This window comes from Chryseobacterium lineare, from assembly GCF_977014045.1.
Map to the genome: position 1 here is coordinate 3575635 of NZ_CDRNIQ010000001.1, position 57671 is coordinate 3633305.

Below are 57671 nucleotides of genomic sequence, written 5' to 3' on the forward strand. Positions count from 1 at the left end.
TTTTTCTACTTTAAATGCTTTATTTTCTTTTCTTAATTTTAAAGCAATTCTTTCGTCTACAGAAAGATAAGTCTTCAAATCTGAAATAATCGACTTGAGATTTTCTTTTTGAATTTTAAATTCTGTCTCCTTTTCTGCATCGCTCAGGTATTCTCCTTTTACATATTCATTCGCAAAACCGTAAATTTCGTCACTTACCTGAGGTAAAAATCTTCCCTGTAAATCAACTAAAGGAACAGGATTTCCGTTTTTATCCAGCACAAGCATTGGCGGAACTTCAGGCGTTGCTTCTTTAGCCACTTTCGCATCATCAGCACCGAAAGTAGGTGCGGTATGAACGATACCTGTTCCGTCTTCCGTTGTTACGAAATTTCCTGAAATTACCCTGAAAGCATTTTCCGGATTTTGGTAAGGAAGAGCGTATGGTAAAAGCTGCTCATATTTAATTCCAACCAGATCAGCACCTTTAAATTCGGCTAAAATCTGATAAGGAATTACTTTACTTTCTGAAGTGTAATTTGCGAAATCTTCCTCTGTACCTTCACTGTATTTTTTTGCAAACTGTTTCCCAACCAAAGCTTTAGCCAAAACTACATTTACCGCTTCAAAAGTATATTGATTGAATGTTTTAACTAAAACATAATCGATTTTCGGACCTACCGTCAACGCTGTATTAGAAGGCAACGTCCAGGGAGTTGTCGTCCAGGCTAAGAAATGGATATCTCCAAAACCTTGTAAAAATGATGGTAATGTTTCCGGTAATGTCTTGAATTGTGCCACAACGGTAGTATCAGAAACATCGCGGTAAGCCCCCGGCTGGTTAACTTCGTGAGAAGAAAGTCCGGTTCCCGCTTTTGGAGAATAAGGCTGGATGGTGTAGCCTTTGTACAATAATCCTTTATCATACAATTGCTTCAACAGCCACCAAACCGTCTCCATATATTTTGATTTGTATGTGATGTACGGATCATCAAGATCAACCCAATATCCGATTTTCTCGGTAAGGTTGTTCCAAATGTCTGTGTAACGCATTACCGCTTCACGGCAAGCTTTATTGTAATCTTCAATTGAAATTTTATTGCCAATATCTTCTTTAGTGATTCCTAATTCTTTTTCCACACCAAGCTCTACCGGAAGTCCGTGCGTGTCCCAACCCGCTTTACGGAAAACCTGCTTTCCGTTCTGGGTCTGATAACGACAGAAAATATCCTTTAATGCTCTGGCCATAACGTGGTGAATTCCCGGCATTCCGTTAGCTGAAGGCGGACCTTCATAAAAAACAAACTCAGGCTGCCCCTCACGAATCTCAACACTTTTATTGAAAGTTTTGTTCTGTTTCCAGAATTCCGCGATGTTATCGGCTACGTCAATAAGGTTGAGGTTTTTGTACTCTTTAAATTGGCTCATTGTAATATATCAATATCGTTGATTAATTAAGTTGGCAAATTTACTAAAATTTACCGGTTTATAATATATGTTTTATTTTGATATTTATAGTGAAAAAGTTCTGTTTCAGAAATATAAATGTTGGAATTGATTTTTGATGAATTGTAAATTATAAAGTTGAATTATTTTTCTCCCACAGATTTCACGGATTTTCACAGATGATTGATTTTAGCTGCTTTTGGAATCACCATTTTGAATTTGGTTTTAATAAAAACTTAAAATAATATCTCGCACATTACGCTGTTTTTTTAAACATAATCATCCGTGAAAACCCGTGAAATCTGTGGGAAATAAAATCTTCACGAGAAAATTAATTTTAATTAAATAAATTTGTCCTTTAAAAATAACAACCATTGGAATTTTATCCATCCATCGAAAGATCAGACATTCAGGAAATAAAAAAGTTTCAGGAGCAAAAACTTCAGGAGCTTTTGGTTTATCTTGAAAGCAATTCTCCTTTTTATCAAAGATTATTCAAAGAAAATAACATCAGGATTACGGATATCCGGACGTTGGAAGATTTACAGAAAATCCCTACAACGACGAAGAATGATATCCAGCAGAATAACGATGATTTTTTTTGCATTACGCCAGATAAAATCGTTGACTATAGCACGACTTCAGGAACGTTGGGTGATCCTGTAACCTTCGGATTATCAGATAATGATCTCGAAAGATTAGCTTATAATGAAGCGATTTCTTTCGCCTGTGCAGGGATTGTAAAAGGAGATGTTGTGCAGATGATCACTACGATCGACAAAAGATTCATGGCAGGACTTGCTTATTTTTTAGGATTGAGAAAAATGGGCGCCAGTGTGGTAAGAATGGGACCCGGAATTCCGGAACTGCAGTGGGATTCAATTTTCAGATACAAGCCGAAGTATTTGATTACCGTTCCGTCTTTTTTACTAAAAATGATCGATTACGCCGAAAAACATGGAATAGATTATCAGAATTCAAGTGTCTATGGAGCCGTTTGTATCGGAGAAAGCATCAAAAATCAGGATTTTACAGATAATATTTTATCACAGAAAATTAAAGAAAAATGGAATATTAAGCTTTTCTCAACGTACGCTTCTACTGAAATGAGCACGGCATTTACAGAATGCGAACAACAGATCGGAGGACATCAGCATCCGGAATTAATTATCACTGAAATTCTTGATGATAATGGGAATCTTGTGAAAGAAGGAGAAAGCGGGGAATTAGCTATTACGACGCTGGGAGTTGAAGCGATTCCTTTATTAAGATTCAAAACAGGGGATATTGTAAAAGCACATTATGAGCCTTGTGCGTGCGGAAGAAAAACGATGAGACTAGGGCCTGTGATTGGAAGAAAGCAGCAAATGATCAAATATAAAGGAACTACGTTATATCCGCCGGCGATGAACGATATCCTTAATGATTTCAACAATATTCTATGTTATCAGATCGTTATTCAGTCGAATGAAATTGGATTGGATGAAATTATCATTAAAATAAGCACAGACAGCGATTCGGAAACTTTTGTCAATGAGGTGAGAGATCATTTCAGGGCAAAATTAAGAGTAAGCCCGAAGATTGAAATTATTGAGTTTGATGTTTTGTCTAAAATTGTTTTCAATCCGAACAGCAGAAAACCGATAACATTTATAGATTTACGATAAATATTCATTCAAAATAAACTTAAATTATAAACTATGAAAAAATTATTCTTACTATTTTCGTTAACAATTGCTTTGGTAGTCAATGCACAGAGAATAGTAATTAAGTCTGGAAGTTTTAGCGCTTTGAAAGATCAGACGGAAGTAAATGTGGAATTTAAATTCGAGAACGTTCTGATGATGAAAGAAAATGTTACGGAGGAGCAGTATCTTGAAAACAGAAAAAGAGACGTCCTTGCAAATCCTAAGAGAGGTGAAGTGGGATGGCAAAAGTGGAATGCTGAATGGCAAAGATATAAAAATGAAGAATATATTAATTACTTCACGAAAGGCTTAAATAAATCGTATAAAAATATCAGCTTTAAAAAAGACAGCCCATCATCGAAATACACCATATTACTGGAGACCAATTGGGTTTTTCCGGGATGGCACGGTGGGATGATGGTTATGACTGCAGAAATTACGGGGAAAATAAAATTGATTGAAACCAATAATCCTGCAAATGTTTTAGCGGAAGCGGAGTTTAATAAATTCGATAGATTTGTAAATAATAAAGAGATTGTAATGGAATATGGCAGAGTTGCTGGTGCATATGAATCTCTCGGAAGATATCTGGGAAAAGAAATCAAAAATGCGGTAAAATAAAATAAAAAACGGTCTGAAAATCTCAGACCGTTTTTTATGCTTGTTGTTTTTCTGTTTTAATGAATTCTGCAAGATTTTTTATCGCGGTATCATGTATTCTCACAAATGTATTTTTTTTATCCCAGACATATCCTGCCAAAACCGCACAGATTTTTCTTTTTACATCAGGGTTTTCCGGCTGGTGGAAAAATAATTCCTGAAGATTTCCGGTGTACCATTCTTTTACATAGGTGGTGAATACATCAACGCCATATAAAATATAATCGGAGTATTCTTTTTGCCAGTCGATTTTTTCGCCATTCAGCTGTCTTAAAGCTAATTTTGCCGCCAGCATTCCTGATTCCGTGGCAAAAGCCATTCCTGAAGAGAAAACCGGATCCAGGAATTCCGAAGCATTTCCAGTTAAGGCAAATCCGTCTCCGAATAATTTTTTTACCGAGCAGGAATAATCTTTTAAATGTTTAGGCTCAAATAAAAACTCTACATCACCAAAACGTTTTACATAATAATCAGAAAGGGAAATGGCTTTCCTCAACGCTTCTGCTGTATCACCATTTTCGGATAATTTATCAATAAATTCAGTCGGGCCAACAATTCCTACGCTCGTATTTCCATTGGAAAAAGGAATTACCCAAAGCCAGACTTCTGTTTCAATAATGTCAAAAGAGATCAATGTTCCTTCTGTGCCTTCTTCTCTGTTAATGTCTTGTACATGAGAGAAAATGGCAGAATGCGGAGAGAGTTTTGAAGGCTTTTCCAAATCTAAAAGTCTCGGTAAAACTCTTCCGTAGCCGCTGGAATCGATCACAAATTTGGCATGAATCGCTTTAGTTTCACCGTCTTTATTTTTTACTGTCGTCACAGAATCCGTTCCGTTGAATTCAATTCCGATAACTTCCGTTTCAAATTCAAGATCAATTCCTTTTCTGATCACTTCCTGGGCCAGGACGTTGTCAAAATCGGCTCGCGGAACCTGCCAGGTCCAGTCCCAGCCTTCCCCGAATTTATTACTGAAATCAAAAATGCAGACTTCATCACCTCTTAAAAAACGTGCTCCCAATTTCTTTTCAAAACCCATTTTATCAAGCGCAGGAAAAAGTCCGGCCTCATCAAAATGATCCATTACACGCGGAATAAGGCTTTCCCCGACAACCAGCCTTGGAAATTTTGTTTTTTCTACAACTTTTACGTTGACGTTGTTCTTCTTTAAATATGAAGAAGATACGCAACCGGAAGGTCCGGCGCCAATTACAAGCACGTCAACAAATTCTTTGGTCATCTTTGATTTTTTATTTTAATAATAACTTCTATCTTTGCCGCAAAATTAATGACAATTAATTAATAAATTACAAAATTATCTTATTATTACTTTTAATTAATGAAAATAAATAACTTTTTAGAACTGAGCGACTTCAAAAAAATCATTGTTGAGAATGAAAAAATAGAACTGGATGAAACACTTCTTGCCAGAGTGGATGAAAGTTTTCAGTTTTTAAAAGAATTTTCAAAAAATAAAGTAATATATGGTGTGAATACCGGTTTTGGGCCGATGGCACAGTTCAAGATCAGCGATGAAGATACACATCAGCTTCAGTACAATCTGATAAGAAGTCATTCTTCAGGGATCGGAAATCCGCTTCCGACCGACGAAGTAAAAGCCTGCATGCTCGCAAGGTTGAATACTTTATCTCTTGGAAAATCGGGTGTTCATCAATCTGTTGTAAATTTACTTAAAGAATTAATAAACAGAGGTGTTACGCCATTGATTTTTGAGCACGGAGGAGTCGGTGCAAGCGGTGATCTAGTGCAGCTGGCTCACCTGGCTTTAGTTCTGATTGGAGAAGGCGAAGTTTTCTATAAAGGTGAAAGAAAATCTACAAAAGAAGTTTTTGAAATTGAAAATTTACAGCCGATTCAGGTTGAAATCCGTGAAGGGCTTGCTTTAATGAACGGAACATCTGTGATGTCAGGAATTGGTGTTGTTAATGCTCATAAAGCGAATCAATTAACTGATATTTCCATTAAGTTGTCCTGCGCTATTAATGAAATTGTTCAGGCGTATGATGATCATTTATCTGAAGTTTTAAATGGAACAAAACTTCATGCAGGACAGCAGAAAATTGCAGAAAAAATGCGCGCTCATTTATCCGACAGTAAATTAATCAGGAAAAGAGCCGATCATTTATATACTCACTTTGAAGAACAGGAAAAGGTTTTCAAAGAAAAAGTTCAGGAATATTATTCTTTACGATGTGTTCCGCAGATCCTAGGTCCTGTTTTAGATACATTGGAGTACACAGAAAAAGTATTGGAAAACGAGATCAATTCAGCGAACGATAATCCGATCATTAATGTTGAAGATCAGCATGTTTACCATGGAGGAAACTTCCACGGCGATTATATTTCCCTTGAAATGGACAAGCTGAAAATTGTGGTAACAAAACTTACAATGCTGGCAGAAAGACAGCTGAATTATCTTTTGAATTCAAAAATTAATGAAATTTTGCCTCCGTTTGTGAATTTAGGCAAATTAGGTTTCAATTTCGGAATGCAGGGTGTTCAGTTTACGGCAACTTCCACGACAGCGGAAAGCCAGATGTTGTCAAATCCGATGTATGTTCACAGTATTCCTAATAATAATGATAATCAGGATATTGTAAGCATGGGAACGAATGCTGCCGTAATTTGCAGGAAAGTTATCGAAAATGCTTTTGAAGTATTAACGATTGAGGCGATTACTATTGTTCAGGCAATCGAATATCTTGGTTTTCAGGATAAAATATCATCGGCAACAAACGAATTGTATGATGAAATAAGAAAGATCATTCCTGCGTTTTCCAATGATATGATAATGTATCCTTATTTGGAAGATGTGAAAAAATATCTGAAGACCATGTAATTTTTAGCTAAAATTGATTGTCTTATAAGAAAAGGAAATATACTTAAAAACTAAAACTAACAGAAGCAACACATGAAATGTGCAATCATCACAGGCGGCTCACGGGGAATTGGAAGAGCAATCTGTATAAAACTGGCAGAAGAAAAAAATTATCATATTCTGATCAACTATACTTCAAATGAAGCTGCAGCAAAGGAAACTTTGGCTAAAGTTGAAGAGTTGGGCTCTACAGGCGAAATTCTGAAATTTGATGTAGGAAATGCTGAAGAAACTCAGAAGATTTTAAACGAATGGCAGGAAAATAACTCAGGCGCTATTGTTGAAGTGATTGTAAATAATGCAGGAATCACAAGAGATGGTCTTTTCATGTGGATGCAGAGTGAAGACTGGAACTCGGTGATTAACACGAGTTTAAATGGGTTTTTCAATGTGACTAATTTCTTTATTCAAAAACTGTTGCGTAATAAATACGGCAGAATCATCAATATGGTTTCTGTTTCAGGGGTGAAAGGAACAGCGGGACAGACTAATTATTCTGCAGCAAAAGGAGCGTTGGTCGGTGTTACAAAAGCTTTGGCTCAGGAAGTGGCAAAAAGAAATATCACAGTCAATGCAGTGGCACCTGGATTCATTAAAACTGATATGACGCAGGAATTTAACGAAGATGAATTAAAAGCAATGATTCCTGCCAACCGATTCGGTGAAGCGGAAGAGGTAGCAGATTTAGTGGCATTTTTAGCATCTAAAAAATCATCTTACATTACAGGGGAAATCATTAATATTAACGGAGGAATTTATTCTTGATTAATGTACCAATATATCAATGTAACAATTTACCAATATTGTTACACTGGTAAACTGATACATTGTTAAATTTTTAAACATGGAAAACAGGGTTGTCATTACCGGAATGGGGATTTATTCCTGCATCGGAACTTCTTTGGAAGAGGTGAAAGAATCTTTATTTCAGGGAAAATCCGGTATTTTTTTAGTGGACGAAAGAAAAGAATTTGGCTTCAGATCGGGACTCACGGGTGTTGTTCCTAAACCGGATCTCAAAAATCTTCTGAACCGAAGGCAGCGCGTAAGCATGGGCGAGGAAAGCGAATATGCCTATATTGCAACGCTTGATGCTTTAAAAAATGCAAACATAGACCAGAATTTTTTAGACAACAATGAAGTCGGAATTTTATATGGGAATGACAGCGTTTCCAAGGCGGTAGTGGAGTCTATCGACATTGCAAGAGAAAAAAAAGATACTACTTTAATGGGTTCGGGAGCGATATTCAAATCCATGAACTCTACCGTTACCATGAATCTTTCCACTATTTTTAAATTGAGAGGGATCAATCTTACCATAAGCGCGGCCTGTGCAAGCGGTTCTCATTCTTTGGGGCTGGCTTTCATGATGATTAAAAATGGTTTTCAGGATATGATTGTGTGTGGGGGAGCGCAGGAAACCAACAAATATTCAATGGCAAGCTTTGACGGATTAGGTGTTTTTTCTGTGAGAGAAGACGAGCCTACAAAAGCTTCAAGACCTTTCGATTCCGGAAGAGATGGTTTGATTCCAAGCGGAGGAGCTGCAACATTAATTGTTGAAAGTCTTGAATCTGCACAGAAAAGAGGTGTCAATATCATTGCAGAGATCGTTGGCTATGGTTTTTCTTCAAACGGCGGACATATTTCGACACCGAATGTAGACGGTCCGGCTTTGGCAATGGACAGAGCGTTGAAACAATCGGGTTTAACGGCAAAAGATATTGATTATATTAATGCTCATGCCACTTCCACACCGATTGGTGATGCCAATGAAGCCAAAGCGATTTACGAAATCTTCGGAGGGGAAGTTCCGGTGAGTTCTACAAAATCAATGACAGGCCATGAATGCTGGATGGCTGGTGCCAGTGAGGTTATTTATTCTATTTTGATGATGCAGAATGATTTTATCGCGCCCAATATTAATCTTGAAAATCCTGACGAGGAAGCAAAAAAGATAAATTTAATTGCCGAAACAAAAAGTCAAAAAATTGACGTATTTTTGTCGAATTCTTTCGGATTTGGGGGAACCAACTCTGCATTAATTGTTAAAAAATTTGATTAAAAACATGGAAAGGGAAAAAATTGTTGCAATCGTCAATGACTTTTTAGTGAATGAATTTGAAGTAGACGGTGATGAAATCAGCAATGAAGCCAACTTAAAAACTACCTTAGGTTTGGATAGCTTAGATTACATTGATATGGTGGTTGTGATTGAATCTAATTTCGGAGTGAAATTAGGCGAAGCAGACTTTAAGAAAATGATCACATTTGATGATTTCTATTCAACAATCGAAAACAAAATCATTGAAAAAAACGCATAAATAATGTAACAATATACCAATCTGGCAATTTACTAATGTTTAAAAATATTGCTACATTATTAGGCTGATACATTGTTAAACTAATACTATGAACAAGTGGAAAGGTAAATCTAAAGGGACGATTTTAGGCTACAGAATATTCGTCTGGTGCATTAGAAATATCGGAATCCGCAGCTCATATTTTGTACTTTATTTTGTAGCATCCTATTATTTCATTTTCGAAAAAAAAAGCAATCAATACATTTCATATTATTTTCGAAAAAGACTTAATTATACTTTCTGGAAAGCAAAAATTTCTGTTTTTATAAGTTACTTTACTTTCGGAAAAGTTCTCATTGACAAAACGGCTATTTCTGCCGGTTTGCGTAATAAATACACCTACGAATTCGACGGAATTGAAAACCTTAGAAATCTTTTAGCAGAAAAAAAAGGCGGTGTTCTCATCAGTGCCCATATTGGAAATTTTGAGATTGCAGAACATTTTTTTGCAGATATTGATTTTGACTGTCAGATTAATTTAGTGACAACAGATCAGGAAGTTACGGTCATTAAAGAGTATCTTGAAAGTGTTTCCGTAAAAACCAGCAGCATTAAATTTATCTATGTTAAAGAAGATATGTCGCATATCTTTGATATCAACGAAGCATTGTCAAAAAATGAACTGATCTGTTTTACCGGAGACCGTTATTTTGAAGGTTCTAAATTTTTGGAGGGAGATTTATTAGGGAAAACGGCAAAATTCCCGGCCGGTCCGTTTCTTATTGCTTCAAGATTGAGTGTTCCTGTGGTGTATGTATATGTGATGAAAGAGAAGAACCTGCATTATCATTTGTATGCACGAGTTGCTCAAAACGTCAAAAAACGTGATGCACAGGGACTTTTGAATTCTTACACACAGAATCTGGAATCTATGATTAAAAAATATCCTCTTCAATGGTTCAATTATTTTGATTTTTGGGATGATATTGATTAAATTCCCTACTTTTACTCTTGAAAAAACTAATATTTAAACTCAAATACTAAGGTTCTTTTAAGAATTAATTCTTTTTTTGCTTTGATTTTCATTGATTAAGTTTTACTTTGCTGAGTAGTGTTAATGCCTTTGCGAACTTTGCATTAAATAAAATTATTTCTAAATTTCTCAATAATATTTCTCCTTTGAAAAAAGAATTTGACATACTGGTAATCGGCAGCGGATTGGGAGGTCTTGTTTCGGCACTTGTTCTGGCGAAAGAGGGCTTAAAGGTATGCATACTTGAGAAAAATAATCAATTCGGAGGGAATCTACAGACATTTTCACGTGATAAGCTTATTTTCGATACCGGAGTTCATTATCTTGGTGGTCTTTCGGAAGGGCAGAATCTACACCAGTACTTTTCTTATCTGGGCATTATAGATGAACTGCAGATTCATAAAATGGATGAAAACGGCTACGATAAAATCACTTTTGGAGAAGATAAAACTGAATATCCTCACGCGCAGGGCTACGAAAACTTTGTAGGTCAGTTATCAGAATATTTCCCCGAGGAAAAAGAAAATCTGGAAAATTACTGTGAAGAACTTCAGCGGGTCTGCAGCCAGTTTCCGAGATATAATCTGGTTGGAAAAGACCATTACAATGAAGAGATTCTACATCTTAACACTAAAAGATTTATTGAATCGATTACCCAGAACAGAAAACTACAGTCTGTTTTATTAGGCTCGAATTTTCTGTACGCGGGAGATTCTGAAAATATACCTTTTTACGTTCATGCTTTAACGGTAAACTCCTATATCCAAAGTGCTTACAAATGTGTAAAAGGCGGAAGCCAGATTTCAAAATTACTGATTCGGAAGTTAAAAGAATACGGAGCGGAAGTTCATAAACATTCCGAAGTTTCTGAGTTTATATTTAATGAAAATAATTCTTTGACAGGAGTTAAAACAAAAACAGGAAAAGAATACGCTGCGAAACAATTTATTTCCAATATAGAAATCCGTTCAACCATTCAACTGATTGGCGAAAAAAGATTAAAAAAATCTTTTCTGAACAGAATTATGAGTTGGGAGCCTGTTTCCTCATGCTTTAGTGTTTATATTGTGCTGAAACCTCATACTATTCCGAATTTTAATTATAATATTTACCATTATTCAAATGAGGAAATGGTGTGGAATGCGTATCGTTATAAAAAAGAATCATGGCCTGAAACGTATATGCTTTCTTCCACGCAATCGAAGAATGATCCTGACTTTGCGGAAAGCCTGACGATAATTTCTTATATGGATTTTGAAGAAGTGGAAGAGTGGAAAGAAACCTTCAATACGGTTGCGGATGAATATGAAAGGGGAGAATTGTATGAAAAATTTAAGCTGGAAAAGGCGGAAAAAATGATTGACGCTCTGGAAAAGAAGATGCCGGATCTCAGAGAGTCTATTAAAAGAATCTATACTTCTTCGCCCTTGTCTTACCGCGATTATATCGGAAGTGCCAGCGGGAATATGTATGGCTACATGAAAAACTCAGAGAATCCTTTGAAAACAATGGTTTCTCCTAAGACGAAAATCAATAATCTTTTCCTGACAGGGCAATCCGTGAATATGCATGGTATTTTGGGATGTACGATCGGCGCGTTCAATACCTGCGCTGAAATTTTAGGGAAAGAACGTATTGATCAGAGGCTTACACAATTAATTAATAAAGATAAACGTGAAAAATAATAACGTAGCTGGTTGTAGGGATTCTGTCATTCTGAATACAGGACGCAGTTCTGCGAACGTAGTTCATAAGGGTAGTAGTAATGTCAGATGTTTCATTTTGTTATTTCTCAGCCTCAACCTGATCCTGAACCTAACCTCCTGCGGCGTAAGAAAATCTATAAATCACGTTCCTGATGTAAAGCAATATGCTCTTGAAATTCCAAAAGTTAATAGAATCAATGACTCAACTTTTAGCTTTAATCAAAACTATTTAACGAAAAATAAGCAGCAGCTTTGGGAATTGTATATTAAAGGAAATTCTTTACAGCTGGGCTATAACAATGGTGCTTTGACTCAAAGTCTGATGCAGAAGCAGGAAGAAATTTTCTTTTCAAAAGTTGAAGGATTTGTACCCTCCAGATTCAAACAGAATTTGCTGAGAGGCTTCCTGAAATGGTATAACCGGAAAATGTATCTGAATATCCGTGAAGATTATCAGGTCGAATTGTACGGATTATCGCAGTATTCATCTGATAAATATAATTTTATAGCTCCGAGATTTTTAAGAAGTATGTATTTGCATGGTGCGCACGATATCGGCCATGCGATGCAGGATTTAATGATGGTCGGCTGTACTTCTCTCGCGGTCTGGAACGAAAATACGGAAGATGGAGATCTGTTGATCGGAAGAAATTTTGACTTTTATGTAGGAGATGATTTTGCTAAAAATAAACTGATTGAATTTGTAGAACCGGAAGACGGAATTCCTTATCTCTCCGTCAGCTGGCCGGGAATGATCGGCGTGGTTTCCGGAATGAATAAAGAAGGAGTTACGGTAACGATCAATGCCGGAAAATCTAAGATTCCTTTAACCGCAAAAACACCTATTTCTCTGGTAACAAGAGAAATTCTTCAGTATGCCAAAAACATTGACGAAGCCATTGCCATTGCAAGAAAAAGGAAAGTTTTTGTTTCAGAATCGATACTTGTCGGAAGTGCAAATGATAAAAAAGCTTTAATCATCGAGGTTTCACCGGATAATTTTGGAGTGTATACTGTTGAAAATACCAGTAAGGTGTTTTGTACCAATCATTTTCAGTCGGATGCTTACAAGAATGATAAAAGGAATCAGAAGCATATTCTGGAAAGTCATTCCGAATACCGATATGAGAAACTTCAGGAACTTTTACAGGAAAATAAAAAGTTAAATCCTGAAAAAATGGCTTCTATTTTAAGAGATAAATCAGGACTGAAAGGTGGAAAAATTGGCTATGGCAATGAAAAAGCGATCAATCAGCTTCTGGCGCACCATGCGGTGATTTTTTCTCCTCAGAAAAAGCTGGTGTGGGTTTCTGCAAATCCTTATCAGTTGGGTGAATTTGTCTGCTATGATCTGAATGAAATTTTTTCTGATCAAAGACTGAAAAACGGGAAATTTTCAAAATCTGAATTAAATATTCCAAAAGATCCTTTTTTAGATTCTAAGGAATTTAAAAATTATGAACAGTACAAAATGATGAGTTCAGAAGTGAATAAAGCGATTGATGGAGAAATTGTCATCACAAGCGATTCTCTTTCCTATTATCAATCTCTGAATCCGGATTTTTGGCAGGTTTATTATCAGGCAGGAAAATATTACTACAACACAAAAGAATACTCAAAAGCAAAAATTGAATTTGAAAAGGCTTTAACGAAAGAAATAACAACAATTCCCGACAAAAAGAATGTCGAAAAATATTTACATAAAGTAATTAAAAAACTGAAGTAAAGTGCTTTTGGTATTTTTAAAGTTTTACTGTATTTGTAATATTGTTTTTATTATTTGTGTTAGTTTGTTTATTTTTATTTTCTTATTGTTTATTGATTTTAGTAAGCAATAGTTATTTAAAATGAATTTTATTTTTGTTTATTTTGAAAGAAATGAAGTTTTTATTAAGAAAGATTTGTTTTTATGTAGATTTATTATTTATATTCGTTTTCTTTAAATTGTTGATGAATGAAAAAAATCTACTTGTTGTCTTTACTTTGCTTTTTAGCCTTATTTTCCTGTAAAAATGACGAAAAAATAGAAAGTGTAGAAACCGAAAGCTCTTTTGTTAATTTCAATATTGATGCAGTTCCGTATGCGAAATTATCGACATATATGTTTTTTACGGGCGATCTGAAAAACTTACAGCCTAATGCAAAAGTTATTTCTTATGAACCCGCCAGCTCACTTTTTACCGATTATGCACTGAAAAAAAGGTTTATATGGATGCCGGGAGGCGTGAAAGCTGCTTATGATACAGACGACAAAATTCTCAATTTTCCTTTAGGGACAGTTCTTATTAAAAACTTTTATTACAATACCATACAGCCAGGCAACACGATAAAGATTATTGAGACCCGCTTAATGATCAAAAAATCAACCGGTTGGGTTTTTGCAGAATATCTTTGGAATGACGCACAGACAGAAGCAGAATTGGTTACCGGAGCTAATTTTGCAAGTGGCAGCTCCAAAAATATTACCTTTAAAAAAGAGAATGGTGACGTCATCACCACCGATTACAGGATTCCCTCGGAAACTGAGTGTCTGGCCTGTCATAAATTGGATAATAAGCCTATTCCGATTGGTGTAAAGCCTCAAAATCTAAATATTTCTTACAATTACCCGAATGGAATTAAGAATCAGCTACAGAAGCTTGTTGATGAAGGCTATCTTCAAAGTTATCCTTCCAATATTGTTTCCACAGTAAATTATAAGGATACCAGCAAACCTCTTGATATTCGCTTGCGATCTTACCTCGATATCAACTGTGCGCATTGTCATCAGGAAAATGCACGATGTGATTACAGAGCAATACGTTTAAGTTTCAGTCAGACATCAAACTTAACAAAATTAGGTGTTTGTGTCTCGGCAGACGAACCGATCAATCCTTCCTTGGAAAGAATTATCACTCCCGGCAATCCTGCCAAGTCTGTGATGCATTTCAGACTGAGTTCTACGAATGAGAATAACAGAATGCCTTTACTGGGACGAACGATTGTTCATGATGAAGGTGTTGAGCTTTTAAGACAGTGGATTTCTTCATTAAATCAAACCTGTCCATAATAATTAATTAATACGAAAACTTTATAACTCATGAAAAAAATATTCCCCCTTTTTGTTTTAGTATTGAATAGCACATGGGCAATTGCGCAATTAACTTGTGCCACAGCAGTTCCTCTCAGTTTGGGGACAGTTACTGCTCCTACTGTTACAGGAGATGCACCCGCAACGGCCTGCTCTTTAGGTACGCCCGGATCAAAAGGTTTATGGTACAAATTTACCGCTACGGAAAACAAGACCATTAAAGTTGCAACTTCTTCCGCGGGACAAAATGCAGATACGCGGCTGATTGTATTTATGGGAAATTGTAGTACCCTGAATTGTATTGCAGCCAACGACGATAGTGTAGGAGCTTTTTCTGCAGTTACGTTTAATGCTGTTGCAGGAACTACATATTACATTGTATTTGATAATAAATTCTCTTCAGCAGGTTTTAATATTACACTTTCAGAAGTGGTGGTGGTTCCGGATCGTTTGTCTTTTGTAGCGCAGCCGGTATCGGCAGCCGGAACTTTTAATAATTGTGTTGTAGATATGAACGGAGATTATCTTGATGATATTGTCTCTGTTGTAAGTGCTACCCAGATTGTTATTTCTTATCAACAGCCCGGAGGTGGATTCAATAATGTGACTTATACGGTTCCTTCTACGATAATAACTCCATCCTGGAGTATTGCGGCAGGAGATTACGATAATAACGGTTTTAATGATCTTATTTATGGTTCTGGAAGCGGAGTCGCTTTTTTAAAGGCAAATTCCAATGGAACCGGATATACGTCGGACAGAAAATCACAGTCCTTCCTGGTACAAAGAACAAATTTTATAGATATCAATAATGATGGAAAGCTGGATGCTTTTGTTTGTGATGATAATGCACCCAACAGATTTTATATAAATGACGGTACAGATCTGAATCATAATCAGGGCGGGCTTGGAGATTTCCCATCCGGTGGAAATTACGGATCTATCTGGATTGATTATGATAACGATGGTGATATGGATCTTTTCATCGCAAAATGCAGCGGAGGAGGTTCTGGCCCCGGCGGAAATATCGATGAGCTTCACAGGAATAATGGTAATGCGACATTTACCAATGTTGCCGCTGCTGCTAATATGGCAAATCCGACTCAGACATGGTCTTCAGCATGGGGAGATTTTAATAATGACGGATGGATGGATGCCGTGGTAGGAATCAATTCTACCAGCAATGGATTGAGTAAAGTAATGAAAAATAATGGTGACGGAACATTTACAGATAAATCGGTAGGTTCCGGCTACGACATGACAAATGCATTAAGCAGGGAATATGTGGCCCATGACTTTGATAATGACGGATTTTTAGATGTGCTGGGAGCTGGAGATACAATTATGTTTGGGAATGGTGATTTTACATTTATTCCTAATGCAACACCTTACAATCTCGGCTATTATGATCGACCTATCGGAGATTTAAATAATGACGGATTTCTGGATATCCAAAATGGAAATCTTATTATGATGAATGCCGGAAATACCAATAAATGGCTGAAAGTGACACTCAAAGGAACGCAAAGCAACCGAAACGGAATCGGAGCCAGAGTGGAGATATACGGATCCTGGGGTAAACAAATCAGAGATATACAAAGTGGTACCGGTTTTGGAAACATGAGTACGTTGAACGCTCATTTCGGAATCGGGCAGGCGACAGCTATTACAAAAGTTATTGTAAGATGGCCTTCCGGTGTGGTAGATGTTATTAATAATGTAACACCAAATACAACATTAAACGTAATTGAAGGTTCATACCTGAATACAAAAGAAATACAGGAAACGCAACAAATGCTTACTGTGTATCCTAATCCTGCTCATGATATAGTTTATTTTAAAACTCAGAAAGATTTTATTCCAGTTGAAGCCAAAATATATGATCTTTCAGGAAGAATAATTCTACAGACTAAAATTGAGCGGGATTCAGTTTCGGTAAAAGAATTGAGTTCAGGAAACTATATGCTGGTCTTAATTGATAAAAATGGAAAAAACCTGTCGCAGAAGTTAATGGTGAAGTAAAACGAATTAAGATTAATCAAAATAAAACTGCAATGCCGAAGGGCTTTGCAGTTTTTTAATATCAATCGCAGGTTGTCGTTAATTCTATAGGATTTTTAAAAAAACTCATGGCTTCCCATTCTTTTTTATTGAATGCATCTTTTACTTCACGGCTGTTAACATCTTTTCCGTTTATTACATAAGTTGTTTTCTCTGTATTAAGATTTTCCAGAACCATAGACGGTTGTTTCCGATAATTGCTCCAAAATGTGTCCCATTGCTTAGGAGTTAAGTTGTTCACCTTGGAAGAGCCGAAATTACGATGCTCAATATCATTATTTTCTTTTGTAATCGATTTTATTTCGAAAAGGTAATTTTCTTCGGAATCCTGAATTTTTAATATAAGTCCCGGAAGTCCGGAGAATTTATAGGGTCCGTCCATAATTGGAATTTCACGGGTAAACCAGGCTGTCCATTTTCTTCCTCCAAATTCACAAACTGCTTTTTGAGTATTGTAACCCAGGATTTTTTCAGTAGCATTTGATTTTATTTTCCAATGTATAGGACAGGTATATGTTACTGAAAGTAGTTTTACATATGCTTTTTCTTCTACAGTTATTTTATTGTCAGCGGGGTTTTTGATGATCAAAGGTCGAAATAAAGATTCTTTTTTATCAGACGGAAGCCGCAAAGGGCCTCGGCTGTTATTCTTAGTGTAATCGTTTATGACTTTTGTTTTTAAGGAATCTGATCTGAATTTTTCATAAGATTCAAAAAAAGACTGATTATCTTTCGTAATCAGTGCACAGAGTTCATTATTAAATTCTGAATTTTTTTTCTCTGATTTCCATTTAAAATCATAAATAATTTTATATGATTGTGCCTTGGAATTAATAAATACTACTAGGAGAAGTATCAAAATTGGCTGGAATAATCTTGTTTTCATGGTAATAATTAAAATAATATGATGTTAGATTCCATACGATCATTATGGAAGAGAAAAAGAACAGGTTAAAGCTTAAAACAATGCCCAGATGCATTGAGATGGTAAGCATAAGCCAAATCTTTCTCGTTTTATTTATATTGATAAAGATAGGATAAAAAAGCTCTATAATAATTACTCCCCATCCTAATACAATATAAAAAATTGGATTTTGTATATGGTTTCCGATTTCTACAAAGCTATAAAGGTTAGGCAGGTGAACCGCTTTCCAAACTGACTCTCCATTCCACCAGTTAAATCCTAAAATCTTATCCAGCCCCGAAAAAAAATAGGCAAGACACAGATGTATCTGTATCAATCTTTTGCATAATGTTATTGATTGTTTACTCTCGGAAAAACTCGGGAATAATTTTTTTTGAATCGAAAAATAAGAACTTGATGGGAAAATTACAATATAAAATAAAGACATACTTGTGAAAAAATCGGCACCATAAAAGAAAAGACTTCCGGATTTTATAAATGAAATCTGCAAAATGATGAGGGCTATAGCACTAAGCCTGCTGAAGAAGCCCGAAATGACCATCAGACAAAGAAAAATGTAGGAAAACTTAAAAAATAAGATGGATTGATAGTCATCAAAAAAGTTATTTAAAAATAATAATATACTTTCTACGGTAAGAATATGATATGCACCATAAATGGTGTGTAATTCTAAAGGAATAATACTGCTATTCGTATAAAGCAAATCAAAATCATTCCAGAAAGATAAAAAATGCATAAGAACAATGATTCCTATAGAAACTCTGAAAAATACAATAAAATCTGGAGTAAATGATTTTGAGAAGAAATTGTTTAATGCTTTCATCTTATTTCATCAATTTTTATTAAGTGTTCTTTTTTAGTATTAATTTCGCCTAGCCTTGGATATTCATATAAGTAAACTGTGGTAGTAAACTTAGAATTGTACTTTTTTTCAAACATTTTATTAATTCGTTTAAGGATAATTTTGTTTGCCGCCATTTTGTCCTCATTCTTTTTATTTCCGAAATTATTAAAGAAGATATCATTTGCGCTTATGAAACGCGTTTTACCCTCATTTGTATGTAAAAGTTCTGAAGAATTATACACATTGTGCGAATCTTCACTGTAAATAACAAAATTACTGGAAACATTGGGCGCAAAAAATCCGTATCCTGTGTCAAAACCAGTATAAGTGAAAATGGGATTTCTATATAGGATACTATTGTTAACTCTTTCTGCTATTTTGGGTTGCTTATATTCATAAAATTCACAGAAGCTTGAGATCGTTGTTAGTATTCCTGTAGCAAATACTTTAAGAATGATTATCAGAAATATGGTAATTTCTATTTTATTTGGTTTACGAGACATCATTAACGATTTATGCTGGTTATTTTATAAAGACAGGGAAGCAACATAGTTGTGCTCCCTGTCTAAGATTAAATTATTGATACCGTGCAATAATTAGCTTGATTTGAGCTGTTGTTTCAGGGCTATCCGGGAAATCTCTGTATTTTGTTGTACACTCATTGCTCATAGCCTGATAATCACAAACCGACCAGCCTACTAAATGCTGAGCAAGGAAATTTAAGTCAGCAGGTTTTACAAGTTGTGTATTTGTAACAGTTACCGTTTTTCCTGATACGGTTATTACAGGTCCTAGTTTTTTGTTGTTTGTCCCTGTGAAAGACATTAGTGAAATTGCTAAAACTCCAGCTGATGCAAGAAGAATTTTTTTCATGGCTTTAAAATTTTGAAATTAAAAATTTGGTTGATTAACACTATTAGGATTCATCGTAATGTATTGCGCACTACACGTCAGATGAATGATAATTATTTTTTTAGTTTCCATTGCTGTCCGTCCTTTACAGGTGGATCAGTTGGAGGTATTTTGTCTATGGTGTCGCTTTTTGATGTTTCAGAGTTTTTTTTATTGATCTTTATTAGATCTTCTGTGGTAGATTCATTTGAATTGTCATCTTGTCTGCACGAATTCAATATGGGAATAAATATCATTATTAAAATGGCGATTTGAAAATACTTTTTCATGGTTATATTGTTTAAGGTGTTGAGATAGAGCTTATTCCGGTTTTGAAAAGTTATGGTAAATAATGTCACATGAAAAACAAAATTTGTGTCTATTGGGGAATTGACACGTGCTTATTTGCGAATTAACACATGTAATCTTCTATTGTAAGCCCTATTAATACAAGGGCTGAATGAAATTATTCTTTATACAGTGATAATTTGAGTATTTTCTTTATTTTTATATTGAAAACTAATATTATTTATGATTGCTAAAAGAATTACTTTTTCGTTATTTCTTTTAATATTTTTCAATCTTTTGTATTCTAATATAAAAAAAGATGAAAGTTTCGAAAATATTAGAAAGAGGTATGAACATTATGAGGAGAATGATGATCGTGCTTTTTATCATATTAACCAATACATCAATAAAGCAAAAAGAGAAAAGAATTACTCTAAGCTCGTACAAGGCTATAAAGATGCGGTTTTTTATTCTTCTCAAAATGAAAACAAATTAGCTTACGCAGATAGTACCATCTCGGCAGCTAAATTATCAGGAAACAAAGAGCTGATAAGCATGGCTTATTTAGGGAAAGGAATTGTATATTATTTTAATTACAAGAAATATCAGCTGGCACTGAATGAATATCTTCAAGCTTATCAATACTCTAAAACCATAAAGGACGAATATCTCCGGCACAAAATTATTTATCATTTGGGCGTTGTAAAAAGCTATTTGGGATACTATGAAGATGCATTAGTCCATTTTAAAGAATGCGTAAATTACTTTTCTTCTGAAATTAAAAAAAAGAAGCTCCATCCTAATACTATTTTTAATAATAAGAAAGGCTATTATAATAGTCTCCATCAGATGGCGGTTTGTTATCTGAATGTTGATAATTATAGAAAACTTGATTCTTTAGTTGAATTCGGATTAAAAAACACTGTCGGAATTAAAGATTTTAGCCAGGAAGAAAGTTATTTTTTAAAGTGTAAAGGCATTTCATGCTATCATAAGAAAGATTATATGAATGCTATAAAATATTTAAATCAGTCCCTACCCAGAATGCTCAAAAACAATAATTTTGCGTGGGCATCTGTAAATTATTTTTATTTAGGAGCAAGCTACCATAATCTTAAAAATGAGAAAATGGCTATTGAAAACTTTAAAAAGGTAGATTCCATCTTTCAGAAATATCATTTCATTCATTCAGGGATAAAAGAAAATTATGAATTACTAATCAGATACAGTAAAAAGCGATTAGATGTAAATCAGGAGTTATATTATACAAAGCAACTTTTAAAAGCTGATAGTATTATGGCGAAGGATTTTGTTTACTTATCATCAAAAATTCATAAAGAATACGACTCCAGAGTACTGAATGATGAAAAGAATAAACTTGAAAATCAGAAATTATGGAGCGTTTTTATTATATATGGACTTATTGCGTTAATGACTCTACTCATAATACTATTATTAATTAAATACAAAAGAGAAATAAACATTCGAAAAAAATATATTTTATTAGAAGAAAAGATTCGTAAAAATTATTTAAATAACAGCAATAGTATAACTGAAGATAATTTCCAGGTTCCAAAGGAAAGAAAATTCACGATTGATGATGATAAGATCAAGAATATACTTGAAAAGCTGAAAGAATTTGAAGAGAAAAAACAGTTTAATCAAAAAGGACTTACGATTACAAAGCTGGCTTCAAAACTAGGAACCAATGCAAACTATCTTTCGCAGGTGATTAACGAATATAAAGGGACAAATTTTAATAAATATTTGAGTGAACTGAGAATTCATTACATTACAAAGCAAATCTATAATAACAAAACATATCTTAATTATACCATTGAAAGTTACGCTGAAGAATGTGGAATTGCATCAAGACAGAATTTTTCTAATCTGTTTTACGAAATTAATGGGGTTCGTCCAAAAGATTTTATTAAAAATAGAAAACGCGAACTTGATAATTAATTATTTTCCGGACTCATCTTATTAAGAAAAAGAAAAGTAGCGATTCCTGAAATTACTGACATCGTTACGGATAATATGGCGCTGCCGATCAGATATTGCAGAAGGTTGTTCTTTACCAGTTCAAAGTTTATTTCCTGACTTAAAAAATTACTCTCACCATGTACAAAAGGCGATCCTAAAAACAATGAGGCCACAATAATGAAAGGAATAAAAGGAGGTAAACTGACATTGGAAGCTACAAAAGCCAGAACTTTATTCAGCTTAAAAAGCACAGCTAATGAGATCGTTAATAATGTATGGAATCCCCAAAAAGGTGAAAAACCTATAAATACGCCCAGTGCAACGGAAAAAGCTTTCGTACGATTGGTTCCGTCACTTTCCAGAACGTCCTCTTTGATGAATTTCTTAAAGCTTTTTTTTTTGAAATTATTCACGAAATTCCGTGGAATAATGTACACTAAAGTAATGCTTACCAAAATCGTATTGAGAATACTTATTCGTGTAAAATCTTTGAAAGGCCTGAAATGCGAAACTCTTTCCTCAGGATCATACAGAACTTTTACCGGAACATTCTTCACAGGAATATGTCTCCAGGCTGTTCTTACAATGATTTCGATTTCAAATTCAAATTTAGGAGTAAAATATTTTTTAGGAATTTTATGCAAAGGATACAATCGGTATCCTGATTGCGTATCTTCTAGTTTAATTCCGGTTTCAAACCAGAACCAGAAATTAGAAAATCGGTTTCCAAAACTGCTTTTCTTAGGAATTCCGTCCTGAGACATATTGCGGTTCCCTATTAGTAAAACATCTTCTTTTTCGTTCTGCAATGCTTCTACAAAGACAGAGATATCATCGGGATAGTGCTGCCCGTCGGAATCGATGGTGATCGCATAATGGTAATCTAGTTTTTTAGCCTTTCTAAAACCGATTTTTAATCCATTTCCTTTTCCTTTATTTTCCGGTAAATTAATGACGGTGATCTGAAGATACTGATTTAAAATTTCCTGTGTGGAATCGGTTGACCCGTCATTTACAATAATTATATTTTCTGTGTATTCAAGAACACCGTCAATTACTCTTTTCAGAGTTTTTGCATTATTGTAAGTAGGTATTAAAACACAGATTTTCTTTTCAGAAATTGCGCTTTGTACTTCAGGCAGGGTCATTGTTTTATTTTAATGTTGCTTTTTCAGCTTCGCTCATGGTTTTGGATTGTACCATGAATTTTTTAATATAATTTTTCAGTGCTGCGTTTTGTTTGCTGTAATTATTCAGTAGAAAAGTTTTATCTTCTTTAAGACTTCCTCTGTAACCTACAATTTTCGGAATATTTTCCTGTACGCTCATTCGGATTACTCTTAATTCCGCATTATTGGTATTGTTTTTAATCACAGCTTCCAAATCGATTGCTCCGGATTTTACTAAAGATTTTCTGTTTGATTTGGCAAATTTTGCCTCCATGATTTTTGCTGCTGCTTTATATCCGATAATAGCGGCATCCGAACCAGACGCTTTTTCTGCAAGACTGACGAAAGATTCCGTATTAGCTTTAGAAGCATTAGCCTTTGCATAGCTTTCTCGCAGCGATTCAAGACCCGACTGAAAAAAAAGAATAAAAGCTGTTATGAATGAAAAGATAAGTTTCATTATGTCAATTTTTGATAGTTAACTGACATTTTTAATGCAATAGTCTCGCCAAAAGAAGTCGTATTTTTCACCTTCACTTCTTCTTCAGTCTGGGTAATATCCAGCTGAAGTTTGAGATCCGGCGTTTCAAAAGGATTGATAATCGCCATGAATTTTACATTGGAAGCCGATTTTAAGAATAATTTCGAACCAATAAATTCTTCAGAAAGTTCCTTCACAATTTGCATCATGCAAACTCCCGGCGTTACCGGGTTTCCGGGAAAATGTCCCTTAAAAATGTCATGATCTTTATTCAGCGAAATATGCGCCGTAAAGCTTCCGTTTTCTGCCTGTTCGTAAGATTGTAAAGTATAAAAATCTGTAAGAATCGTCTGCATAAAATTATTTTTTCATATTAAATGTATAGTAAACTCCGGCTTGGAAAGTGACATTTGAATGGTCGTTGTAGAACGTATAAACCGGAATAAAACCTTTTTTTACTCTAGCTTCAATACCGAAATTATTGGTAATATCAACGCCTATACCTGCTGTAATACCAAGATCAACTTCATTGGCCGCTTCAAAGTTTTTCTGCTCTACCAGGAAATCCATGGTTGGACCTATGTGAACATTGAATTTATTAAAGTAAAACTTATTTACCAGCTGAAATCCGATATAAGAGGCGGTAAGGGTCTGTCCGTCCCAGTTATTGATATTGGTGTCAAGTTTTGCCCCCTGACGAGAATAATTAATTTCAGGTTGCAGCGCATAGAATTTAGCAAAGCGGATATTTCCAAACAGTCCGAGATAGAAGTCTGTTTTGGTTTTGAAGTCCATATTGGCTTCTGCACTATTTGAATAATCAAAATCCAGATAAGAATACCATTGAGCTTTATTTGTAAAATGTGAAAAATTGGCGCCCGCACGTATTCCCGGATTAAAAGTTACTTGCGCAAAAGCAAATCCTGAAATGATTAATGTAAATAAAGGAATAATTTTTTTCATGTGAATTTATTCGTTCTCAGTTATTTGAAATAGTTTTATATTGATGTTAAAGTCTTTGTGCTGAAGATTTAAACTATCTGCGAAGATATGTTTTTTTGCATCAAAAGTAAAATCGATTTTTTCCTTATTGTTTTTTGTGTAAATGATTTGTTTCAGCAACCCATTTTGTTTGTTAATGAACAGGTAATATCCTTTTTTATCGATCTTTGAAAGATAAATTTTAGAATTTTCATTTTCAAAACTTTCGGTTATAGGATACTTTTGTCTTAAAAGTTCATGAAAATCATTCTTTAAAAAGTTAATGACAATTTTTTTGTCCAGATCAGGAAGTACATAATTGAGCTTAAAATCATTCTCTGAAATGGTAAAATCAATTAATTTATTTCCAAAATCTGATGTTAAAACAACACGGTGCGCCGTTTCATTAATTTTTTTTAATATCAGAATTCCGCTGACGTGATTTTTATAAATATCCATCTGACATTTATAAACATAATCTTCATTGGAAGAAAAATAAAGATTTTCAACAGTTTTTTGAGAATTGGCAATAGGCTTTACACCTTCCAGCTTGTAAGATTTACATGAAATAAATAGTATGAAAATCAGGCTATAAGCTAAATTCTGAAGCAGCAATCGGCGCATTGATCTTGGTGTTTTTGAAAACAATATTGGTGGTGTCTCCCGAAGCTTCCGTCATATTTACCTGAGAAACTGTTGATTGATTTTTAGGAAAATACAACTCAATCTGCTTAATATATTTCAGCAGTTGGGCAGACTTAGGAGTAAATTTTGCAATGTTGAAACTTCCATTTTTAAAATAAGAAACCGAGAACTCAGGATCACTAAACATCTGTCCGTTTGAGCTTCCGACAATCAGCTTATTGATTTTCTCAAAAGTTTTACTTCTTGCATCCACGGAAGATTTCTTTCCCTGATCATTGATGAAAATTTTATTCTCCTTGAAAAGAATGCTGTATTGATAGGGCTTTGTATATTTCCAGCTCAACATATTCGGCGTTTTCAGAGACATTTTTCCGTGCGTTATGATATTTTTATCCAAAAAATCCATTTTTTTGGTTTGAGTGAAATCACTCTGCAGGGTTTTTATTTCTTTGGTTTCTGATGAAATTTTGGTAACGAATGCTTTTGCTTCAGTTCCTGACATTGCTGTATTTTGCGCAAAAAAGAAACCGGAAATTAATAAGAATGCTCCGAAAGCAATATTTTTAATCATTTTTTTAATTCTTAATAATTGAATCAACCGTAAAAGTTGAATATTTTTTATCCTCCAAAAATACTAATAAATCTACCAAAACATTGAACGTTTTTTCTGAAGTGTCATGAAGAAGGATAATGCTTCCTTTTTTTAATCCTTTTGTAACTTTTTTATAAATTTTTTTCTCATCTTCTGTAATGGTATCCAGAGAACGAACATTCCAGCCGATGCTTTTTTTGTGAGTTTTTTTGATGGCTTTTGCAATATTCGGATTGGTAACACCGAATGGAGGACGGTACAAATTGGTTTTTAAGTTTCCTGTTTTCACTATGACTTCATCACATTTTTCAATTTCTTCAACCATTTTTGAAGTCGATAAAAATCCTGTCTTTTCTGAATGTGAATAGGTATGATTTCCAATAGTATGTCCTTCCTCAACAATTCTTTGAAAAGTTTCAGGGTATTTTTCAATTTGTTTTCCGATGCAAAAAAAAGTTGCTTTTATATTGTTTTCTTTTAACAGATCTAAAAACTTCGGCGTAAACTCGGTTGGTCCGTCATCGAAAGTTAATGCCACTTCCTTGATGTTGGTTCTTTTATGAATGATGCTGTTGACAAAATATCCTAATCCAATATCAAAAGCTCCCCAGACAACGACCGCGGAAAACATCAGAAAACAAAAAATGTACACCCAGAAACTTCCCTGAAATACATAAATAAAAACGTTGCAGAAAAGATAAAATAGAATAAATAGATAATGCTTCATCTTTATTGTTTTTGATTAATTTTCTCATCATAATTTCCATTTCTGTCATTCTGAATGGAGCAAAGCGAAATGAAAAATCTGATAATAAAAAAGAGATTCTTCCTTCGTCAGAATGACAAACTTTGCGTTGAACTAAGCTTTTCCTAACAAAACCAAGCTATGATCATTTCCCCCAAGATGATTATAAAGCAGAATATTTTTCACTTCATTTTTAGTCAGATCATTAATCACCATTACTTCAGGAATCTCCTGTTTTTTAAGAATATGACACGCCATAAATGTAGAAAATCCACTTGCCGTATTGAATTCCCCACTCAAATGCTTGTAATACAATAAAGCTGAGTTTTCAAATAAATCCATTGCTTTTATATAATAAACATCTGCTTTCGTATCTCCGCTGAAACCTAAAATGACCGCATCAATATCTTGAGTTGATAAATTGTTTTTAGCCAAAAAATCTTCAATAAACTGTTGCGTTTCATCTAAATCTAATCTGTTGCTGATCTGAATATCTTTCAGTTGAGCATAAGAATTTTCTGTTTTATCCTTTCCCAGTACAAAAAAACTTGCTCCTTCTCCCCAGATTACACCTTCTGTTGTTGAGTTCAGGTAATTAACGGGAAGATTTTCTTCTTTTTTGATGGTTTTGTTTAATTTATACAATTCCATCGTTCTGTCGGTTTGTTCATCTGTTGAACCCACCAAAATGTTTTCTGCTTCACCGTCATTAATCTGCAATTTTGCATCTAAAAATGAAAATTCCAGCGACGAAGAAGTATTTACATAAGTGAAATTGTAAGCATGACATTGAAGGCCTAAAGCAATTTGTCCGGCAACCGTATTGTGTGTCGATTGAATAAAATAAGTCGGAGTCAGAAATTCTTCATTATTATCGAGTACATTTTTTAAGAACTTTTCAGAATCCTGCGAACAGCCTATTCCTGTTCCCACGATGATCGCATCAGGATTTTTGATGCGGGCTTCTTTTAACGCAAATTGAGAGACTATTGAACTCATTTTTACTGTCTTAGACATTCTTCGGATCATTGCCGGAGGAATGAATTCTTTGTAAAGTGGCTCAACAGCTTTTAAAACCTGCGATGAAGTTTCTGGTTTTAAATTTTGGAAAAAATTTTCATTTAAAGTGTCCTGAACTGAAATGCAGGCTGCACTGTTGATGTAAACCGCACTCATGATTTAGAGAAAATTAAAGTTGAACAATTTCCTCCAAAACCAAATGAGTTGGAAAGAACGTGATTGATATTCTTTTCTTTAAGTTGAGTGACAGGTGTTAAATCAAATTCTTCCATTTTTGTTTTAAAATTCAGATTCGGAAAAATGATATTGTTTTGAATCGCCAATAAAGAATAAACCGCTTCAATTCCCGCCGCCGCCGCCAAAGTATGCCCTGTAAATGCTTTTGTAGAGCTGAATTCAGGAACTTTATTTTCGCCAAAAATACGGATCATCGCAATTCCTTCAGATAAATCATTATTAGGAGTTGCTGTCCCGTGGACATTGATATAGTCGATGCTTTCTTTACTTAAACCGGAAATTTTCAATGCTTTTTCCATAGCTAAATAAGCACCTTGTCCGTTTTCCGAAGAAGCAGTCTGGTGATGGGCGTCGTTGGCATTTCCGTAACCGGAAAGGTAACCTAAGATTTTTTTGTTTTCTTTTTTCACGATTTCATCGGATTCCAGAACAATAAATGCGGCAGCTTCGCCCAGATTCAGTCCTTTTCTGTCATTATCAAAAGGCGTGTTATAAGAATCCGTAAGAATCATTAATGTGTTGAATCCATTCAGGGTAAATTTAGAGAGCGCATCAGTCCCGCCAACAATTACACGATCTAATACGCCGTTTTTAATCAGTTTTGCGCCCATCATAATAGCGTTGGCTGCCGATGAACAAGCTGTACTGATGGTAGAAACCATACCTTTTAAGTTCAGGTAATCGGCAATCAGTAATGATGAATTTCCCGTATCATGTGAGTCGATATATTTTTGCTTTTCAGGAAAGTCTTCGTAGGTGTAGAAATATTTTTCGGTAATATCCATTCCGCCAACGCTGGTCGATGAAATAAGACCTGTTTTATATTCATTAATATCCTTTATTCCTGCGCTTTCTACTGCTTCTTTTGCGGCAACCATTCCTAATAAAGCTGTTCTTGTAGCATTTTTTTCATCATTGAGATGAAGCTTTGCTACAATTTCTTCATTAGTCAGTTTTATTTCGCCGGTTTTGATATTTCCGGAATGGCGCGTTTCAAACAGCTGAATGTCTGATATTCCATGCTTCCCGGATTTTAATGAATGCAGATTTTCCTCCACGTTATTTCCTATAGAAGAAATAATGCCCATTCCTGTTATGGCAATTTTTTGACCCATGTTTAAAAATGTAACAATGTATAAATGTAACAGTTTACCAATTGCTAGACTGTTACATTGATACACTGGTATATTAATTTATTTTGTTCTGTTTTCTTCGATAAATTTCGCCATAGTATCAATAGATGTGAAAATTTCCTTTCCTTTTTTAGGATCAGATAATTTAATGCCGTATTCTTTATCCAGAAGAACGATCAATTCCAAAGCGTCGATAGAATCCAGCCCAAGACCTCCTCCGAATAACGGGTCCGTATCTTTGATTTCTTCTACTGCAACGTCTTCTAAATTAAGAACTTCGATGATTTTGTGTTTTAATTCTTCCCTTAAGTTTTCCATATTTTTAAAATTTACCAATGTATCAATGTGCCAGTTTACCAATTAATTAATACTGAATATCATTGTTACATTGTTATATTGTTAAATTACGCAGTCAGCAAATATACAAAAGCTTTATAACTTTCCTGATAGAGTTCTACCCAGCCGCATAATATTTTATCGGCCTTTCCTGACCGCAAAATCTGTTCCGAGTAATTTTTTAAAAATTCTTCGTCAAACTCATCCAGTACAAAAAAAGCATTCTCGGTCTGCATTTTATGCCTAATGCTGATTTCCCCTACACAGATATTAGGTAGCGTGTACACAAAAACAGCAGGACTCGGAAAATAATTTTCTTGGGAATTGATGCTTTCCTGATATTTAAAATCAGTGTCGAGACTGGATGACCTGTTGGCAAAAACCAAAGCTGTTCTGCTGTGATCTTCATTTTTTAAAATCATTTCAGAAGCAAGAAAAGCCAGCTTGCTTAAATTATCCATTTTATGAAATTTCGGATAATTTAATGCTAAACTTTTATAAGCTTCTTTCGCAAAATCTGAAAAAATTTCGGTTGAGATTTCAAAAATAATTTCGTTGTTGAGCGTAATTTTTGAATTTTCTATCGTACAAATGTCTGTTTTCTTCATGAATAAAGTTTAAGGCTTTTTCTCTGGATTTTGATGTTGAAAACAGCAAAAACAATAATATTATTTCCTATAATTTGATAAATAATGACGTAAGGAAACTTTTGAATATATGCCTCACGTAAATTTCCTTTTTTCAAAGGAAAATGTAATGGATTATTTTGAATTCTGAAAAAATAAGACTCAACTCTTTGGGCAAACTTTTCTCCAAGTCCGGGTTGCTGACTTTCGTACCACAATGCAGCTTCTAGCAAATCAGTTTCAGCATTTGGAGATAAAGAAAAGTGGTAAATCATAATTTTTTCATCAATCTTTCTTTCACTTCCTCCCACGAAGAAGTCTTAAGTTCGCCACTCAAATATTTTTCGCGTTCTTCTTCAATTCGATCATAAATATAATCAGGTACTTGTGGGTATTCTGAATGTTCCAATTCTGAATCTTCTTCAGCATCAATAATTCCTTTGAAAATGCGTAAAATTCTTTCATCCGCAATATCGATGAATTCATGAATTCTTTTTCTGATTTCTAAAGTAGAGTCCATTTTCTAAAACTTTATGTCTATCAAAATTACAAAATTATTTTTTACACTTTCTCCAAAACGATCGCTGCATTACATCCGCCAAAACCTGATGCCGTTTTCAGAATATATTTGATTTCCGAAGGTTGGTTTTCTTTTATAATATTCAAAGGTTGGGAAGTTCCCGTTTCTTCAAAATTTTTAGATGGAATTAAGGTTTTATTCAAAGCGCTTTCCATAGAAATAATACTTTCCAGTAATCCCGAAGCGCCCAGGCAATGGCCGTAATAAGCTTTCATACTGTTTAAAGGAACATTTTGTAATTCCATCCTGTTGAAAGCGATCGCTTCCATTTCGTCGTTGTAAATTGTAGCCGTTCCATGGGCGGAAATGAAGTCGATTTTTTCTGCGGTAACATTGGCTTCTGCCATTGCATTCCTGATGCTTGCAAATAAACCGTCACCCGTTCTTGAAGGTCCGGAAATATGGTTCGCATCATTGACAGCAGAATCTCCGGATATTTTAAAACTGCATGTTTCATTATTTTTCGGCTCTGAAGTAATGTAAACGGCGGCGGCAGCTTCACCAAGGTTGATGCCATCACGGTTTTTATCATATGGTTTGCAGATTTCCGTTCCGATTGCCTGGAAAGAATTGAATCCGGAAACCACAAATTCTGAAATTTCGTCTCCGGCAATAACAAAAGCATCTTTATATTTTCCTGCCTGAATCATCTTCTTAGCAATAGCAATCGCCATTACGCCGGAAACACAGGCATTGGAAACAACAATGGGTTTAGATTTAAATCCAAAAAAATCAGCGATTTTTTGAGCTAAATTTGATAGAAAAACGCCTTTCGGCAACGAGGTCTGGTTTTTTAATAAACTGATATTCCCTTTTGTGGTTGATAAAATAAAAGCGGTTTCGTCTGAAATCTGATGTTTTTCAACTAAAGGTTTCAGGCTTAACAAAAACATTTTTTCGAGCCTTGTAAAATTGTCACTCTGAGTTTTTTCGAAGAATCTGTTAAATTCATTTTCCAATTCTTCAGAATCAAGCATCGATGCATAAAAAGACTCCTGATTTTCTATGATTTTATGTAAAGCTACTCCTGATTTTCCTTCCAAAAGTGCATTCCAGTTTGAAGAAACATCAAAGCCTAAAGGTGTGATACAATTATAATCTGTAATGCAAATTTCCTTCTTCATTACAATCCCATTTTATCTTTCCAGGCCTGAAAAAACTCAGGATTATACAAACATAAATTATTATCTGAATCCAGAAAAACCTGAATCGTTTCTCCTGAACACACCAATTTATTTTCTTCGTTAAAAAGCTCGTATCGGTAAATTAATTTCGCAGAAGTTGAATTCACAAAAGTGGTGACAATTTTGAATGTTTCACCATATTTTAAAGGCAGAAAATGTTCGCAGGTACTTTTTACAATCGGTGTAACGTAACCCGCTTTTTGAATATCAAGATAGGTCAAACCGTGCTGTCTTCCGAACGCCTCTCTTCCATCCTCAAAATAAACAATGTAATGGCCATGCCATACAATTCCCAACGGATCTGTTTCGTTGAATCTTACGCGTACTTCTTCGGTACAAGTTAAATTTTCTTTAGACTGCATTTTGTTTCGTTTTACCACAAGGTTCACAAAGTTATACACAAGGTTCACAATGGTTATTCTAAATTTTATATCGTCCCGTTGATTAATCTTTTAACACCATTTTTAAATAAAACTGAGTTAAAATTAATCAATAAACCCAATTTGCAATTGCTTAATTTTAAATATGTTAAAACTTGAGCAATATGAATTTCATTTAATGATTCTACGGATTTTATTTCAACAACAACTTTCCTTTCAACCAATAAGTCAATCCTATAGCCAATGTCAAGTTTTATATCATCATAAATTAATGGCATTGGCTTCTGTTTTTCTATTAGTAATCCGGATTTCTGTAACTCATAGTACAGACATTCTTCGTATGCGCTTTCTAAAAGTCCAGCTCCAAGTTGGCGATGAACTTTTAATCCTGCATCAAAGATAATTTTTGAAATCTCATTTTCATTCATATCATTTTGTGTTTTATAATTATTTCTACCACAAAGGTCACAATAGGCTCCACAAGGGACACAAGATAAATGCTTGAGCTCTTTGTGAAAACCTTGTGCTCTTAGTGGTTAATCTCAAACTGCATTTTGTTTTCTTTCGTAAAATAATGAAATCGCGACCATAGCTACATAAAATAAAAATAAGAAAGTAATTTCTTTTGCAATTCCTGCAATTCCGCTGTTTCTTAGGATGATATCGTAATAGGCATTTAATCCCCAGTTCATTGGCGAAAATTTCGCGATAGTCTGCATGAATTCAGGCATCAGAAATACCGGAACCCAGATTCCTCCGACTGCTGCCAATACCACAACCGATGTAGCTCCGAATGGGGCCGACTGTTCCTGAGTATCTGCGATAGTTCCCAGTAAAACACCAAATCCAATCGCTGCCAAACCAGCAAAAATAGTTACAACAATAAGCTGGAACATTTTTCCCGTTACGTCAAACTGTGGTAAATCCATATACGGGAAAAGATAAATTCCTACGGCAACCATCAATAAAAACTGAATAACGCAGATGATAAGATAGGTAAACGTTTTTCCTAAAATATGGATGAAGTAGGGAGTAGGACTTATTCTCGCTCTCACGCTTGTTCCCTGACTTTTTTCTTTAACTAGATTAATAGATAAAGGTACGACGATAAAAAAAATCGCAAACAATGCCCATGCCGGAACATTATGCTGAACGGAATTTGGCATGACATCCATTTTTCCTTTTTTCGGAGTGATTTCTTTAAAGCTGATTAAATTTTTATTTTCAGCAAGATTTTCTGTTGTCCCCAGCTGATCCTGGAAAGCTTTGTAGATCTTTTTATTCTCAATCTCAAAAACCATTTTATTCACGGCATTCATCACATTATTCTTGAATCCGATGTTGGTTGCCGGATCAAAATACAGGTGAATGTCTTTTGCTTTTGAAACCATTTTTTTCACTGCAGAAGAATCATTTTCTAGACCGAATGAACTTACAATCGCCTGAACTTTAGAATCTATATTAGAATTGATGTCTTTCGTCAAATGTTCAGGAATAACAATTGCCATTTGGTAATCTCCTCCAAAAACGGCGTCCTGAGCCGATTTTTCTGTGAAATTGGTTAAAAGTTCAAAACTTTTACTGCTTTCAAGTTCCTGTTTTATATTTTTTGAAACTTCAGATTTATCATTATCAATAAAAATAATAGGAATTTTTGAACCTTCCAGATTTTTAAAGGTAGAATCCTGAATCAGTGTGATTGTGATAATTAATAATAAAGGCATCACAAAAATGATGACAATCCCTCCGATATCTCTTTTCAGCAAAAGGATTTCCTTAACAAAACTTCTCCACAATTTATACAACAACATCTCGTAATTCTTTTCCGGTTAATGATATAAAAACGTCTTCAAGGTTTTCCGCATTGGAAACCCTGTTCACCAGTTCTTCCGGTGTTCCTACGGCATGGATTTTTCCATGATCGATAATAGCTATTTTTGTGCAGAATTCCTCCGCTTCCGAAAGATGATGGGAAGTGTAAATGATGCAGGTTCCTTTTTTATTTAAATCTAAAAGATAATCGATAATCGCTTTTTTCGACTGCACATCAACGCCAACAGTAGGCTCATCCAGAAACAGAACTTTAGGATTATGAAGCGTTCCTGCAATCAGATTGCATCGACGTTTCATTCCTCCGGAAAACTGTTCTACTTTTTTGTCGGCAAATTTTGATAAACCCATTATTTCCAAAGATTCATCAATTGCGTTCTTTAATTTTTTATGACTTAAACCGTACAGACTTCCGAAAAACATTAAATTTTCTCTGGCCGTTAAAGTTGGATATAAAGCATATTCCTGCGGAACGATCCCGATGATCTGCCTTAATTTAAAACCATTTTTCTGGGGTGTCAGTCCGTCAATTTTAAATTGCCCCGAAGTTGGTTTTATCAATCCCGAAAGCATGGAAATCAATGTGGTTTTTCCTGCTCCGTTTGGTCCGAGGATTCCGTAGATTTCATTTTTATCGATGCTTAAAGAAATATCATTTACAGAAAAATCTTCTGCATTTTTATATTTCTTGTAGAGGTTTTTTATTTCTATGAAATGTTCCACGTTATATTGCTTTTCTCAGTTTTTTATAGAAAGCTTCTTCCAGATCTGCAATGTGAAGCATGTTTTTTGAAAGCTGATTATAAATATCGCTTTTCGAATTTCTGTTTTTGTACACTCTTGCAATATCTACGGCAAAATCTCTCCAAAGATCACCAATCATGGTAATTTCCTTGGAAAGTTCTTTTAATTTATCATTCTTGAGAATGATGGCCGCTTCCTGTAAAAAAGCACCGTAGATAAACCTGAAGCCACCGCCGCCGGTGCCGATTTCTTCCTGCATTCTGATTAACTGTCCCAAATAATGATTGGTTGTTTTTGTCCCTTTCTTTGCTGCCCATTTCGGGATGCTTCTGGCTACCCATCTCATTGCTTTTACACCAATGATCGGAACGGGAGCCAACATACTTTTACAGGTATCTTTGATCCCTTTTTTGATCGCTTCTTCCAGATTTATGTGTTCTGGAATGTAAATGGGGTAATACATGTGACCTTTTGGGGATAGTGCTCCTTTAGCATATCTTACTTTTTCAAGTTCGGCTTCGGTAAGGGCTGTCGTGTAATCCATTACAGGATCGCTGATCAGGAACTTTCCGTCTTCTTTTCCGTAAACTACGAGATTGTGTGCGTTGAAATGGAATTTATATTCTTCAGGGAAATAGGTCAGATTAAAAACCCCAACCTGAAGGCCTGTCGGAATATTGTTATCTAAGTTTTTTTCCAGGGCTTTCTGAGCTTCCTGAGGATTTGAGAATTTCAGCCTTTTAATTTTAATTCCCAGTCTTTTTGCGGCTTTGCTGAAGATCGCTCCGGGCATCGGGCGATAGCTGAATCCGGGTGCAAAATTTACTTTCAAAAAAGGGAGATATACAAAGAATAACCCCGAACCGATTCCGAAAATCATGGGTTCACTGAGTTTCAGCCCTTTGTTTAATAATAAATTGGAGGCAACACCGTTTTCGCAATGCGCGGTCTGATGGTGTTCAAAATTAAGTTTCATTCTTAGCTTGATTTAGTAAACCTCCAAGATTTTCAGATCCTGAAGGTTTTATTTTATTTTCCGTCGAAATTTTTAAGTTCTTCCAAAGAAATGCCAAAAGTATCAGCATACTTTTTCAGAACAGAATCGCTTAGTGTTTTAAATATTTTGGGTTTTCCGTGTCTTTTTACGCGCCATTGCCACATTCCTACATAGGCTGCCAGTACCTGAAAGTCCATTTTATTCAGTTCCATAAAATAAATGATAGGACTTACTTTACGACTGGCTACATTCTGTCTTGCTTCTTCAATTCTTTCGTGGATTAGTTCCATCGATTCTTCCAAAGCGGCTTTTTTTGCATCCCATCCAATGCTGTGAGCAGTTGTATAATTATCATTTTCGTCCGTAACATACAGAACTTCTGTCATGTTGGCAGATTGTAAATTGCTTTCGTCTTGGGGAAGGTCCTGTTTTTTCATTGATATCAGTGTTTTACTTCCTGGATAAATAAATTTATTTCAGCTCTGATTAATAATTCATCTTGATAAAAAGTCTCGCAAAAAATATTGCAGATATTCTCAAACTGCGAAATCAATGAAGCCCTGGAAATGATTTTATCACCTACTTTTGGTAGTGCAAACACTTCTATTTTTTTGATGTTGGTAATAAAGCCAATGACTTTTGTATCTGCTTCAGGATTTTCAAAGAAGCTTTGTCCGAGAATCGAAGAGCAGGTCTGTGCCAGATTTTCAATCAGGCCTGCTTCTGCAAACTCATTGTTGTGAACAAAAATGTTGTTTGCTTTAATCTCGAAGGAAGTCACAACTTTTTCTTTGGTCAATTCCAGAATATAATCTGCCATCAGCATCGGGTCCCGGTGCGGCAGAAAATTATGTATATTGATGATGTTTTCTTCCTTGATTTCCATTGATTTTTCTGAATTTTTTACATTACAACAGTTTTCATCTGAGATTTTGCAATAACCTCATCATTGATCTTTGTTACAACGTCGACTAAAGTTACTCCCATCATTTCATTAATGATAGAAACTTCCGACATTAGCTTATCTCCCAATTTCGGTAATTGTATTGCCTCAAAAGTTTTGATAGCACCAATGTAGCCAGTTGGAGCTTCTTTTCCCAATAAATAATATTTGTAGCCGGTGTGCAAAGCCACGCTCTGCGCCTGGTGTTCTACCAAGCCTGACGCCTGAAAAATTCCGTCATGAACAAAAATGTTTTCCTCTTTTACTTCAAATCCTGAAACCAATTGTGTTTCAGAATATTCTGTAATGCTGTTTACCATTACAAAAGGAAATCGTTGCGGAATTAAGCTTTCCACAAAGTTTTGGTCAGATGTTGGTAATTTGTTGTCCATTAGCAAACCGTTAATAAAGCACAAGAGTATGCAAATCTTCCGCTTTCAGGAACGCAAAGAAGTACTTTTTCTCCTTTTTTCAGTTTTCCGGAATTCATTAATTCTTCCAGCGCGATGAAAATAGATCCGGCTCCGATATTTCCTACTTCAGAAAGATTGTAGAACCATTTTTCCCAAGGGAAATCCAGCCCTACTTTGGCAAATTCATCTTTTAAACCTTCCTTAAAGTACCCTGACGAAATATGTGCCAGTACGTGGTCGATGGTGTTCGGATCAAGATTGTGTTTGTCGAAAGATGATCTTAAGCTTTCGGCACCCTTTACTAAAATATATTTATCTAAAATTTTTGTATCCTGCTTTAATGCAAAAATAGACTGCTTCAGCCATTCATCGGACGGATAATCTGCCCACGATTGTAAGCTTCCGTCTTCCTGCTTTTCGCAACCTGCATACATACAGGCCTCGATTTCGTGAGCATATGAATAGAAATCAATGAATTCTATTTTTAAAGAAACTTCGTTTTCTCTTGGTTTATTTTCAAGAAGGAAAGCTCCGGCACCATCAGAAAGCATCCATCTTAAAAATTCTCTTTTAAAAGCGATGATGGGTCTTTCTTCCAGCAATGCAAGGTTTTCTGCTTCGTGATTGAATTTATCGGCTGTCATCCATGCAGACATTCTTTCGGAACCCGCACAAACGGCTTTCTCCTGAACTCCTGCCTTAACGGAAAGAAATCCATAGTTTAAAGCGTTCATTCCTGAGTTGCAGAGTCCTGTAGCGGTATTAATTTCAATAGATTTTCCGATATTGAGTTCACCGTGTACCATTGAAGCGTGAGAAGGCTGTAACTGATCTGGTGAAGTCGTTCCTACAGATAGTAGTTTCATGTCTTCCTTTTTGAAATTTTCGTCAAAGAGACCTTCAATTGCTTTTGCTGTGATCTGGGCATTGGTATGCGTAGGATTACCTTCTTTATCCAAAGCGTAGTATCTCGTCGTAATTTTATTATTTCTTAAAATAAGTGCTTTAGCTTTAGATTTAGCGCCATTTATATAACCAAGATACGTTTCCATTTCATCATTAGAAACCGGTTCATTGGGCAGGTATGTTGATGCTTTTGTTATAAATACGTCGTACATTCTATTTTATATTAATTCCTTGTAAATATTCTCTTTGTTTTTTTCTTTTAAACCAGAAGATTGGTGTTGTTAACAGGTGTAAAACCAGTACGATAGGCGAAATAATCCATATCGCGGCCATCAAATATACTTTAAAGAATTTGATGAGCAATGGACGCTTCTCTTTTTTCTTTATGATAAGATTTGACCAGATGGTGAAAATTTTGTTGCCTACTTTTTCCACTCTTACCAGAAACGCACGAATTTCTACCGCTCCGTTTTTTACAAGATCCGGCTGAAGAGCTTCAAGTGTATTGGTGGAAAAATGCTTTTCAATAATATTGCCGTATTTTCCGGAACCATTAATTTCTTCGTCTGAAACTCCTGCTGCCGGAAGCATTCCTGATTTTTCTTTTTTGCCGGTTGTCATCCAGCGAAGAATCGTGAGTACACTTGTATAATTGTCGTGTCTGTCTACGAGTGCAATATTCCCAACCAGCCTGGCCTGCATTTGTTTTAAATATACGTTCAGTTTTTCCTGAGAAAACATCCACATATTTCTTGTTCCTGAGACGGTAACGACAGGTGTGTCTTTAAGTATGTTTTGTGCAAAACTGCTCTTCAGGAAGGATATGATCGGAATAGAAGGCGTTAAATACCAAACCTGATATCCGAAAATAATCAGATCAAATTTTTTGTTCAGAACCTCATCAGGTGGCGGAAGAATCTCGCTTGGGATCTGCAGGTAAGATTCCGGAAAGGTATCGAAAAATACATCACCTGGCCACGGAAAAGGAAAATCCTTTTTCAGCCTGATGTTGTAGTATGTCACATCATATTCCTCATTTTTCTCTTCAAACGGCCGGGCAATATTTTTTACAATATCTTCCAGCTGTCCGGATTGAGTATAATATATAACAAGTATATTTTTTTTCATTAATTCTTTTTATCCGGTTACAAAAATATGCTTTTCATATTTATTATTCAGAACTAAATACTTTTAATGATCCGTCACTGAATTTTAATGTATAGTCAGCATTGTTTAATGTGCTGTTTTTTATAGTGCAGAAGATAACGATTTCAGGAAGCTTTTCTAAAGAACAAATGTCAAAATTTTCATCCGAAACCAGCAGTACATCAATATTTTTATTAATTTCAGTGCTATCTTTTATATAACTGATTTTTCTTCTTTTTACCAGATAATTCTGTTCGGCAATCTGTCGTTTTTCATCGTTTTTCATCAAGGTGAAAATCTTTCTTCCTGCCTGCTGAAGAGTCAGTAAAATATCTTTCTGCCCAAAATCATCCGCAATATGAAAAATATTCGCATTTTTCGGAATATGTTTGTTGAGTTCAAAATAGAGAGATTTATTGTATTTAAAATCTTTCTTAACTTCACTCACGACCTCAGCATCTTTATACAAAAAGCTTAAAAACAGTTTTTTCTTAAAATAATTTTCATCTTCAAGTTCAGCTCTCAAATCCGCAAATTCCTTTCTGAAATAAGCATTGATTTTTTTTGCTCTTTCCGAATAATTTAACCCAAAACTTATATCGTCTTTTTTAATTCTTTCACCCACTTTTACGGTAATAGCTCCGTCGTAAATGATAAAATCTCCTTTCGGCAAAACTTCGGAATTCCCATGAATATAGATGGGTAAAATATCCAGACCAAACTGTTCCGCCAGATAAAATGCTCCTTTGTGAAACCTTTTAATGTCATTTGTATAGGAACGTTCCGCTTCAGGAAAAACGACTAGAGAATATCCCTGATCTATCTTTTCCTGTAGTTTGTCGATTCCGTTTTCGATACCCTGAGATACCGGATAGAATCCCATTGCCTTTACCATTTTCCCGAAAACGGGAGACTGATATACCCAGTCATTAACCAAATAAACGATCTTATGGGTAGCCATTGCAATCGCTAAAGTGTCCAGAAATGATGTATGATTGGCAATGATAACGGCCGGTTTGCTGAAGTCTTCTTTCGTAGCTTTAATGATCTTTTTCCTTACCCATGGATTCGTAAATAGTACAGAAGTTAAAAACTTTGCAGAAATTAATTTGAAAAAGTTTAATGTTCTTCCTCTGGAGTTTTTTGCAAAAGGACTGATAATCAAGGAAAAGAATAAACCTCCCAATCCATAATAAAGAAAAGATAAAGTTGAATGCAAAAAAAGTCTGAATGTAATCGGAGAAAGTCCTTTTCTCGCCCTGTTGGTAATCAGTAATCTGAACCAGAAAGGATATAATGTTGATGTGATGATAATCACTGAAAACATCCCGATCAACGCTACCAAAGCAAGCGAATGAAGGGCCGGATGTTTTGCGAAGATCAATGAGCCGATCGATAATATAGTCGTGAAAACAGCCAGAATAATGGAGGTTCTGTACGTAGGAAGTTCATTTTTTCCGGTGGTGTGTTCCTTTTGCATGGCCTGGGTAAGGAAAATGCTGAAATCGTCACCTACACCGAATACAAGAGTACATACGACGGTACTGAAAATATTAAGCTCCAACCCTAGAAAATATAGAATTCCGGCTGTTACAATTCCTGTAAGAACGATCGGAAACATAGTCAGAACGGTAAGCTCAAAATTTCTGAAAAATACAATAATCGTTAAAATAATAGCTAACAGAGAATAATTAATCAGCGTATTAAAATCTCTTTTCAGTAGGCCCAGAAAGTTTTCATTCATCTGCTGACGGTCAATGGCGAGGACATCATGTCTTTTCTCAATATCTTTAATGAAGCCATCTCTTTTACCTTCATCTACTTTCACCACATTCGAAACTGTAAAGAAACCGTTTTCCTGACTCAGGAATTCGGAAACCTGCAGTGCTTTTATTTTTTCGTAATCTTTAAGAGTTAACGGAGTATAATTTTTATTTAAATTATCATTAAACTGGTTGAATGCAGTAGTATTAAAGCCATATTCATTTCCGTTTCTGACCAGCTCTGAAATTGTGGTGGTCTTTTTTTCTTTCGTCCAGAATGTATTCCATTGTTTTATTTTTTTCTGCTGATCATTCTCTGATAAAACCACTTTTCCTAAGGAGTTGTAGCTTAATATTTTCCCTTCCTGCTTTTCTTTTTCCAGAAAGCCGTTCAGTTCTGAATTTTTCGTAAGCGCTTCTTCCGCAGAATTTCCATATGAAATCGTATAAATAGATTTTGAAGTAATATCAGAGAGTTTCTGTAATTTTGCCTCGCTGATTTTCAGATCTTTTGGAATGTAATTTAAATCCCCGATATCTTCATTGAATCCTACATGTCTGAATCCGAACAGACACGCAATAATAATCACCGAACAGCCAATAATCAGCGGTTTGTTCTTTTCGTAGGGATAAGATCCTATTTTATCAATGAAATTGGTATTGGCTTGTTTTTCAGATTTCGGTTTATACAGTTGAGGAACGATAATTAACGCGGTAACGGATGACAAAATTACTGTAATCGCGGCAAAAAGACCAAGATCCTTCAATGCTTCAGAACGTACAAACACAAGACACAGAAACGAAACAGCGGTTGTCGCGCTGCTTAATATGATAGGCTGCGTGATTTCTTTGTAAAGCTCTTCTATATTATTGTTGTGTTTATAATGGGTAAGAATATGAAGGGCGTAATCGATCGTTATCCCAATCAGAATAGCGCCTACGCTTAACGAAATAGCCGAAATTTTATCTTTAATGAAATACAAAATCAATAAAGCCAGTAAAACCGAGAAAACCGTCGGCAGAAAAACAATAATCGGGGTAAAAAAATTCCTGAAATAATACATCAGTAAAATCAAAAGTACAGTCATGGAAATCATCACCGTATTCTGGATGTCTTTTTTGATCTGCTCGGCATTTGCAACCGCAATCACCGGAGAACCAAAATAACTGATATCTGTTTTTCCTTTAAATTGCTTGTTGAGGTTGTTTTTTATTTCATTAAGCTGATTGACAAAAATTTCATTGTGCTTGGTGTCATTGCTTTTATTTTTCGGATCAATAAAAAGCAGGAGATTTTTTCCGTCTTTGGTAACAATATAGCTGTTTTCGAGTTTAAAATCCTTACTGATATTTAAGGCGTTCAGTTTCTTTATTCCTAAAAAAGTAATACCAAGAGGATCTTTTTTAATAAACTCCTTGGTGACGAGACTTGTCGGGGAAGCCAGTGAAATATAGTTGCTTTCAACCTGTTTGGCAATGCTGTCTTTATTCAGTTTTCTTCCAATTTCTTTATAATCGTTTTCATCTAAAAATAACGGAAGATTCTGATTAACAAAATCAAAGGTCTCTGAAATCTCATTGTCATTTACTTTTCCCTGAATGGAGCCTATGTATTTTTGTAAAGGTTCAATTTTTTTCAGAAAAGTATCGGCTGTTTCCGAAAGCTGAAAATCGTCTTCCTTGGATTTATTTTCAATAATGACAATAATTTTATCGGAGAAATTGAGTTGTTTAAGAATTTTCGCGGTGAGATCAGATTTTTCATTTTTCGGGATAATCTGATTGATATCTTCCTCAAAATTTATTTTTGAAGCAAAAAAGCCGCATAACACAGCAATTCCGACTGCAAAAAGTACAGAAAGAAGCTTATTTTTAGCAATAAGATGGTATAAAAATATAAAGAAACGATGCATTACATGATCCAATCAAGTTTGCAAATTTAATTTTTTCATTATTAGTTCAAAATGTTTTAACAATAAGTTTATCTGAAAATCAGTAAAATATTTAATCAAAACGAAAAAAAAATCTACTTTTGTAAGAGTTCCCATTGATGAAATTTAAAAATAACTAGGTAAACTGACTTAGATTTTACTATGTTTAAAATATTTGATGAAAAAAAAGACGGATTTTTATTCGTCATTATTCTCCCTTTCCTGCTCTTTTTTATGTCCTATTACGGATTTGAATCTTCATATGTCGTAGGAATCAAATCCTGGGAAAAAGTTCCAGATTTTATGTTTTCATCGGTGTATGTCTATCGCGTCATTCCCAATTACTTAAGCGTCCATGTGACGGAGGCGGTGACATTTATAATCAATAATTATATGCCGTTTGCAAAAAGCTTTCTTCTGAAACAGGGCTCATTATTTTATCACAGCACTTTTCTTATTAATGTTTTCTTTTTTATTCTGACATCCATTGTTTTAAATGAGATTTTTAAATTAAAACCTGTTGAACTTCTTTTAAATGAAAATGTAAAAAGACTGGTTCATCTGGTGGCCCTATTTTTCATTGTTATCGTTCAATATGTTCCTACGAATTGTGATTGTATAGCTGTGTTTTTTTACGTTTTGGGAATCTTTTTTACCCTTAAATATCTGCATAACGGAAAATATTTATATCTGATTGGTTTGGGCTTAATCATTTTTATTTCAACATTTATTAGGGAAACGGCATGCCTTAATATTGCGTTTTTTGCATCCGTTTTTATAGATCGTGATGATCTCAGGAAAAGGAATTTTGTCTTTGTAAAAGAAACTTTTTTGTTGGCGCTCGCTTTCATTTTGCCTTACATTGGCTTACGCCTGATGATCCGACAGCAGTCATCATTTGTGGAAGGAATTTATTTGGTTAAAAATTTTACAAGCCCTTACAATCTGCTGGGTCTTTTGTTTGGAATGCTGAGTATTTATTTCAGCTATAGAATGTCTGAAAAAACCGGAAAACTAATAATTCGGAAATATCTTTTTTTCTCTGCACCTTATCTCATCATGATTGCTTCGGTAGGGCTTTTTTGGGAAACAAGACTTTTCCTTCCCCTGATCCTGACGGGAATCGTTGCCGCTTCACAAAATAAAGCTGGAAAAATTAAGGAAGGAGGAAATTCGAATAGGTGTCAATCGTAAATTTCCCTCTTTCGATATTTTTAAAACTTGAAAAAATAATAAAGTTGAAAAGACAGTAACAGATAATGATGACGTGTATTATTTTTCTGTTGGCATTATTCGCAGAATACATTGCGTAAGGCATTAAATATCCGGTTGCCGTAAAGAATATTCCGGTAAGCCGGGACGAGAATATGGTGCTTCCCCTGAAGATAAAAAAGAAACATATTCCCAATACACAGAAATTTCTCATGTATTCATAATAAGGATATTTTTCTTTCATATTATTGTCAAACGCAAATAAGAATATCGTAGACAGTATCGCATTTCCTTCCGGAACGCCAATTCCTCCGTTCAGCCTTTCGGTCGTAGTACTCATATTGATATAATTATTGAATCCGGTCATTAAACTGCTTTCTTCAGGAAGAAGATTCCCAAAGTATTTATATATTTCAAAAGGCGAAGCAATCATTGATCCTATAATGGCAGTTGCCATAACCGTTTTATTGATAGGAATTCTTGCCAGCCAATACATAGGCAGGAAAAATATACAGACATTGTGAATTCCCATTGCCAGATAAATACAGATAAGATAATACCAGACTTTTCTTTCTTTAATAAAACGTATTGAAAAATAACATATAATCGTTCCCAATGCCTGTCTCATCTGCCCGTTTTCACCAATAAAGAAACTCGGAAAAAAAAAGAGAAGGATTGTGGTGTAAGGATAAAGGGAATTTTCTTTAATGTTTATATAATTTAAAGGAATCGAAACAAGCGCTAGAAAAAAAGTAACCACATAAAATGGAGGAGCCAGGAAAACATCGAAGATGAGTTTATTAATAAGGATATACAGCCATTCCATATCCAGTGGACTGTCTAATTTCAGGGCTTTTCTGAAAATATCCGTATAGCTTGTGTGTGAGCTGTACCAAAAGTAAATATTCTTGTAACTCCCATAATCGGGTCCTGCATCCCGAAATCCGACAACCAGGATAAGCCAGGCAGCAATGGGAATCAGATATTTTATACTGGGTTTCTCGTCTCGATAGGCTTCAGCAAAGCTTAGACATAGAATTATAATGAAGGGAACTAAATAATAAGGGTGCAATAGATGCATAAATTGTGTTTTTCAAAGTCTGTGTATGCAAAAGTAATCAAATAATTAATATATCGTCGTTAAAAATAAACAGAGGCTTAAAAGAAAATGCGTAATTTCGCGAATCTGATAAACACAAATCAAGACATTTAAAAAGAGATTAATCTTAACACAATCAAATTTTAAAGATGAAAAAAAACATATTAGATTATCAATTAGTTCTCTATCTCATTGTTGTCACTCTCTTATGTATCTTTAAGGTATATTTCGCGTACATTACATGCAACGGATATGCATTCGCCGACTGGATGATCAATTATCAGGAAGCCGGTTTCAGCAGAAGAGGATTGCCGGGAACTCTTTTCGTTTTTCTGTATAAACTATTTTCGTTAAAGATTCAGTACTCTGTTTTCTTTGTGCAGGCTGCCGTTCATATTGTCTTCTTCTATTTTCTGTACAGGCTTCTCAAATTTAAAAAAGCGAATATCATAGATGTGCTGTTTCTCTTTACCCCGTTTTGTCTTTGGGGATTTTTTTCAGATCCTGCGATAGGAGCAAGAAAAGATGGTGTTTTATGGCTGCTTTTTACTGCTTTTACTTATTACCTTTCGCAGAATAAACTTACTAAAACCAAAGAATACATCTTTCTGTTATTATTTTCCGTTTCGGTTTTTATACATGAAAGCTTTGTTTTTTATGCCCAGTATTTTTTGATTGCGCTCTATTTTCGCAACGGAAAAATTGATATTAAAAAGTACAGCCTTATTTTACTGTCGTTCTATATTCCTGCAGGAATCGTTTTATTGATGGGAATTAATACCGATTATCATAAAACATTACAGCTTATTCAGGAATGTGGGATCGACCTTCAGGAGGAGAATATTTTTCAGTGGAAAGAAACACAGCTTATCAAAATAGATTATTATACGAAAGAATTTAAAAACCTGAGCTTATATGTCATAAGTGTAGCCCTTCAACTGGGTTTTGTGATATTATATATGTTTCTGAAGAAGTTTGCGCCGGAAAACAGAAAAAAACTTTTAATGGCTTTTGCATTTGCTTTTTTTATCAGTATTCCTTTGTTTCTGATTGCTATTGATGTAGGAAGATGGTTTTATAACAATTTTATTCTTTTTGAAATACTTCTTATTTCTCTGATTCCTGTTTCGGGGATGAAATTTTTTGATTCAGAAATAGTAAAAAACCGCGGAATGATGATATTTATTGTTCTTATTCTATTGGCTGACTTTACCTACAGAGTTCCCTCCGCATTAATAGGAATACAAACAGGATTGCCATTAAGATTTTTTATGCACCTTTTCGGAATTCATTCTTTTTAAGTGTTCAATTAATTAGACCAAGTGACAACGTTTTATTTCAATTTCTTAAAACACATAATGATGATAGACAGAGCCACACAATATTTTAATACTAAGATTTTCATTTATTTTTTAATTGCAGTTACGGCTGTTTACACGCTTGTATTTACCTGGTATTATAATTTTAAGGATGACGGATACATTCTCGCCGACTGGCTCATTAATTACCAGGATGGCGGTTTTAAAAGAAGAGGACTGTCCGGAAGTTTCTTTTTCCTTTTGCAGGATTTAACGGGCTTAAGGCTTAATTATCTTGTATATTTCGCCCAGTTTCTCATTATTTCAGGCTTTTTTCTGATGTACACAAAACTAATACGCTATAAAGTCACCGACTTACTTTATCTTTCACTTTTGCTTTCGCCTGTTGGTTTCGTCGGACTTTTAAATACGGTTACCTACGTTGGCAAGAAAGAGTTTATTGTATTTTTGATATTTACCTGGTTTGTTTATCTCCTCAATAACGATAAACTGTCGAAAAATAAAGAATATCTTTTTTGTATTGCCATTTTTACGGCAACTTTTCTGCACGAATTGGTTCTTTTTTACGTTCCGTATTTTCCCATTGCCCTATATCTGAAGAAAGGGAAGTTTGAATACAGAAGATATATCAAATATTTCCTTTCAGCCGGAATTCCCGTTTTGCTGATTTTAGCATTCGGAAAAAATGTAAATGAAGGACAGTCATTACAAATTCTCGCGGCAAGAGGTGTTCATCCCATTTACGGAATATTTTATTGGAATATTAATGAGAGAGATTATATTAAAGAACATATCAGTGATTATCTTTTGTATTTTATCAGTTTAGCTTTTAGTGTTTTTCATCTTTCTTATTATTTAAAATTTCTAAAAGACAGAAAGGTTATATCTATTTTGTTAATGGGAGCTTTTTTATTCTCGCTTCCGCTGTTTTATCTGGCGATTGATTGGGGAAGATGGATGTATATTCATATGATGATGATAATTGTCGCTTTTGCCCTGCTGCTGCGTGAAGGCGACTCGGTTTCAGCATCAGAATCTATAGTCGTCAACAGGAAATTTCACATCACCATGTTTATCATTATTTTCTCGCTCATCTATAGAGTTGAAATGTCAGGAAAAGGCTTTACATTCGAAGGAATACTCTACAGACTGTTTGTTGCACCGGTAGAATTATTAAATAAAATGTGATTCCAAAAACCTATCTAATAAAAAAACTTTACTTTTGCAAAAAAAATTTAGAATGTCGAAAAACTTAGTAATCGTCGAATCACCGGCAAAAGCAAAAACGATTCAGAAGTATTTAGGAAAGGATTTTGAAGTAAAATCCAGTTTCGGACATATCCGTGACCTGCCTAAAAAAGGAATGGGGATCGATTTGGCTACCTTCAGCCCCGATTACGAAGTTTCTGCTGACAAAAAGAAATTGGTAACAGAACTGAAAGCTGCCGTGAAAAAAGCCGAAATGGTATGGCTGGCTTCCGATGAAGACCGCGAGGGAGAAGCTATTGCATGGCATCTTGCAGACGAGCTGAAACTGAAACCCGAAAACAGAAAAAGAATTGTTTTCCACGAAATTACTAAAAATGCCATTCTAAAAGCAATCGGTAACCCCAGAGATATTGATCAGAACCTTGTAAATGCCCAACAGGCAAGAAGAGTACTCGACAGAATCGTAGGTTTCGAGATGTCACCGGTTCTCTGGAAAAAAGTGAAACCTGGATTATCTGCCGGAAGAGTGCAGTCGGTAGCCGTAAGACTGATTGTTGAAAGAGAAAAAGAAATCCGTGAATTTGTTCCGAAAGCAACCTTTAAACTTGACGGAGTTTTCCTGAATAAGACAAATCAGGAAATTGCGGCAAAGCTTAAGAAAGATTTTGAAAAAGAACAAGATGCAGAAAATTTCCTTGAACTTGCCAGAAACAGCAGAATTCAAGGTCTTAAATGTTGAAACAAAACCGGGAACAAGATCTGCCTCAGCACCTTTTACGACTTCTACACTACAGCAGGAAGCTTCTTCCAGATTAGGATATAATGTAACCAATACCATGCGTCTTGCACAAAGATTATATGAAGAAGGGTACATTACCTATATGAGAACAGACTCGGTAAACCTTTCTCAGGAAGCTATTGACGGAGCAAAGAAACAGATCACCTCAGAATATGGCGCAGAATATTCTTCTCCAAGAAATTATACAACGAAATCAGCATCAGCACAGGAAGCTCACGAAGCTATCCGTCCGACTGATTTTACTGTTAAAAGCATCGGAGATGCCCAGCTGAACAGATTGTACCAGTTAATTTACAGAAGAACATTAGCTTCTCAGATGGCTAATGCTAAAATAGAGAAAACCGTAATCGAGATCGGGAATGCCAAATTACCACAGCATTTTGAAGCCCAGGGAGAGGTTATTATTTTCGACGGATTCTTAAAAGCTTATGGTATTGTAAAAACGGAAGAAGACGACGAAGAAAATAATGAGAAACTCCTTCCGAAAGTATATGTGGGAGAAGTTTTAGAATATAAAAAAATCACCGCTACAGAAAAATTCACAAGGCCAAGTGCAAGATACACCGAAGCAGGATTGGTAAGAAAGCTTGAAGAGCTGGGAATCGGGCGTCCTTCTACTTATGCGCCGACCATTCAGACGATACAGAATCGTGAGTATGTAGACAAGCGTGAAATCGAGCCGCAAACTCGCGAAGTGGTAAAAATCTCTTTGGCAAAAGATAAAATTAAAAAAGAAGTCCTCGAAGAAAAATTCGGGGGCGATAAAAATAAATTCGTTCCTACAGACATCGGTGAAGTCGTGAATGACTTCCTGACAGATAATTTTAAAGAAATTCTTGACTACGGTTTTACAGCAAGAGTAGAAGAAAGCTTTGATGAAATTGCCAGCGGCGACCAGAAATGGAAGCAAATGATGACGGATTTCTATTCAAAATTCCATCCCAGAATTGAAGATGTAGAAGAAAATGCCGACAGGGCCACTGGCGACAGACTTCTTGGAATTGACCCGAAGACCGGTAAAAATGTACACGCCAGAATCGGAAGATTCGGAGCGATGATCCAGATCGGGGAAACGGATGATGAAGAAAAACCTGTTTTTGCATCATTAATGGTCGGCCAGAATATTGCGACTATTAGTCTTGAAGAGGCATTGGAATTATTTAAGCTTCCGTTTGATCTTGGTGAAGTCGACGGCCAGCCTGTTTCAGTGGGTGTCGGAAGATTCGGGCCTTATGTGAAGTGGGGAGAAACATATATCAGCATTCCGAAAGGAGAAGATCCGCTTTCTGTAGATCAGAAGCGTGCGGAAGAGATCATTAATGAAAAGAAAATTGCTGATGCGCCGATCGCAACGTACAAAGGTGAACCTGTGACAAAAGGTTCGGGAAGATTCGGGCCGTTCATCAAGTATAAAGATATCTTCGTCAATGTTCCGAAGAGATATGATTTTGAAAATCTTTCTCAAAGTGATATCAATGAGCTGATTGATGCCAAGCTTGAAAAAGAAGCCAACCGATACATCCAGCAGTGGGAAAAAGAAAAGATCTCCATTGAAAACGGAAGATGGGGACCTTTCGTTAAATTTGGAAAAGCGATGTTCAAGATCCCGAAGAAAAAGGATGATTCTAAATACGATGCCGAGGAGCTGAAAGAAGTTTCTTTGGATGAGGTTAAAAAATGGATCACCGATCAGGACAAGAATGCTTTCGCAGAAAAGAAAAAACCTGCTGCCAAGAAAACAGCTGCAGCGAAGAAAACTACAACAGCGAAAAAGCCGGCAGCTAAGAAGCCCGCAGCAAAGAAATAAATTATTTTTTTTAATATATAAAGCACAGATTTTTGGTCTGTGCTTTTTTGTTTTATGACATCACAAAACCAATTTATAATAGTATTTATAGTTACTGCTTATAATTCTGCGAGATTATACTCAAAATCCACCCAAAAATATTCACCATCGAATCTTTTACCCTCAAAAACCAATGAAAAAGGCTGGTTTTCCACCCTTTTAGGCTCGCCGTTGAACCTTTTAGGATGAAAAACCAGCCTTTTAGGGTGAATTTTCACCCTTTTTGCATGAAAAACGACCCTTTTTGGCTGGTTGTTGAGCCTAAAAGGGTCGTTTTTGAATTCCGGATTGAGTTATTATTCTTTGTTGGAAAGTTTCTTATAGCTTTTCCTTACAAATCTCTGGCTGAGATCTTCATAAATAGGTTTTGCTGTTGGAACTCCTTTGTCATAAGCTTCTTTCGCGGTGCCGTAATAAAACATGGCAGCTGTGAGCGCCTCACTTCCGGCGAGAATGATGGTGTCTTTAATGTCTGATGCCAGTTGTATCGCCAGATTTCCGAGCGGGTCAAGTGATGTTACCAGGGCTTCGTCTTTCAGAAACTCTGTTTTGTTCATGTAATTGGGGATGAATTCCGGATTGGTCGCCATATAGCTTTTCACCTTTTGTACGGTAGCTACCGTTTTGTCTCCCATTTTAAAGATAGATTCTTTTTCTTCTGAAGTTAAGGACTGTAAGTAAGGCGCAAGAAGTGCTTTGCATTCCTGTAATTTCTGATTAACCGCTGTAATTACAGATTGAGGGATCTCTACACTGATCTGATTTTGTGTACTCATCGTTTGTGAATTTTTAATTATTAAACAATTAAAAGTAATAAATTTTTTGATACCACAAAATATACTTACTTCAGAAAGCATAATTTTTTAACCTTTGAACATTATTATGTTAATAACAAATCGGGGTGTAATTGATCTGAGAAATTATACAAGGAATATTCGAATTTATTTTAATATTTTTGAACTTATTAAAAAGGAAAATTGAAGCATGGATTTTGAAGATTTTATCATTTCGCCCAGAAATTTCAAGACAGAAAGTTGGCAGATCGGAAATCGTATCACGAAAAATATTAAAGAAGACAGCATAGTTTTGCTGTTCGTTTCCGATTACAGAGGAGCGAACGGTGATGCTGAGGTGCAGGATTTCACCGGTATCAGGAGAGAGTTTTATAAACTGTCACAACTTGACTTCGAGATTCCTGTCGTAGATCTTGGAGATCTGGTTTCCGGAAAGACGGTTCAGGATTCTCACTATATTTTGCAGGAAGTCTTGTCGGCCTGTCATTACAAAGGAGCCATTCCTGTGATCATAGGAGGTTCCAACGATTTTGCCTTTTCCCTTTTTTCAGCCCTGAATTTTCATACTAAAAATATCAACTACACGCAGATCAGCAATATTATTTCTCTGAAACAGGGAGAAATGATTGACGAATATAATTTTTTAAGCAAAATATTCGGGTCTAAAAATTTTTCTATTAAAAATTATCATCATTTAGGATATCAGAAACATTTGAATGAAGCAGATTCCGTAAGATTAATCAAGGAAGTGGAATTTGATATCATCCGCCTTGCAGAAATGATGAATTCTACGGAGAAAACGGAACCGTTTTTCAGAAAAGCGGATCTTGTGACGGTAAACTGTGATGCGATGGAAAGCTTCAGTGAGGCCTTTTCAATGAATCCCCAGGTGAACGGGCTGAACCGAAGAGAGATCTGTGCCTATATGAAGGAAATCGGATTGAGCGAAAACCTGAAGTCCGTAGGAATCTTTAATTATAATATTTATTCTGAAAATCAGCTCAACCACCAGCTTCTCGCACAGATGATCTGGTACCTGATCGAGGGTATTAATATTCAGAGATCGCATCCGAAAGAAAGACATTATGAAATATTCTATGTGCTGATTGATGACCGGCAGTACACCTTCAAAAGGGATACCTTTAGTAATCTATGGTATTTCGGGGATGATGAAGATATAGAAAACTGCGTCCCCTGTTCCAGAAAAGATTTTGATGAAGCTAAAAAAGGCTGGCTAAACACACGACTGACGAAAAATTAATTCATGACACAAGTTCCCTCAAAAATTTCTATCATTATTCCCGTTTATAATGTAGAGCAATATCTTGCAAAATGCCTCGATTCTGTGATCCGTCAAACCTATCAGAATATTGAAATTCTGGTGGTAAATGACGGTAGTAAAGATAATTCTGCACAGATCATTACAGACTATGCGCGGAAATATCCCGATAAAATAAAATCCTTCAATAAAGAAAACGGCGGACTGAGCGATGCCAGGAATTTCGGTATCGACAAAGCTACCGGAGATTATATCGGATTTGTGGATAGCGATGATTATATTGCACCCACGATGTATGAAGATATGGTCCGGCTTGCAGATATGCATGACGCGGAGATGGTGATCTGTAATATTCAGAAGGTAGATCAGGATGGAAGGATTATACAGAAACTGACCCAGGTTCCCCATATGCCTGAAAAGATCGATCTTGAAAAGAATTTTTCCGTTTTTTCCGATATCAGTTATTTTGCCTGTAATAAATTATTCAGGACGGAGCTTTTTAACGGAAAAAGATTTAAAAGAAATGTTCATTTCGAAGATATTCAGCTGATCCCGCAGCTTTTATTAATGTGTAAAACCATAGCACAGACACAGAATTTCCATTATCAGTATCTTGAAAGATCAGATTCCATCACAAAAACCCATACCGAAAAAGGCCTTGATATTTTTAAAGCAATAGAAGATGTGGAGGATTTTTTCAGTAAAACGGCTTATGCAGTCCGGGTGAAAGAGCTTAAAAATTTTCAGATTTTTGAAGGAGTTTATTCTTTTATTGCTTATCTCGCTTTTGTAAAAGATGATGATGTTTTTTACAGAATGTCTGAAAATCTAGAACAATTCATCAGGAAAAGGGACATAAAGCTGAAAAATATTTTAAATTATAATCGTTTTGGTAAGAATTATCTTTTATCTTTGCCTTTGAAAAAGAGTATATTTTATCTTTTATTTTTTGCCCGACAGAAAAAACTGATAAGAAAATTAATGTAAACACAAATGTTAGTACTGTTTCGGAAGTAAAAACAACACATATTTATTCCGGATATTTCTTCAGGAGAAGCAGTGCTTTAAATGAAAAAAGATGAAAAATTTTGAACTGTTCCTCAACCACACCGGTCTCCCTATATTTTGTATCAAAATAGGATTGGGGTTTTTATTTTCTTTTTTAATCACTTTTTTTTCCGTTCCTACCATTATCAGGATTTCCAGAAGGAAGAATCTGATGGATGAGCCTGGCATAAGGAGCTCTCATTTGCGGAAAATTGCGAATCTCGGCGGAATTGCCATTTTTTATTCGATAGGAATCTGTGCTCCTATTTTTGCGTATGAGCTTTTTGATCTCTATAAATTCCTGTTTGCTTCGCTGGTTATTCTGCTGTATGTAGGCGTGATGGATGATATTGTAGTGATGAGAGCCTACAAAAAACTCGTGGCACAGATTGTTGTTTCTTCGCTTATTGTGATCGGTTCAGATATCAGGATAAGAAACCTTTTCGGTATTTTCGGAATTTATGAGATTGAATATTTCGTAAGTGTTATTTTCAGTATCATCACCTTTATTATTCTTATCAATGCTTTTAATCTTATTGATGGTATTGATGGGCTTGCAGGAGGATATTCTGTGATTTGCAGCGCACTGTTTGGGATTAGTTATTACCGTTTGGGAGAGTATAATTATCCCCTGGTTATTTTGTCGGTGATTATTATTGGATCGGTTCTGGCTTTTCTGTATTATAATTTGTCTAATTACCGGACAAATAAGATTTTCATGGGAGATACCGGTTCTATGCTGTTGGGATTTCTCCTGGCATTTACTTCCATCTGCTTTATTGATATTTTTATAGATAAAAAACTTCCCTATGTTCCGAGATACCATCTTCAGTCTGCTCCTGTTGTAGCTGTTGCAATTCTTATCCTGCCGATCGTTGATACCCTGAACGTAATCATTGTAAGAATACTTAATGGAAGATCTCCCTTTGACGCAGACAAAAATCATATACATCACAAGCTTTTAAGGCTTGATCTTACCCACAGAAGATCGTCTTTTTATATCATTATGTATTATCTTTTTGTAGTCAGTATCGCCTACTTTCTCAGACATATCAACGTCAATCTCCTGTTGCTGATTATACTGTTTATCGGCTTTTTAGGAGCTTACATTCCTGATTTTATTTATGTTTTAAAAAATAGTAAAAACGCTAAAGATTAAATCTCTACTTTTGCATTAATTTCCAAATATGATGAAAAACTATAAGTATTTATTTTTTTTAATGCTGCCTTTTATCATGATGTCCTGTATTACCACAAAGGATGTCCGATATATGCAGCCGAATGAAAGTCTGGTGATCAACGAAGAAGGTCTTGTTCCCTACAATATTCCGGTGTACAGGATTACCAGAAATGATATTTTAAATCTCAATATCGTTACGACTCCCAAAGGAGATGCAGCCCAGTTTTATTCATCGCTGAATACCTCCGGATCTGCCGTTTCCGGAAGTACTGGAAGTTCATCGCCTGCGATAAGTCGCGGTGTAGGAAATGGAGGAGGATTGGGAACAGGAGGAAATGCTGTTTTCTATTTTAACGGATTAAAGGTAGATTCCAACGGAGATATTAATGTGTTCGGGATCGGTTATATTAAAGCTGAAGGAAGAACCATTGATGATGTAGCTCAGGAAATACAAACCAAGGTTAATGATAATTTTCAGGAAGGAAAATCTGAAGTAAGGCTGAATACCGACGGAATTACCTACTACATCATAGGAGACGTAGAGACAACAGGGCTTACCGGAGAAAAAGTGGCGCATAAAAATACACTCAATATTTCTGAAGCGATTTCAATTAATGGCGGCTTAAACAGAACTATTGATAAAAAAAACATTGTTATCCACAGAAAGCTGCCCGAAGGAATTAAAATAGCTAAGATTGATCTCACCAGAGAAGATGTAATGAACTCACCATACTATTACGTACAGAACGGAGACGAAATTTATCTGAATACAAGATCAAAAAGCCTGAATGGTTTAGGAAAAGATCCTATTCAGACCCTTACAACCGGAGTATCGGTTATTACGACGGCTTTATCCATTTATCTTCTTCTTAAAAATCTATAATATCATGATCCCAGGAAAAGATACTACTGCAGAGAAGGCAGATTCTAAGAAGGAAAAATACGGTTCTTTCGCACTGTTTGACATTGAGCATTTTTTAAGAAGAATCCTCAAAAACTGGTATTGGTTTGTATTGATGTTATTTATTGGGTATTCAATATCGTGGACGTACAGCAAATACTACGCACAGAATATTTATGCATCTAGTTTATCTTTAAGCATTTCGAATAATACCGCAAGTTATTTTACTCCAAGTCAGTCTGTCAACCTTATCTGGAATAACGGTGGCAACCAGGATGGAGTTTATCTGAAAAAAATGCTTTTATCCAGGACTCACAACGAATTTTTGGTAAAAGAGCTTGGTCTTTTTGTGAATTATTCTACAAAGGGAGCCATCAAATCTACCTATCTGGATAAAGATGATATTCCAATTCTCGTTCAGATAGACAAAAAACACCTTCAGCAGATGGATTATCCGTTTACTCTGGTTCCCAAAGGTGAAGACAAGTTTGAAGTAATTTTGCCTGAAGATGGACAGTCACTCAATTTATACAGCTATGAAACAGAAGGTTTTTCAATGGTGGATCCATATGAAAGGGCTGCCAATAAAATTATTTCGGTAGGAGAGTGGTACACTTCCCCGAATTTTAGATTCAGACTGGTGAAAAATCCGATTGTTCCCAAAATCCGCCTTGAAAATATTATTGTTAAGCTAAGTACGGTAAATAATGCGGTAAATGACATTGTTTCTACCATTTCAGTTGATTTTGATAAAGAGATCAATACCATCATGATTATTACAAAGACAGGCTATAATCTTAATGGAACCGTTAATTTCCTCAATAAATCTGTAAGTCAGCTGCAGAAAAAAAGGGAGGCTGATAAATTAACAGTGGACAGAAATACGGAGGTTTATCTTCAGGAAAATCTTGATAAAATAAGAAAAAAGCTGGATTCAAGTGCCAATGTCCTGAATGATATGAAAACCAACGAAAAGCTCTATGATATTAAAGACAGAGATGAAAAATCTCTCAATGAAATTAAAGATCTTGAAGCTAAAAAGGCAGATTTGGAAAGTAAGATTGTTTCATTAAACCAGATAAAACAGACGCTCGCGTCTCAAAATTTTGATAAAATGATCAGTACCAGCGCGGCCGGATTTCAGGATGGGGCATTTACTGCATCTATTTCAGAGTTAAAAGCATTATATCTCAAAAGACGTGAAATGGCATTGATTTATAAGCCAAACTCTGAGCCGATGATTGAAATTAATAAACTGATCAATGAGGCGAGAATGAATTCCGGCGGAGTTCTTACCAACTATTATTCGCAATATTATAAGGATATTGAGAAAATTAATCAGAAAGTTTCTGATGCCAATTCTGATCTGGATGCCTATCCGGAAAAGCAAAGAAAATATCTGGATGCGGAAAGAGGTTACAATATGATTGAAGCTACCTACAACAGCCTGCTTACCAGACAAAACGAAACTCAAATGAAAATGGCGGCCAATCAATCGGATATCACCGTAATTGATCCTGCTAAAAATGTAGGGCAAGCAGCAATCGGGCCTAATGTAAAAGTGGTAAAAACGGGGATTATGGGCGGTTTACTCGTTATTCCTTTAGTCTTTATCCTGATTGGGGAGGTACTCGATACCAAGATCAGAAACATTAAAGAACTGCTGAATGCCACTCGTATTCCGCTACTCGGCGTGATCGGGAATAATAACAATGAAAATATGCTTACGGTTCTTGAGCAGCCTAAGTCTTCTGTCTCAGAGGCATTCAGAGGCATACGGGCCAATATAAGATTTCTGTCGGAAGAGAATGGCGGAAGTAAGATCATTCTCGTTACATCATCCATTGGAGGGGAGGGTAAAACGTATGTTTCTATTAATCTGGCATCAGTTCTGGGCTTGAGTGATAAAAAAACAATCCTTTTGGGGATGGATCTCAGGAAGCCGAAAATTTTCGGAGATTTCAGAATTGATAATAAATATGGGATTTCAAATTATCTTACGGGAGAAGTGGAAATGGATAAGATTATTAATAAAACGAGAATTCCAAATCTTGATGTGGCTACTTCAGGGCCAATTCCGCCAAATCCTTCTGAACTTTTAATGAGTGAAAGAAATATTAAATTTATTGAAGATCTGAAAGAGCTGTATGATTTTATCATTATTGATTCTCCGCCGGTAGGTCTGGTGGCAGATTCTTATGAGTTGATGAAATATTCGGATGCCAATATTTACGTTGTACGCCATGAATACACAGAAAAATATATGCTGAAAATGATTACAGAGAAATATCACAAAGGAGAAACTGAAAATCTGGGACTTGTGTACAATGATTATAGCAGTAAACAGGGTTACGGATATGGTTATGGGTACGGCTACGGCTACGGTTATGGCTATTTTGATGAGGATAAAAATTACAAAGAACCATTG

Annotated in this window: 54 protein-coding genes and 1 pseudogene (2 of these 55 only partly in view); 22 read left to right on the plus strand and 33 right to left on the minus strand. The window is 35.3% G+C overall.

Annotation, left to right across the window (positions count from 1 at the left end):
• Positions 1 to 1407, minus strand: partial view of an isoleucine--tRNA ligase gene (gene ileS / locus ACWNCI_RS16045; RefSeq protein WP_449389066.1) — the start only. The gene continues 2058 nt to the left of window position 1, outside the view; the window shows 1407 of its 3465 coding nt (coding positions 1-1407); its start codon is at positions 1405 to 1407; the stop codon falls past the left edge of the window.
• A 392-nt stretch (positions 1408 to 1799) separates the two neighbouring features.
• On the opposite strand from ileS, the gene ACWNCI_RS16050 reads away from it, so the two are divergent.
• Positions 1800 to 3092: a phenylacetate--CoA ligase family protein gene (locus tag ACWNCI_RS16050; protein ID WP_449389067.1), complete on the plus strand. Its 1293-nt coding sequence runs from the start codon at positions 1800 to 1802 to the stop codon at positions 3090 to 3092.
• 33 nt (positions 3093 to 3125) lie between these two features.
• Positions 3126 to 3734: a hypothetical protein gene (locus ACWNCI_RS16055; protein WP_346983410.1), complete on the plus strand. Its 609-nt coding sequence runs from the start codon at positions 3126 to 3128 to the stop codon at positions 3732 to 3734.
• A 34-nt stretch (positions 3735 to 3768) separates the two neighbouring features.
• Here the strand turns inward: ACWNCI_RS16055 and ACWNCI_RS16060 are convergent, their stop codons facing one another.
• Positions 3769 to 5013: an NAD(P)/FAD-dependent oxidoreductase gene (locus tag ACWNCI_RS16060; protein WP_449389068.1), complete on the minus strand. Its 1245-nt coding sequence runs from the start codon at positions 5011 to 5013 to the stop codon at positions 3769 to 3771.
• A gap of 99 nt (positions 5014 to 5112) precedes the next feature.
• On the opposite strand from ACWNCI_RS16060, the gene ACWNCI_RS16065 reads away from it, so the two are divergent.
• The 9 genes from ACWNCI_RS16065 to ACWNCI_RS16105 all read left to right on the plus strand — a co-directional run bounded on the left by ACWNCI_RS16065 (position 5113) and on the right by ACWNCI_RS16105 (position 16806).
• Positions 5113 to 6633 (plus strand): HAL/PAL/TAL family ammonia-lyase, encoded by a 1521-nt coding sequence (locus tag ACWNCI_RS16065; RefSeq protein WP_449389069.1) that lies wholly within the window; start codon positions 5113 to 5115, stop codon positions 6631 to 6633.
• 72 nt (positions 6634 to 6705) lie between these two features.
• The gene (fabG, locus tag ACWNCI_RS16070; protein ID WP_449389070.1) at positions 6706 to 7437 is read left to right on the plus strand and encodes a 3-oxoacyl-ACP reductase FabG; all 732 of its coding nucleotides are present in this window, start codon (positions 6706 to 6708) and stop codon (positions 7435 to 7437) included.
• Between the two features lie 79 nt (positions 7438 to 7516).
• Positions 7517 to 8737: a beta-ketoacyl-[acyl-carrier-protein] synthase family protein gene (locus ACWNCI_RS16075; protein WP_449389071.1), complete on the plus strand. Its 1221-nt coding sequence runs from the start codon at positions 7517 to 7519 to the stop codon at positions 8735 to 8737.
• A 4-nt stretch (positions 8738 to 8741) separates the two neighbouring features.
• Positions 8742 to 8996 carry an acyl carrier protein gene (locus ACWNCI_RS16080; protein ID WP_449389072.1) on the plus strand — a complete coding sequence of 85 codons (255 nt, stop codon included), beginning with the start codon at positions 8742 to 8744 and terminating at the stop codon, positions 8994 to 8996.
• An 88-nt stretch (positions 8997 to 9084) separates the two neighbouring features.
• Positions 9085 to 9969 carry an LpxL/LpxP family acyltransferase gene (locus tag ACWNCI_RS16085; protein WP_449389073.1) on the plus strand — a complete coding sequence of 295 codons (885 nt, stop codon included), beginning with the start codon at positions 9085 to 9087 and terminating at the stop codon, positions 9967 to 9969.
• Between the two features lie 185 nt (positions 9970 to 10154).
• Positions 10155 to 11693 (plus strand): phytoene desaturase family protein, encoded by a 1539-nt coding sequence (locus tag ACWNCI_RS16090; protein WP_449389074.1) that lies wholly within the window; start codon positions 10155 to 10157, stop codon positions 11691 to 11693.
• Between the two features lie 94 nt (positions 11694 to 11787).
• A complete protein-coding gene (locus ACWNCI_RS16095; RefSeq protein WP_449389505.1) occupies positions 11788 to 13440 on the plus strand; it encodes a C45 family autoproteolytic acyltransferase/hydolase in 1653 nt (550 codons plus the stop codon).
• Between the two features lie 228 nt (positions 13441 to 13668).
• Positions 13669 to 14763, plus strand: a complete 1095-nt coding sequence (locus ACWNCI_RS16100) for a hypothetical protein (RefSeq protein ID WP_449389075.1) — start codon at positions 13669 to 13671, stop codon at positions 14761 to 14763.
• 30 nt (positions 14764 to 14793) lie between these two features.
• The gene (locus ACWNCI_RS16105; protein ID WP_449389076.1) at positions 14794 to 16806 is read left to right on the plus strand and encodes an FG-GAP-like repeat-containing protein; all 2013 of its coding nucleotides are present in this window, start codon (positions 14794 to 14796) and stop codon (positions 16804 to 16806) included.
• 61 nt (positions 16807 to 16867) lie between these two features.
• Here the strand turns inward: ACWNCI_RS16105 and ACWNCI_RS16110 are convergent, their stop codons facing one another.
• The 4 genes from ACWNCI_RS16110 to ACWNCI_RS16125 form a co-directional block, all read right to left on the minus strand.
• Positions 16868 to 17731, minus strand: a complete 864-nt coding sequence (locus ACWNCI_RS16110) for a GLPGLI family protein (RefSeq protein ID WP_449389077.1) — start codon at positions 17729 to 17731, stop codon at positions 16868 to 16870.
• A complete protein-coding gene (locus ACWNCI_RS16115; RefSeq protein ID WP_449389078.1) occupies positions 17676 to 18593 on the minus strand; it encodes a hypothetical protein in 918 nt (305 codons plus the stop codon). Before ACWNCI_RS16115 ends, ACWNCI_RS16110 begins: the two co-directional genes overlap by 56 nt.
• The gene (locus ACWNCI_RS16120) at positions 18590 to 19117 is read right to left on the minus strand and encodes a hypothetical protein (protein WP_449389079.1); all 528 of its coding nucleotides are present in this window, start codon (positions 19115 to 19117) and stop codon (positions 18590 to 18592) included. The genes ACWNCI_RS16115 and ACWNCI_RS16120 overlap by 4 nt, the downstream gene beginning before the upstream one ends.
• Positions 19118 to 19190: 73 nt before the next feature.
• Positions 19191 to 19487: a hypothetical protein gene (locus ACWNCI_RS16125; protein ID WP_449389080.1), complete on the minus strand. Its 297-nt coding sequence runs from the start codon at positions 19485 to 19487 to the stop codon at positions 19191 to 19193.
• Positions 19488 to 20036: 549 nt separating this feature from the next.
• On the opposite strand from ACWNCI_RS16125, the gene ACWNCI_RS16130 reads away from it, so the two are divergent.
• Positions 20037 to 21755: a helix-turn-helix domain-containing protein gene (locus ACWNCI_RS16130; RefSeq protein ID WP_449389081.1), complete on the plus strand. Its 1719-nt coding sequence runs from the start codon at positions 20037 to 20039 to the stop codon at positions 21753 to 21755.
• Here ACWNCI_RS16130 and ACWNCI_RS16135 read toward each other — a convergent pair.
• The 25 genes from ACWNCI_RS16135 to ACWNCI_RS16255 form a co-directional block, all read right to left on the minus strand.
• Entirely contained in the window at positions 21752 to 22924 is a 1173-nt protein-coding gene (locus tag ACWNCI_RS16135; RefSeq protein WP_449389082.1) for a DUF2062 domain-containing protein, read from the minus strand. The genes ACWNCI_RS16130 and ACWNCI_RS16135 overlap by 4 nt on opposite strands.
• A 4-nt stretch (positions 22925 to 22928) precedes the next feature.
• Positions 22929 to 23405: a hypothetical protein gene (locus ACWNCI_RS16140; RefSeq protein ID WP_449389083.1), complete on the minus strand. Its 477-nt coding sequence runs from the start codon at positions 23403 to 23405 to the stop codon at positions 22929 to 22931.
• Positions 23405 to 23782 carry a 3-hydroxyacyl-ACP dehydratase gene (locus tag ACWNCI_RS16145; RefSeq protein WP_346983399.1) on the minus strand — a complete coding sequence of 126 codons (378 nt, stop codon included), beginning with the start codon at positions 23780 to 23782 and terminating at the stop codon, positions 23405 to 23407. The genes ACWNCI_RS16140 and ACWNCI_RS16145 overlap by 1 nt, the downstream gene beginning before the upstream one ends.
• 4 nt (positions 23783 to 23786) lie before the next feature.
• Positions 23787 to 24389, minus strand: a complete 603-nt coding sequence (locus ACWNCI_RS16150; protein ID WP_449389084.1) for an outer membrane beta-barrel protein — start codon at positions 24387 to 24389, stop codon at positions 23787 to 23789.
• 6 nt (positions 24390 to 24395) lie between these two features.
• Complete coding sequence (locus ACWNCI_RS16155) at positions 24396 to 25031, minus strand: hypothetical protein (RefSeq protein WP_449389085.1); 636 nt, start codon at positions 25029 to 25031, stop codon at positions 24396 to 24398.
• On the minus strand, positions 24997 to 25623 hold the full coding sequence (locus ACWNCI_RS16160) for a LolA family protein (RefSeq protein ID WP_449389086.1): 627 nt from the start codon (positions 25621 to 25623) through the stop codon (positions 24997 to 24999). Before ACWNCI_RS16160 ends, ACWNCI_RS16155 begins: the two co-directional genes overlap by 35 nt.
• Before the next feature lie 4 nt (positions 25624 to 25627).
• Entirely contained in the window at positions 25628 to 26371 is a 744-nt protein-coding gene (locus ACWNCI_RS16165) for a polysaccharide deacetylase family protein (RefSeq protein ID WP_449389087.1), read from the minus strand.
• A gap of 132 nt (positions 26372 to 26503) precedes the next feature.
• Positions 26504 to 27565, minus strand: a complete 1062-nt coding sequence (locus ACWNCI_RS16170; RefSeq protein WP_449389088.1) for a beta-ketoacyl synthase N-terminal-like domain-containing protein — start codon at positions 27563 to 27565, stop codon at positions 26504 to 26506.
• Positions 27562 to 28761: a beta-ketoacyl-[acyl-carrier-protein] synthase family protein gene (locus tag ACWNCI_RS16175; protein WP_449389089.1), complete on the minus strand. Its 1200-nt coding sequence runs from the start codon at positions 28759 to 28761 to the stop codon at positions 27562 to 27564. The genes ACWNCI_RS16170 and ACWNCI_RS16175 overlap by 4 nt, the downstream gene beginning before the upstream one ends.
• A gap of 78 nt (positions 28762 to 28839) precedes the next feature.
• On the minus strand, positions 28840 to 29097 hold the full coding sequence (locus ACWNCI_RS16180; protein WP_089858199.1) for a phosphopantetheine-binding protein: 258 nt from the start codon (positions 29095 to 29097) through the stop codon (positions 28840 to 28842).
• 86 nt (positions 29098 to 29183) lie between these two features.
• A complete protein-coding gene (locus ACWNCI_RS16185) occupies positions 29184 to 29723 on the minus strand; it encodes a 3-oxoacyl-ACP synthase (protein ID WP_449389090.1) in 540 nt (179 codons plus the stop codon).
• Positions 29720 to 30016 (minus strand): type II toxin-antitoxin system RelE/ParE family toxin, encoded by a 297-nt coding sequence (locus ACWNCI_RS16190; protein ID WP_449389091.1) that lies wholly within the window; start codon positions 30014 to 30016, stop codon positions 29720 to 29722. The genes ACWNCI_RS16185 and ACWNCI_RS16190 overlap by 4 nt, the downstream gene beginning before the upstream one ends.
• Positions 30013 to 30261, minus strand: a complete 249-nt coding sequence (locus tag ACWNCI_RS16195; protein ID WP_449389092.1) for an addiction module protein — start codon at positions 30259 to 30261, stop codon at positions 30013 to 30015. Before ACWNCI_RS16195 ends, ACWNCI_RS16190 begins: the two co-directional genes overlap by 4 nt.
• Positions 30262 to 30302: 41 nt before the next feature.
• On the minus strand, positions 30303 to 31445 hold the full coding sequence (locus ACWNCI_RS16200) for a beta-ketoacyl synthase N-terminal-like domain-containing protein (protein ID WP_449389093.1): 1143 nt from the start codon (positions 31443 to 31445) through the stop codon (positions 30303 to 30305).
• Positions 31445 to 31867: an acyl-CoA thioesterase gene (locus ACWNCI_RS16205; RefSeq protein WP_042720359.1), complete on the minus strand. Its 423-nt coding sequence runs from the start codon at positions 31865 to 31867 to the stop codon at positions 31445 to 31447. The genes ACWNCI_RS16200 and ACWNCI_RS16205 overlap by 1 nt, the downstream gene beginning before the upstream one ends.
• Before the next feature lie 65 nt (positions 31868 to 31932).
• Positions 31933 to 32313 (minus strand): GxxExxY protein, encoded by a 381-nt coding sequence (locus ACWNCI_RS16210; RefSeq protein WP_346983389.1) that lies wholly within the window; start codon positions 32311 to 32313, stop codon positions 31933 to 31935.
• A 114-nt stretch (positions 32314 to 32427) separates the two neighbouring features.
• Positions 32428 to 33696, minus strand: coding sequence for an ABC transporter permease (locus tag ACWNCI_RS16215; protein WP_449389094.1), 1269 nt, complete (start codon positions 33694 to 33696; stop codon positions 32428 to 32430).
• Positions 33683 to 34438 carry an ABC transporter ATP-binding protein gene (locus ACWNCI_RS16220; protein ID WP_089858221.1) on the minus strand — a complete coding sequence of 252 codons (756 nt, stop codon included), beginning with the start codon at positions 34436 to 34438 and terminating at the stop codon, positions 33683 to 33685. Before ACWNCI_RS16220 ends, ACWNCI_RS16215 begins: the two co-directional genes overlap by 14 nt.
• Before the next feature lies 1 nt (position 34439).
• Positions 34440 to 35435 (minus strand): BtrH N-terminal domain-containing protein, encoded by a 996-nt coding sequence (locus ACWNCI_RS16225; RefSeq protein WP_449389095.1) that lies wholly within the window; start codon positions 35433 to 35435, stop codon positions 34440 to 34442.
• A gap of 53 nt (positions 35436 to 35488) precedes the next feature.
• Positions 35489 to 35893, minus strand: coding sequence for a hypothetical protein (locus ACWNCI_RS16230; RefSeq protein WP_449389096.1), 405 nt, complete (start codon positions 35891 to 35893; stop codon positions 35489 to 35491).
• Positions 35894 to 35898: 5 nt separating this feature from the next.
• Complete coding sequence (locus ACWNCI_RS16235) at positions 35899 to 36342, minus strand: ABC transporter permease (protein WP_346983385.1); 444 nt, start codon at positions 36340 to 36342, stop codon at positions 35899 to 35901.
• Positions 36343 to 36359: 17 nt separating this feature from the next.
• Positions 36360 to 36791, minus strand: coding sequence for a hypothetical protein (locus ACWNCI_RS16240; RefSeq protein ID WP_449389097.1), 432 nt, complete (start codon positions 36789 to 36791; stop codon positions 36360 to 36362).
• Positions 36791 to 37930, minus strand: a complete 1140-nt coding sequence (locus ACWNCI_RS16245; RefSeq protein ID WP_449389098.1) for a beta-ketoacyl-ACP synthase III — start codon at positions 37928 to 37930, stop codon at positions 36791 to 36793. The genes ACWNCI_RS16240 and ACWNCI_RS16245 overlap by 1 nt, the downstream gene beginning before the upstream one ends.
• A gap of 1 nt (position 37931) precedes the next feature.
• A complete protein-coding gene (locus ACWNCI_RS16250; RefSeq protein WP_449389099.1) occupies positions 37932 to 38846 on the minus strand; it encodes a dialkylrecorsinol condensing enzyme DarA in 915 nt (304 codons plus the stop codon).
• A 43-nt stretch (positions 38847 to 38889) separates the two neighbouring features.
• Positions 38890 to 42552 (minus strand): MMPL family transporter, encoded by a 3663-nt coding sequence (locus tag ACWNCI_RS16255; RefSeq protein WP_449389100.1) that lies wholly within the window; start codon positions 42550 to 42552, stop codon positions 38890 to 38892.
• Between the two features lie 168 nt (positions 42553 to 42720).
• On the opposite strand from ACWNCI_RS16255, the gene ACWNCI_RS16260 reads away from it, so the two are divergent.
• Positions 42721 to 43752, plus strand: coding sequence for a hypothetical protein (locus ACWNCI_RS16260; RefSeq protein ID WP_449389101.1), 1032 nt, complete (start codon positions 42721 to 42723; stop codon positions 43750 to 43752).
• On the opposite strand, the gene ACWNCI_RS16265 is transcribed toward ACWNCI_RS16260, so the two are convergent.
• Complete coding sequence (locus ACWNCI_RS16265; RefSeq protein WP_449389102.1) at positions 43715 to 44851, minus strand: EpsG family protein; 1137 nt, start codon at positions 44849 to 44851, stop codon at positions 43715 to 43717. The two genes, ACWNCI_RS16260 and ACWNCI_RS16265, sit on opposite strands and share 38 nt — an antisense overlap.
• A 167-nt stretch (positions 44852 to 45018) precedes the next feature.
• Here ACWNCI_RS16265 and ACWNCI_RS16270 point away from each other — a divergent pair, with 167 nt between their 5' ends.
• The 4 genes and pseudogenes from ACWNCI_RS16270 to ACWNCI_RS16285 all read left to right on the plus strand — a co-directional run bounded on the left by ACWNCI_RS16270 (position 45019) and on the right by ACWNCI_RS16285 (position 50003).
• Positions 45019 to 46170 (plus strand): hypothetical protein, encoded by a 1152-nt coding sequence (locus tag ACWNCI_RS16270; RefSeq protein ID WP_449389103.1) that lies wholly within the window; start codon positions 45019 to 45021, stop codon positions 46168 to 46170.
• A gap of 57 nt (positions 46171 to 46227) precedes the next feature.
• Entirely contained in the window at positions 46228 to 47376 is a 1149-nt protein-coding gene (locus ACWNCI_RS16275; RefSeq protein WP_449389104.1) for a hypothetical protein, read from the plus strand.
• Positions 47377 to 47428: 52 nt separating this feature from the next.
• A pseudogene (gene topA, locus ACWNCI_RS16280) lies at positions 47429 to 49307 on the plus strand (type I DNA topoisomerase); the annotation flags it as partial.
• Positions 49305 to 50003 carry a topoisomerase C-terminal repeat-containing protein gene (locus ACWNCI_RS16285; protein ID WP_449389506.1) on the plus strand — a complete coding sequence of 233 codons (699 nt, stop codon included), beginning with the start codon at positions 49305 to 49307 and terminating at the stop codon, positions 50001 to 50003. The pseudogene topA and the gene ACWNCI_RS16285, both read left to right, overlap by 3 nt.
• 335 nt (positions 50004 to 50338) lie before the next feature.
• Here ACWNCI_RS16285 and ACWNCI_RS16290 read toward each other — a convergent pair whose 3' ends face one another.
• Positions 50339 to 50818 (minus strand): hypothetical protein, encoded by a 480-nt coding sequence (locus ACWNCI_RS16290; RefSeq protein ID WP_449389105.1) that lies wholly within the window; start codon positions 50816 to 50818, stop codon positions 50339 to 50341.
• 208 nt (positions 50819 to 51026) lie between these two features.
• On the opposite strand from ACWNCI_RS16290, the gene ACWNCI_RS16295 reads away from it, so the two are divergent.
• The 5 genes from ACWNCI_RS16295 to ACWNCI_RS16315 all read left to right on the plus strand — a co-directional run.
• Positions 51027 to 52097 (plus strand): formimidoylglutamase, encoded by a 1071-nt coding sequence (locus ACWNCI_RS16295; RefSeq protein WP_449389106.1) that lies wholly within the window; start codon positions 51027 to 51029, stop codon positions 52095 to 52097.
• Between the two features lie 3 nt (positions 52098 to 52100).
• A complete protein-coding gene (locus ACWNCI_RS16300) occupies positions 52101 to 53102 on the plus strand; it encodes a glycosyltransferase family 2 protein (RefSeq protein ID WP_449389107.1) in 1002 nt (333 codons plus the stop codon).
• A gap of 91 nt (positions 53103 to 53193) precedes the next feature.
• Positions 53194 to 54321, plus strand: coding sequence for a glycosyltransferase family 4 protein (locus ACWNCI_RS16305; protein ID WP_449389108.1), 1128 nt, complete (start codon positions 53194 to 53196; stop codon positions 54319 to 54321).
• Positions 54322 to 54349: 28 nt separating this feature from the next.
• Positions 54350 to 55225, plus strand: coding sequence for a polysaccharide biosynthesis/export family protein (locus ACWNCI_RS16310; protein WP_449389109.1), 876 nt, complete (start codon positions 54350 to 54352; stop codon positions 55223 to 55225).
• A gap of 4 nt (positions 55226 to 55229) precedes the next feature.
• Positions 55230 to 57671, plus strand: partial view of a polysaccharide biosynthesis tyrosine autokinase gene (locus tag ACWNCI_RS16315; protein WP_449389110.1) — the 5' portion only. It continues 48 nt past the right edge of the window; only the first 2442 of its 2490 coding nucleotides appear in the window; it begins with the start codon at positions 55230 to 55232; its stop codon lies beyond the right edge, outside the window.

What these genes read in the sequence shown, in the direction of transcription:
- ACWNCI_RS16150 (WP_449389084.1), bottom strand. Translation starts at nt 24,389, where the DNA reads ATGAAAAAAATTATTCCTTTATTTACATTAATCATTTCAGGATTTGCT.
- ACWNCI_RS16160 (WP_449389086.1), bottom strand. Translation starts at nt 25,623, where the DNA reads ATGATTAAAAATATTGCTTTCGGAGCATTCTTATTAATTTCCGGTTTC.
- ACWNCI_RS16175 (WP_449389089.1), bottom strand. Translation starts at nt 28,761, where the DNA reads ATGGGTCAAAAAATTGCCATAACAGGAATGGGCATTATTTCTTCTATA.
- ACWNCI_RS16060 (WP_449389068.1), bottom strand. Translation starts at nt 5,013, where the DNA reads ATGACCAAAGAATTTGTTGACGTGCTTGTAATTGGCGCCGGACCTTCC.
- ACWNCI_RS16145 (WP_346983399.1), bottom strand. Translation starts at nt 23,782, where the DNA reads ATGCAGACGATTCTTACAGATTTTTATACTTTACAATCTTACGAACAG.
- ACWNCI_RS16195 (WP_449389092.1), bottom strand. Translation starts at nt 30,261, where the DNA reads ATGGACTCTACTTTAGAAATCAGAAAAAGAATTCATGAATTCATCGAT.
- ACWNCI_RS16270 (WP_449389103.1), top strand. Translation starts at nt 45,019, where the DNA reads ATGAAAAAAAACATATTAGATTATCAATTAGTTCTCTATCTCATTGTT.
- ACWNCI_RS16205 (WP_042720359.1), bottom strand. Translation starts at nt 31,867, where the DNA reads ATGCAGTCTAAAGAAAATTTAACTTGTACCGAAGAAGTACGCGTAAGA.
- ACWNCI_RS16100 (WP_449389075.1), top strand. Translation starts at nt 13,669, where the DNA reads ATGAAAAAAATCTACTTGTTGTCTTTACTTTGCTTTTTAGCCTTATTT.
- ACWNCI_RS16260 (WP_449389101.1), top strand. Translation starts at nt 42,721, where the DNA reads ATGTTTAAAATATTTGATGAAAAAAAAGACGGATTTTTATTCGTCATT.
- ACWNCI_RS16135 (WP_449389082.1), bottom strand. Translation starts at nt 22,924, where the DNA reads ATGACCCTGCCTGAAGTACAAAGCGCAATTTCTGAAAAGAAAATCTGT.
- ACWNCI_RS16225 (WP_449389095.1), bottom strand. Translation starts at nt 35,435, where the DNA reads ATGAAACTTAATTTTGAACACCATCAGACCGCGCATTGCGAAAACGGT.
- ACWNCI_RS16240 (WP_449389097.1), bottom strand. Translation starts at nt 36,791, where the DNA reads ATGGACAACAAATTACCAACATCTGACCAAAACTTTGTGGAAAGCTTA.
- ACWNCI_RS16305 (WP_449389108.1), top strand. Translation starts at nt 53,194, where the DNA reads ATGAAAAATTTTGAACTGTTCCTCAACCACACCGGTCTCCCTATATTT.
- ACWNCI_RS16075 (WP_449389071.1), top strand. Translation starts at nt 7,517, where the DNA reads ATGGAAAACAGGGTTGTCATTACCGGAATGGGGATTTATTCCTGCATC.
- ACWNCI_RS16250 (WP_449389099.1), bottom strand. Translation starts at nt 38,846, where the DNA reads ATGAAAAAAAATATACTTGTTATATATTATACTCAATCCGGACAGCTG.
- ACWNCI_RS16110 (WP_449389077.1), bottom strand. Translation starts at nt 17,731, where the DNA reads ATGAAAACAAGATTATTCCAGCCAATTTTGATACTTCTCCTAGTAGTA.
- ACWNCI_RS16105 (WP_449389076.1), top strand. Translation starts at nt 14,794, where the DNA reads ATGAAAAAAATATTCCCCCTTTTTGTTTTAGTATTGAATAGCACATGG.
- ACWNCI_RS16180 (WP_089858199.1), bottom strand. Translation starts at nt 29,097, where the DNA reads ATGGAAAACTTAAGGGAAGAATTAAAACACAAAATCATCGAAGTTCTT.
- ACWNCI_RS16235 (WP_346983385.1), bottom strand. Translation starts at nt 36,342, where the DNA reads ATGGAAATCAAGGAAGAAAACATCATCAATATACATAATTTTCTGCCG.
- ACWNCI_RS16190 (WP_449389091.1), bottom strand. Translation starts at nt 30,016, where the DNA reads ATGATTTACCACTTTTCTTTATCTCCAAATGCTGAAACTGATTTGCTA.
- ACWNCI_RS16210 (WP_346983389.1), bottom strand. Translation starts at nt 32,313, where the DNA reads ATGAATGAAAATGAGATTTCAAAAATTATCTTTGATGCAGGATTAAAA.
- ACWNCI_RS16165 (WP_449389087.1), bottom strand. Translation starts at nt 26,371, where the DNA reads ATGAAGCATTATCTATTTATTCTATTTTATCTTTTCTGCAACGTTTTT.
- ACWNCI_RS16295 (WP_449389106.1), top strand. Translation starts at nt 51,027, where the DNA reads ATGGATTTTGAAGATTTTATCATTTCGCCCAGAAATTTCAAGACAGAA.
- ACWNCI_RS16185 (WP_449389090.1), bottom strand. Translation starts at nt 29,723, where the DNA reads ATGAAGAAAACAGACATTTGTACGATAGAAAATTCAAAAATTACGCTC.
- ACWNCI_RS16310 (WP_449389109.1), top strand. Translation starts at nt 54,350, where the DNA reads ATGATGAAAAACTATAAGTATTTATTTTTTTTAATGCTGCCTTTTATC.
- ACWNCI_RS16125 (WP_449389080.1), bottom strand. Translation starts at nt 19,487, where the DNA reads ATGAAAAAAATTCTTCTTGCATCAGCTGGAGTTTTAGCAATTTCACTA.
- ACWNCI_RS16245 (WP_449389098.1), bottom strand. Translation starts at nt 37,930, where the DNA reads ATGTACGACGTATTTATAACAAAAGCATCAACATACCTGCCCAATGAA.
- ACWNCI_RS16275 (WP_449389104.1), top strand. Translation starts at nt 46,228, where the DNA reads ATGATGATAGACAGAGCCACACAATATTTTAATACTAAGATTTTCATT.
- ACWNCI_RS16140 (WP_449389083.1), bottom strand. Translation starts at nt 23,405, where the DNA reads ATGAAACTTATCTTTTCATTCATAACAGCTTTTATTCTTTTTTTTCAG.
- ACWNCI_RS16130 (WP_449389081.1), top strand. Translation starts at nt 20,037, where the DNA reads ATGATTGCTAAAAGAATTACTTTTTCGTTATTTCTTTTAATATTTTTC.
- ACWNCI_RS16115 (WP_449389078.1), bottom strand. Translation starts at nt 18,593, where the DNA reads ATGAAAGCATTAAACAATTTCTTCTCAAAATCATTTACTCCAGATTTT.
- ACWNCI_RS16200 (WP_449389093.1), bottom strand. Translation starts at nt 31,445, where the DNA reads ATGAAGAAGGAAATTTGCATTACAGATTATAATTGTATCACACCTTTA.
- fabG (WP_449389070.1), top strand. Translation starts at nt 6,706, where the DNA reads ATGAAATGTGCAATCATCACAGGCGGCTCACGGGGAATTGGAAGAGCA.
- ACWNCI_RS16065 (WP_449389069.1), top strand. Translation starts at nt 5,113, where the DNA reads ATGAAAATAAATAACTTTTTAGAACTGAGCGACTTCAAAAAAATCATT.
- ACWNCI_RS16300 (WP_449389107.1), top strand. Translation starts at nt 52,101, where the DNA reads ATGACACAAGTTCCCTCAAAAATTTCTATCATTATTCCCGTTTATAAT.
- ACWNCI_RS16085 (WP_449389073.1), top strand. Translation starts at nt 9,085, where the DNA reads ATGAACAAGTGGAAAGGTAAATCTAAAGGGACGATTTTAGGCTACAGA.
- ACWNCI_RS16230 (WP_449389096.1), bottom strand. Translation starts at nt 35,893, where the DNA reads ATGAAAAAACAGGACCTTCCCCAAGACGAAAGCAATTTACAATCTGCC.
- ACWNCI_RS16055 (WP_346983410.1), top strand. Translation starts at nt 3,126, where the DNA reads ATGAAAAAATTATTCTTACTATTTTCGTTAACAATTGCTTTGGTAGTC.
- ACWNCI_RS16265 (WP_449389102.1), bottom strand. Translation starts at nt 44,851, where the DNA reads ATGCATCTATTGCACCCTTATTATTTAGTTCCCTTCATTATAATTCTA.
- ACWNCI_RS16170 (WP_449389088.1), bottom strand. Translation starts at nt 27,565, where the DNA reads ATGAGTGCGGTTTACATCAACAGTGCAGCCTGCATTTCAGTTCAGGAC.
- ACWNCI_RS16155 (WP_449389085.1), bottom strand. Translation starts at nt 25,031, where the DNA reads ATGCGCCGATTGCTGCTTCAGAATTTAGCTTATAGCCTGATTTTCATA.
- ACWNCI_RS16215 (WP_449389094.1), bottom strand. Translation starts at nt 33,696, where the DNA reads ATGTTGTTGTATAAATTGTGGAGAAGTTTTGTTAAGGAAATCCTTTTG.
- ACWNCI_RS16120 (WP_449389079.1), bottom strand. Translation starts at nt 19,117, where the DNA reads ATGTCTCGTAAACCAAATAAAATAGAAATTACCATATTTCTGATAATC.
- ACWNCI_RS16285 (WP_449389506.1), top strand. Translation starts at nt 49,305, where the DNA reads ATGGTCGGCCAGAATATTGCGACTATTAGTCTTGAAGAGGCATTGGAA.
- ACWNCI_RS16080 (WP_449389072.1), top strand. Translation starts at nt 8,742, where the DNA reads ATGGAAAGGGAAAAAATTGTTGCAATCGTCAATGACTTTTTAGTGAAT.
- ACWNCI_RS16290 (WP_449389105.1), bottom strand. Translation starts at nt 50,818, where the DNA reads ATGAGTACACAAAATCAGATCAGTGTAGAGATCCCTCAATCTGTAATT.